At 61.0% G+C, this 57,671-nt stretch carries 51 protein-coding genes and 3 tRNA genes (1 of these 54 only partly in view); 33 read left to right on the top strand and 21 right to left on the bottom strand.

All coding sequences use genetic code 11. From position 1 onward, the window contains the following. Positions 1-740: 740 nt before the first annotated feature. On the top strand, positions 741-2,246 hold the full coding sequence (locus tag NIM87_RS02475) for an ABC-F family ATP-binding cassette domain-containing protein (RefSeq protein WP_332017502.1): 1,506 nt from the start codon (positions 741-743) through the stop codon (positions 2,244-2,246). Between the two features lie 41 nt (positions 2,247-2,287). Here the strand turns inward: NIM87_RS02475 and NIM87_RS02470 are convergent, their stop codons facing one another. The 4 genes from NIM87_RS02470 to NIM87_RS02455 form a co-directional block, all read right to left on the bottom strand. Beyond that, entirely contained in the window at positions 2,288-2,641 is a 354-nt protein-coding gene (locus tag NIM87_RS02470; RefSeq protein ID WP_254673307.1) for a PRC-barrel domain-containing protein, read from the bottom strand. 351 nt (positions 2,642-2,992) lie between these two features. Continuing rightward, on the bottom strand, positions 2,993-4,372 hold the full coding sequence (gene tig / locus NIM87_RS02465; RefSeq protein WP_254673035.1) for a trigger factor: 1,380 nt from the start codon (positions 4,370-4,372) through the stop codon (positions 2,993-2,995). A gap of 48 nt (positions 4,373-4,420) precedes the next feature. Beyond that, positions 4,421-4,505: transfer RNA gene (locus tag NIM87_RS02460), tRNA-Leu, on the bottom strand. Positions 4,506-4,566: 61 nt separating this feature from the next. Next, positions 4,567-4,923 (bottom strand): nuclear transport factor 2 family protein, encoded by a 357-nt coding sequence (locus NIM87_RS02455; protein ID WP_254673034.1) that lies wholly within the window; start codon positions 4,921-4,923, stop codon positions 4,567-4,569. 220 nt (positions 4,924-5,143) lie between these two features. Here NIM87_RS02455 and NIM87_RS02450 point away from each other — a divergent pair, with 220 nt between their 5' ends. After that, entirely contained in the window at positions 5,144-5,482 is a 339-nt protein-coding gene (locus tag NIM87_RS02450) for a P-II family nitrogen regulator (protein WP_046105125.1), read from the top strand. Positions 5,483-5,549: 67 nt separating this feature from the next. Beyond that, positions 5,550-6,959, top strand: coding sequence for a type I glutamate--ammonia ligase (gene glnA, locus NIM87_RS02445; protein WP_254673033.1), 1,410 nt, complete (start codon positions 5,550-5,552; stop codon positions 6,957-6,959). Between the two features lie 83 nt (positions 6,960-7,042). Here glnA and NIM87_RS02440 read toward each other — a convergent pair whose 3' ends face one another. After that, positions 7,043-7,693, bottom strand: coding sequence for a PilZ domain-containing protein (locus tag NIM87_RS02440; RefSeq protein ID WP_254673032.1), 651 nt, complete (start codon positions 7,691-7,693; stop codon positions 7,043-7,045). A 133-nt stretch (positions 7,694-7,826) separates the two neighbouring features. Then, positions 7,827-8,474, bottom strand: a complete 648-nt coding sequence (locus tag NIM87_RS02435) for a PilZ domain-containing protein (protein WP_254673031.1) — start codon at positions 8,472-8,474, stop codon at positions 7,827-7,829. Positions 8,475-8,630: 156 nt separating this feature from the next. On the opposite strand from NIM87_RS02435, the gene NIM87_RS02430 reads away from it, so the two are divergent. From NIM87_RS02430 to NIM87_RS02415, 4 genes are all read left to right on the top strand, one after another. Then, on the top strand, positions 8,631-10,118 hold the full coding sequence (locus NIM87_RS02430) for an NAD(P)H-hydrate dehydratase (RefSeq protein WP_254673030.1): 1,488 nt from the start codon (positions 8,631-8,633) through the stop codon (positions 10,116-10,118). 257 nt (positions 10,119-10,375) lie between these two features. Continuing rightward, on the top strand, positions 10,376-10,648 hold the full coding sequence (locus NIM87_RS02425) for an HU family DNA-binding protein (protein WP_046104301.1): 273 nt from the start codon (positions 10,376-10,378) through the stop codon (positions 10,646-10,648). Positions 10,649-10,784: 136 nt separating this feature from the next. Then, positions 10,785-10,860 (top strand) — tRNA-Val (locus tag NIM87_RS02420). A 283-nt stretch (positions 10,861-11,143) separates the two neighbouring features. Then, positions 11,144-11,220, top strand: a tRNA-Asp gene (locus NIM87_RS02415). Positions 11,221-12,411: 1,191 nt separating this feature from the next. Here the strand turns inward: NIM87_RS02415 and NIM87_RS02410 are convergent. The 4 genes from NIM87_RS02410 to NIM87_RS02395 form a co-directional block, all read right to left on the bottom strand. Beyond that, a complete protein-coding gene (locus tag NIM87_RS02410; protein ID WP_254673029.1) occupies positions 12,412-13,194 on the bottom strand; it encodes a winged helix-turn-helix domain-containing protein in 783 nt (260 codons plus the stop codon). A 107-nt stretch (positions 13,195-13,301) separates the two neighbouring features. Further along, positions 13,302-14,243, bottom strand: a complete 942-nt coding sequence (locus NIM87_RS02405; protein ID WP_254673028.1) for a helix-turn-helix transcriptional regulator — start codon at positions 14,241-14,243, stop codon at positions 13,302-13,304. 66 nt (positions 14,244-14,309) lie between these two features. Beyond that, positions 14,310-17,117 carry an ATP-binding protein gene (locus NIM87_RS02400; protein ID WP_254673027.1) on the bottom strand — a complete coding sequence of 936 codons (2,808 nt, stop codon included), beginning with the start codon at positions 17,115-17,117 and terminating at the stop codon, positions 14,310-14,312. Position 17,118: 1 nt separating this feature from the next. Further along, positions 17,119-18,012, bottom strand: a complete 894-nt coding sequence (locus NIM87_RS02395; RefSeq protein ID WP_254673026.1) for a hypothetical protein — start codon at positions 18,010-18,012, stop codon at positions 17,119-17,121. 198 nt (positions 18,013-18,210) lie between these two features. On the opposite strand from NIM87_RS02395, the gene NIM87_RS02390 reads away from it, so the two are divergent. The 8 genes from NIM87_RS02390 to NIM87_RS02355 all read left to right on the top strand — a co-directional run bounded on the left by NIM87_RS02390 (position 18,211) and on the right by NIM87_RS02355 (position 23,824). Further along, on the top strand, positions 18,211-18,978 hold the full coding sequence (locus tag NIM87_RS02390) for an alpha/beta hydrolase (protein WP_254673025.1): 768 nt from the start codon (positions 18,211-18,213) through the stop codon (positions 18,976-18,978). A gap of 105 nt (positions 18,979-19,083) precedes the next feature. Beyond that, positions 19,084-19,929, top strand: a complete 846-nt coding sequence (locus NIM87_RS02385) for an alpha/beta fold hydrolase (RefSeq protein WP_254673024.1) — start codon at positions 19,084-19,086, stop codon at positions 19,927-19,929. Positions 19,930-19,987: 58 nt separating this feature from the next. Then, the gene (locus NIM87_RS02380; RefSeq protein WP_254673023.1) at positions 19,988-20,470 is read left to right on the top strand and encodes a Dps family protein; all 483 of its coding nucleotides are present in this window, start codon (positions 19,988-19,990) and stop codon (positions 20,468-20,470) included. Further along, positions 20,467-20,676, top strand: coding sequence for a hypothetical protein (locus tag NIM87_RS02375; protein WP_254673022.1), 210 nt, complete (start codon positions 20,467-20,469; stop codon positions 20,674-20,676). Before NIM87_RS02380 ends, NIM87_RS02375 begins: the two co-directional genes overlap by 4 nt. Continuing rightward, entirely contained in the window at positions 20,669-21,376 is a 708-nt protein-coding gene (locus tag NIM87_RS02370) for a hypothetical protein (RefSeq protein ID WP_254673021.1), read from the top strand. Before NIM87_RS02375 ends, NIM87_RS02370 begins: the two co-directional genes overlap by 8 nt. A 9-nt stretch (positions 21,377-21,385) precedes the next feature. Further along, positions 21,386-22,102 carry a glutamine amidotransferase gene (locus NIM87_RS02365; RefSeq protein ID WP_254673020.1) on the top strand — a complete coding sequence of 239 codons (717 nt, stop codon included), beginning with the start codon at positions 21,386-21,388 and terminating at the stop codon, positions 22,100-22,102. A 22-nt stretch (positions 22,103-22,124) separates the two neighbouring features. Continuing rightward, positions 22,125-22,943: an alpha/beta hydrolase gene (locus tag NIM87_RS02360; protein WP_254673019.1), complete on the top strand. Its 819-nt coding sequence runs from the start codon at positions 22,125-22,127 to the stop codon at positions 22,941-22,943. 44 nt (positions 22,944-22,987) lie between these two features. Beyond that, positions 22,988-23,824, top strand: a complete 837-nt coding sequence (locus tag NIM87_RS02355) for an MBL fold metallo-hydrolase (RefSeq protein ID WP_254673018.1) — start codon at positions 22,988-22,990, stop codon at positions 23,822-23,824. Here NIM87_RS02355 and NIM87_RS02350 read toward each other — a convergent pair. Next, positions 23,817-26,615, bottom strand: coding sequence for an ATP-binding protein (locus NIM87_RS02350; RefSeq protein ID WP_254673017.1), 2,799 nt, complete (start codon positions 26,613-26,615; stop codon positions 23,817-23,819). The genes NIM87_RS02355 and NIM87_RS02350 overlap by 8 nt on opposite strands. A 114-nt stretch (positions 26,616-26,729) precedes the next feature. Then, on the bottom strand, positions 26,730-28,112 hold the full coding sequence (locus tag NIM87_RS02345) for an MFS transporter (RefSeq protein ID WP_254673016.1): 1,383 nt from the start codon (positions 28,110-28,112) through the stop codon (positions 26,730-26,732). A gap of 193 nt (positions 28,113-28,305) precedes the next feature. Between NIM87_RS02345 and NIM87_RS02340 the strand changes: the two genes are divergently transcribed. From NIM87_RS02340 to NIM87_RS18690, 5 genes are all read left to right on the top strand, one after another. After that, positions 28,306-30,942 (top strand): ATP-binding protein, encoded by a 2,637-nt coding sequence (locus tag NIM87_RS02340; protein WP_254673015.1) that lies wholly within the window; start codon positions 28,306-28,308, stop codon positions 30,940-30,942. Between the two features lie 327 nt (positions 30,943-31,269). After that, a complete protein-coding gene (locus NIM87_RS02335) occupies positions 31,270-32,667 on the top strand; it encodes a glucose/sorbosone family PQQ-dependent dehydrogenase (protein WP_254673014.1) in 1,398 nt (465 codons plus the stop codon). A gap of 83 nt (positions 32,668-32,750) precedes the next feature. Next, positions 32,751-33,191: an OsmC family protein gene (locus tag NIM87_RS02330; protein WP_254673013.1), complete on the top strand. Its 441-nt coding sequence runs from the start codon at positions 32,751-32,753 to the stop codon at positions 33,189-33,191. A 1-nt stretch (position 33,192) separates the two neighbouring features. Beyond that, positions 33,193-33,987: an SDR family NAD(P)-dependent oxidoreductase gene (locus NIM87_RS02325; protein ID WP_254673012.1), complete on the top strand. Its 795-nt coding sequence runs from the start codon at positions 33,193-33,195 to the stop codon at positions 33,985-33,987. Between the two features lie 92 nt (positions 33,988-34,079). Then, positions 34,080-35,009, top strand: coding sequence for a helix-turn-helix domain-containing protein (locus NIM87_RS18690; protein ID WP_254673011.1), 930 nt, complete (start codon positions 34,080-34,082; stop codon positions 35,007-35,009). Between the two features lie 192 nt (positions 35,010-35,201). On the opposite strand, the gene NIM87_RS02315 is transcribed toward NIM87_RS18690, so the two are convergent. Then, positions 35,202-35,948, bottom strand: coding sequence for an isochorismatase family protein (locus NIM87_RS02315; RefSeq protein ID WP_332017501.1), 747 nt, complete (start codon positions 35,946-35,948; stop codon positions 35,202-35,204). Positions 35,949-36,587: 639 nt separating this feature from the next. Between NIM87_RS02315 and NIM87_RS02310 the strand changes: the two genes are divergently transcribed. After that, a complete protein-coding gene (locus tag NIM87_RS02310; RefSeq protein WP_254673010.1) occupies positions 36,588-37,157 on the top strand; it encodes a helix-turn-helix domain-containing protein in 570 nt (189 codons plus the stop codon). Positions 37,158-37,185: 28 nt separating this feature from the next. On the opposite strand, the gene NIM87_RS02305 is transcribed toward NIM87_RS02310, so the two are convergent. The 8 genes from NIM87_RS02305 to NIM87_RS18685 form a co-directional block, all read right to left on the bottom strand. After that, entirely contained in the window at positions 37,186-38,226 is a 1,041-nt protein-coding gene (locus NIM87_RS02305; protein ID WP_254673009.1) for a maleylacetate reductase, read from the bottom strand. A 40-nt stretch (positions 38,227-38,266) separates the two neighbouring features. Further along, the gene (locus tag NIM87_RS02300) at positions 38,267-39,202 is read right to left on the bottom strand and encodes a VOC family protein (protein ID WP_254673008.1); all 936 of its coding nucleotides are present in this window, start codon (positions 39,200-39,202) and stop codon (positions 38,267-38,269) included. Between the two features lie 205 nt (positions 39,203-39,407). Further along, positions 39,408-39,824: a hypothetical protein gene (locus NIM87_RS02295; protein WP_254673007.1), complete on the bottom strand. Its 417-nt coding sequence runs from the start codon at positions 39,822-39,824 to the stop codon at positions 39,408-39,410. A 130-nt stretch (positions 39,825-39,954) separates the two neighbouring features. Further along, positions 39,955-42,480: a PAS domain-containing sensor histidine kinase gene (locus NIM87_RS02290; RefSeq protein WP_254673006.1), complete on the bottom strand. Its 2,526-nt coding sequence runs from the start codon at positions 42,478-42,480 to the stop codon at positions 39,955-39,957. Further along, a complete protein-coding gene (locus NIM87_RS02285; protein WP_254673005.1) occupies positions 42,434-42,865 on the bottom strand; it encodes a response regulator transcription factor in 432 nt (143 codons plus the stop codon). The genes NIM87_RS02290 and NIM87_RS02285 overlap by 47 nt, the downstream gene beginning before the upstream one ends. Before the next feature lie 61 nt (positions 42,866-42,926). Then, positions 42,927-43,808 carry a response regulator transcription factor gene (locus NIM87_RS02280; RefSeq protein ID WP_332017500.1) on the bottom strand — a complete coding sequence of 294 codons (882 nt, stop codon included), beginning with the start codon at positions 43,806-43,808 and terminating at the stop codon, positions 42,927-42,929. 261 nt (positions 43,809-44,069) lie between these two features. Then, positions 44,070-44,351: a hypothetical protein gene (locus tag NIM87_RS02275; protein ID WP_254673004.1), complete on the bottom strand. Its 282-nt coding sequence runs from the start codon at positions 44,349-44,351 to the stop codon at positions 44,070-44,072. A 751-nt stretch (positions 44,352-45,102) separates the two neighbouring features. Next, complete coding sequence (locus tag NIM87_RS18685) at positions 45,103-46,368, bottom strand: O-antigen ligase family protein (protein ID WP_254673003.1); 1,266 nt, start codon at positions 46,366-46,368, stop codon at positions 45,103-45,105. Between the two features lie 264 nt (positions 46,369-46,632). Here NIM87_RS18685 and NIM87_RS02265 point away from each other — a divergent pair, with 264 nt between their 5' ends. The 12 genes from NIM87_RS02265 to nuoG all read left to right on the top strand — a co-directional run. Then, a complete protein-coding gene (locus NIM87_RS02265) occupies positions 46,633-47,958 on the top strand; it encodes a TIGR03808 family TAT-translocated repetitive protein (RefSeq protein ID WP_254673002.1) in 1,326 nt (441 codons plus the stop codon). A gap of 108 nt (positions 47,959-48,066) precedes the next feature. Next, positions 48,067-48,813 (top strand): peptide-methionine (S)-S-oxide reductase MsrA, encoded by a 747-nt coding sequence (gene msrA / locus NIM87_RS02260; protein ID WP_254673001.1) that lies wholly within the window; start codon positions 48,067-48,069, stop codon positions 48,811-48,813. A 236-nt stretch (positions 48,814-49,049) separates the two neighbouring features. Continuing rightward, the gene (locus NIM87_RS02255; protein WP_254673000.1) at positions 49,050-49,598 is read left to right on the top strand and encodes an outer membrane protein; all 549 of its coding nucleotides are present in this window, start codon (positions 49,050-49,052) and stop codon (positions 49,596-49,598) included. A gap of 319 nt (positions 49,599-49,917) precedes the next feature. After that, on the top strand, positions 49,918-50,511 hold the full coding sequence (locus NIM87_RS02250) for an outer membrane protein (protein ID WP_254672999.1): 594 nt from the start codon (positions 49,918-49,920) through the stop codon (positions 50,509-50,511). 383 nt (positions 50,512-50,894) lie between these two features. Further along, positions 50,895-51,260 carry an NADH-quinone oxidoreductase subunit A gene (locus tag NIM87_RS02245; protein WP_254672998.1) on the top strand — a complete coding sequence of 122 codons (366 nt, stop codon included), beginning with the start codon at positions 50,895-50,897 and terminating at the stop codon, positions 51,258-51,260. Then, positions 51,251-51,832, top strand: a complete 582-nt coding sequence (locus NIM87_RS02240; RefSeq protein WP_254672997.1) for a NuoB/complex I 20 kDa subunit family protein — start codon at positions 51,251-51,253, stop codon at positions 51,830-51,832. Before NIM87_RS02245 ends, NIM87_RS02240 begins: the two co-directional genes overlap by 10 nt. Positions 51,833-51,841: 9 nt before the next feature. Further along, positions 51,842-52,474 carry an NADH-quinone oxidoreductase subunit C gene (locus NIM87_RS02235; protein ID WP_254672996.1) on the top strand — a complete coding sequence of 211 codons (633 nt, stop codon included), beginning with the start codon at positions 51,842-51,844 and terminating at the stop codon, positions 52,472-52,474. After that, complete coding sequence (locus NIM87_RS02230; protein ID WP_254672995.1) at positions 52,474-53,664, top strand: NADH-quinone oxidoreductase subunit D; 1,191 nt, start codon at positions 52,474-52,476, stop codon at positions 53,662-53,664. The genes NIM87_RS02235 and NIM87_RS02230 overlap by 1 nt, the downstream gene beginning before the upstream one ends. Further along, entirely contained in the window at positions 53,664-54,983 is a 1,320-nt protein-coding gene (gene nuoE, locus NIM87_RS02225; protein WP_254672994.1) for an NADH-quinone oxidoreductase subunit NuoE, read from the top strand. Before NIM87_RS02230 ends, nuoE begins: the two co-directional genes overlap by 1 nt. Continuing rightward, positions 54,984-55,187 (top strand): hypothetical protein, encoded by a 204-nt coding sequence (locus tag NIM87_RS02220; RefSeq protein ID WP_254672993.1) that lies wholly within the window; start codon positions 54,984-54,986, stop codon positions 55,185-55,187. It abuts the gene before it with no gap. A 2-nt stretch (positions 55,188-55,189) separates the two neighbouring features. After that, a complete protein-coding gene (nuoF, locus tag NIM87_RS02215; protein WP_254672992.1) occupies positions 55,190-56,497 on the top strand; it encodes an NADH-quinone oxidoreductase subunit NuoF in 1,308 nt (435 codons plus the stop codon). A gap of 4 nt (positions 56,498-56,501) precedes the next feature. Beyond that, positions 56,502-57,671, top strand: partial view of an NADH-quinone oxidoreductase subunit NuoG gene (nuoG, locus tag NIM87_RS02210; RefSeq protein ID WP_254672991.1) — the 5' portion only. Its footprint extends 933 nt past the window's final position; only the first 1,170 of its 2,103 coding nucleotides appear in the window; it begins with the start codon at positions 56,502-56,504; its stop codon lies beyond the right edge, outside the window.

The following is a 57,671-nucleotide window of genomic DNA, read 5'->3' as shown; positions in this document are numbered from 1 at the left end:
ATATCTAGCATATAGCAGGCGTTTCCACGGGTCTGGCCGCTGAGCCAATTCCCACAACTGAACCGGGGCCGGGACCGTCAAGATGAACGGATGCTGAACACGAAACGGCGGTCCGGTCCATTCCCGGTGCGCGTTCCGATTGAAACAGTTTCGTCCCAAGATAGGGCGCCGGATTTACGCCTCGTTTCCTTCTTGGGAGCACTTTCTTAAGTGCGTCCTGATAGACAGATGGACATACGGTTTATGTCTGGAGTTGCCGTATGCGAACCGAACTGCCGGGTATTGCGTATCAATCGGCCAAGGTTGGTTCAGCGTCTCTCGGATATTGGCCGACAGCCGGATTTGGTAGTATTGCGTACCGGCTGGCCAGTTTCCGTGTCTCGCGTCTTGGCGCCCTCATCGGCGCCAGCCTTTTTTTCTACATAGCATAACCTTGCTTGCGCTGCCTCGGCAGCGTGGGTTAGGGTTTTGCTGTTGGTGCGCCGAGCAGGCGCGCTGAACTATCGTCCACACAAGACGGGAGGGCTGCATGACTGTTTTTCAAACGCATCGCACGCGTGGCCCCGTTTTCGCCCTGCGGCATGAGCTGCAGGGCTGACCAGGACTGGTCCGGACGAGATACTTCGTACCCGATCCTCTGGTTTGCCCTTCATGGCGACCTGGCACAGGCCAGTCGCCGGATTGATGGCAATGGCGCCTTGCATGAAGCGGCGCCGATCCAGTGAGTAGACACCATGGGCATGATCAGCCTCCGAAATGCCGGCCACCGCGCGGGCGACCTCCTGTTCTCCAATCTCAACCTCGTCATTGCCGAGGGTGATCGCGTCGGTCTCGTCGCGCCCAATGGCCGAGGCAAGACCACGCTGCTACGGGCCATGGCCGGGTTGTCCGAATTGACCGAAGGCGAGATCGCGCGCTCGCGCGGTCTCGCGATGGGTTATGTTCCTCAAGAGGTGCCAGGCAACGCCTTGTCCCAGACCTTGACCGCATTCGTCGGGTCGGCGCTCGATGCCGCGACACAGGATGCCGAGAGCTGGCGCGTCGACGTCGTGCTCGACGAATTGTCCATCCCGCTCGAGTTTCGGGAGAAACCGCTTGGCGAACTCAGTGGCGGCTGGCAGCGCATGGCTCTCCTGGCCCGCGCCTGGGTCACTCAGCCTGATGCCCTGCTGATGGACGAACCGACCAATCACCTCGACCTTGGCCGCATCATGATGCTCGAGGAATGGCTCTCTTACGCTGCGCGAACCCTGCCGGTGGTCATCGCCAGCCACGACCGCGCCTTCCTCGATGCGACCACCAATCGCACCCTGTTCCTCAGGCCCAGCGAGCAAGTCTATCTGCCGCTGGCCTATTCGGCGGCACGCGCCGAACTCGATCAGATCGATGCCGCGACCGAGGCCCAGCGCGAACGCGACCTCAAGCAGGCTGCACAGCTTCGGAAACAGGCTGCCAAGCTCACCAATATCGGCATCAACTCGGGCAGTGATCTCCTCACGGTCAAATCCAAGCAATTGCGCGACCGGGCCGAAAAGATCGAAACCCAGGTGCACGAGGTCCACCGCGACCGCACCGGACTTGTGCGGCTCGGGAATAGCGGGGCCGAGGCCAAGGTGATGATGGCCTTCGAGAATGTGCCCATTGCCACGCCTGATGGCCGGCCGCTCTTTACCGTGGACAAGCTCCATATTTTCCAGGGTGACCGTATCGTGCTCCTGGGGCGCAATGGCACCGGAAAATCGCAATTCATGCGGGTCGTCACTGACGCTTTGGCAGGATCGGTGCCCGCCGGGTTACGCATTAGTCCCCAACTGGCGCCGGGCTACCTTGACCAGGCGCTCGCCTGGCTTCCACTCGATCCGTCGCCGCTGGACTATATCCTGCACCGCTTCGATGAGGGTGATCGCCGAACGATTGCGCTGCTGGCTGGTGCCGGCTTTCCGCCGGACCGTCAGGGAAAGCCGATCCGCACCATGTCACTGGGCCAGCGCGCCCGGCTGGCTCTGCTGGCGCTGCGGCTGCAGCAGCCCAATTTCTACCTGCTCGACGAGCCGACCAATCATCTCGACATACCCGGGCAGGAACAGCTTGAGGACGATATTCGGGAGCAGGGGGCCACGAGCATTCTGGTTACCCACGACCGCGCCTTCCTCAAGGCCATCGGCACCCGCTATCTGCTCATTGAGCGCAAGAAGCTGGTTGAAGTGGATGGGCCGGACCGGTTCTTCAGCGAAATGGCCGCCTGATACAAAAGGGGCGCCCATGTGGCGCCCCTCAGCTCAGCCGATCAGTGATGACGGTGTTCCGGCATGTCCTCGAGGTCCTTGCGTGTCCAGAGCGTGACCGCATGCACATGTCCCGCCTCGTCGCGCATGAAATCGAGACTGACCATGCTCACGGCCACGGGCTTGGCGCCTAATCCAAGGAAGCCGCCGACATCGACGATGACCTGGGCGCTTGGTCCGCTGCCATGCAGATGCGAGACCTTGCCAATCTCCTGGTTGTCGGCGCCGTAAATGGTCGCGCCCTCAAGTGTCTCGGGCACCAGCTCGTGCTCCATGAGCTTATGGTGTCGGGAGTGGTCGAGCGTTGGGTTTGTGAGCCCAGCGCCGTCATTCCGGCCGTTTTGAAGATTGGGCATGGTCCGCTCCAGGCGGTCCAAGGCCAGTGTCACGCGCAGTGCAATGCTGGGGTCATAGTCGTGATCGGGGCTGGTGCGCTCATAGTCGCGCAACTCATCGGTGGTGATCCCGGCTTCGGCGGCGAACTGATCGGGGTCGAGGCCAAGCGAAAGCCGACGATTGTGATCCCCCTTGGGCTGGTAGGGTGAGTCCGAACTATATTGGGTCATGGCAATTCCTCCTGTTCCTGTCTGGAACAAGTGCCGTGACGGCAAATGGTTCAATGTCAGCAGGACGACCGCGTTCACATCGTTCCGCGCAACAAAAAAGGCCGCCCGAAGGCGGCCTTTTCAATTCTTGGGCGCTCCACCTTAGTGGTGGTGCTCCTCAGGAACTTCATCCTCGTCAGCCTGGATCAGCTTGGCGAGTTCTTCGCGGGTCATCTTCTTGTCAGTGACCTTGCCCAGTTCGATGATGTGATCGACGACCTTGTTCTCGAAAATGGGAGCGCGGAGGCTCGCAAGGGCCTGCGGGTTCTTGCGGTAGTAGTCGTAAACCTGCTGTTCCTGGCCCTGGAAGCGACGGACCTCAGCGATCAGCGCCTGCTGATGCTCTTCGTCGGTCACCTGAACTTCGCTCTGGTTGCCGATTTCGGCAACAACCAGGCCCAGGCGCACACGGCGCTCGGCGATCCGCTGGTACTGTTCCTTGGCGGCTTCCTCGGTGGTGCCTTCGTCTTCGAAGGACCGGCCGTGGTGCTCGATCTCGTGCACAACGCGCTGCCAGATGGTGTTGAATTCGGCTTCGACCAGCTGCGCCGGCACGTCGAACTTGTGACCATCATCCAGAGCATCCAGAACCTGACGCTTCAGGTGCTGACGGCCCATCGAGGCCAGGGCGTTTTCCATCTGGTCGCGAACGGCCTTGCGCAGCGCGGCAACGTCTTCAAGACCAAGGCGCTTGGCGAAATCGTCATCCAGCTCGCCAGCATTGGGGCCATCGACATGGAGAACATTGACGTCGAACACGGCCTTCTTACCGGCCAGCTCTTCGTTCTGGTAATCCTTGGGGAAGGTTACCTTCACTTCGCGGGTTTCGCCCTTCTTGGCGCCGATCAGCTGCTCTTCAAAACCGGGGATGAATTCACCCGAACCCACGGTCAGGTGCGCATGGTCGGAGGTACCGCCATCGAATTCCTTGCCGTCGATCTTGCCGACAAACGAGAGACCGAGATAGTCGCCGTTCTCGACCACGCCATCGTCACCCTTGGTGGTGTAGCCGCGGTTCTGTGCGAAAACGCGGTTCACTTCGGTGTCGACTTCCTCTTCGGAAACTTCGACCACGGGCTTGGTGAGCTTGACACCCTTGATATCCATCAGCGTGACGGCGGGCAGAATTTCATATTCGACCTCGAACGCCAGGTCCGACTTGCCATCCAGAACGTCGTTGATGACGGTCTGGTCCTGCGGCAAGTCAACCTTGGGCTGGGCCGCGGCGCGTTCTTCGCGCTTGTCCAGCGTGTCGGACACGGTCGAATTGATCGCATCGGTCATCACTTCGGACATGGCCGAACGACCATAGACCTTCTTGAGATGCGCGGTCGGCACCTTGCCGGGGCGGAAGCCCTTGATATTGGCCTGGCCCTTGAGCTCAGCGAGCTTGGCGTCGAGGCGCGAATTGAGGTCCGCTGCCGGAATGGTGACGCTGAGCTTGCGCTTCAGGCCTTCGTTGAGGGTCTCGGTTACCTGCATTGGGGTCAAATCCCGTATTGATTCAATTCATTGGGCCGGAGGCCGTAATGGTGCGGGTGAGAGGACTCGAACCTCCACGCCTTGCGGCGCTGGAACCTAAATCCAGTGCGTCTACCAGTTCCGCCACACCCGCATGGGTCCCCGTCGGCCGGGTTGGCGTTGCATCTATATGAAGAGTGTATGGCAGTCAAAGCCTAGCTTGGAGATTTGGCGGGAATGAAGAAGACCTTTTCGATAAGTCCGTCCTTCACGAAGAACATCACAGTCGTTTCTACGGGCTCCGGACCAAGGCCGTGGATCAGTTCATGATCAATGACGGTTTCACCAACAACCAGGCGTTGCAGCAATTCCGCGCGCAATCGGGCGTGAATAAACCTGTTGGTGGCATAGAAGTCGCCGAAAGCGGTTTTACCATCGAGCAAAAGGGTCATGTCTGGCAGTCGATAGCTGCGAACCGTGTCTGAAAAGGCCGTCAGGAAGCGGCCGAGATCACGGTCATTGTAAGCCGCCAATTGGAGTTCGACGCATTCAAGTGGCGTCATTTTGGTCATTTTTGCTTCCTTGGGATCATGCGCCCGGCACATCCGTGATTAAAATATAGTCATCATGGCTAGTTTTGGGTCACACGGCATGGGGCTTGGTGCCACGTCATCCATCACTGGGCGGTTCAAGTTGTTGATCATAAACAACTATCTGCCCTAGCTGCTGGCTGGCACAGGCCGTGCATACCATTTGGCCGGTAACCGCCGAAAACGGCCAGTGGAGGCACAGTTGAAAAAAATCGAGGCTATCGTAAAGCCATTCAAGCTCGACGAAGTCAAAGAAGCACTGCAGGAAGTTGGCCTGCAGGGCATCACCGTGACCGAGGCCAAGGGTTTCGGGCGCCAGAAAGGCCATACCGAGCTCTATCGCGGCGCCGAATATGTGGTGGATTTTCTGCCCAAGGTAAAAGTCGAAGTGGTTTGCCCCGACGATCTGGCCGAAAAGGCCATCGAGGCCATCCGCACCGCTGCGCAAACAGGTCGCATCGGTGACGGCAAGATCTTCGTCTATTCCATCGAACAGGCCATCCGTATTCGTACCGGCGAATTCGGCGACGACGCGCTCTGAAGCCTCCCTTCAGACGCCAATCGCCACAAACAGCAACACGCATCCGATTTAGACAGGGGAAGACCTAATGACCACCGGAGCAGACATTGTCCAGCGCATGAAGGACGAGAACATCAAGTATCTCGACGTGCGCTTCACCGACCTGCGCGGCAAGCTGCAGCACGTCACCATGGACGCATCGGTGGTTGATGCCGACATGTTCGAAGAAGGCGTCATGTTTGACGGCTCCTCGATCGCTGGCTGGAAGGCCATCAACGAGTCCGACATGGTGCTGATGCCCGATCCGAACTCGGCCTATATGGACCCGTTCTTCGCGGCCTCGACCCTCGCCATCAACTGCGACATTCTTGAGCCCGCCACCTACCAGCCCTACAACCGCGACCCGCGCTCCATTGCCAAGAAGGCCGAAGCCCTGGTCAAGTCCAGCGGTGTTGGTGACTCTGTGGTGTTCGGCCCAGAGCCCGAATTCTTCCTTTTCGACGACGTGAAGTACTCCAACACCACCTATGATGTTGGCTTCAAGATCGACGCGAGCGAACTGCCCACCAACAACAATGCTGAGTACGAAGGCGGCAACAACGGCCACCACATCGGCCTCAAGAAGGGCTATTTCCCGGTTCCGCCGCTGGACAGCGCCCAGGACATCCGTGGTGAAATGCTCGAAGCCATGGGCTCGATGGGCGTCATCATCGAAAAGCACCACCACGAAGTGGCCTCGGCACAGCATGAACTTGGCCTCAAGTTCAAGCCGATGATCCAGTCGGCCGACGACGTGCTGATCTACAAATACGCCGTGCAGCAGGTTGCCAATGCCTATGGCAAGACCGCAACCTTCATGCCTAAGCCTGTCTATGGCGACAACGGCTCGGGCATGCACTGCCACCAGTCGATCTGGAAGGACGGCAAGCCGCTCTTCGCTGGCGACCAGTATGCTGGCCTGTCGATGGAATGCCTCTACTACATCGGCGGCGTGATCAAGCATGCCAAGGCCATCAATGCCTTCACCAACCCGACCACCAACTCCTACAAGCGTCTGGTGCCCGGCTTCGAAGCCCCCGTGCTGCTGGCCTATTCGGCTCGCAACCGCTCGGCCTCGTGCCGTATCCCCTTCGGCCAGTCGCCGAAGTCCAAGCGCGTGGAAGTGCGTTTCCCCGATCCGCTGGCCAACCCGTACCTGGCCTTCACCGCGCTGCTGATGGCCGGCCTCGATGGCATCAAGAACAAGATCCACCCCGGCGACCCGATGGACAAGGATCTCTACGAGCTGCCCAAGGAAGAGCTCAAGGAAATCCCGACCGTTGCAGCCTCGCTGCGTGAGGCCCTGGAATGCCTTTCGGCAGGCCGCGACTTCCTCAAGGTTGGCGGCGTCATGGATGACGATTTCATCGACAGCTACATCGACCTCAAGATGCAGGAAGTGATCAAGTTCGAGCACACCCCGCACCCGGTCGAGTACGAAATGTACTACTCCGCCTAAGCGGACCCATACCCAATGTGAAAAGGGGCCTTCCGGGGCCCCTTTTTGTTGGTCTCAATAGCACGCGGCGGGGGTGGCGGGGGTCAAACCGCGCGGAATGTTCGGCGCATGACATCGCGCCACTCTTCTGGCGCTTCGAGCAGGCCCTCGATATTGTCCGCGCTCTGTGGCTCGAAGAAGCGCACCGCAAAGCCGAAGTCGAACAGCCGGACCACTTCGCCGGTCACTCGCCCGACCGTGACGATCTCGCCAACCGCCGGCTGGAACGCCGCCGAAACCGCTGCGCCCGAAATCGAATAGTCAACGATCAGGCATGGCTGCGACCAGTTGTCGGGGCGGGCGATAACCGTGCGCGGGTTGCTGGGCATGACACGCTGCGCGGAGCGGCGGTCGCTGGTCGTCGTCCACAGGTTCTCGCTGAAATTGGTAATCTTGGAATTGAGCTTGTCGCGCTCTGCCGCACTTTGCTCGAGACCTATTTCAAACCCGTCTTCAAACTGGCGTGCGACGGTCCCTGTCAGGGTTCCGAAGGACGCGAAGCTGACGGACACCGGTTCGCCAATCTGTGGGATGACCGGCGCGGTCATGCGCAGGCTGTCACTGCAGATCATGCGGAGCCGACAGGCAAACAGATTGATGCCTGGATGGCTGGGCTGTGCGCCGATGACATAGCGCCCTGCCACGGTGGTTATGCCGTGCAAGGCAATCGTTGGACGTTCCAGATCTTCGGACAAGGCCGACCTCCCTCCGGTGGTCGGATGAGCATGCCCATGCCCCGTCAATGCGGACTTGCACCATTTGATTGCAATTTATCGAATGGGCCATCCGTTGGAAAAATGTGATCGGCCGTCAGGTGTCCGCAGGCGCTTAATCGGCTGGGGGCTTGATCAGCGCTTCCAGTTCTTCAAATTCCTGTTCCTGGACGAACTGCACGGCAAAGCCCACATCCAGGTGCCGCACCACACGCGCAACGATCCGTCCCAGCGCCATGGGCGTGCCGATATCGGGCCAATAGTGGGCGGAGACGGCCGCGCCCGAGCGTGACACGTCGACGACGAAACAGGGCACCCGCTGGCCATCGGCAAGGCAGATGAGGCTGCGCGGGTCGCGCGGCTGAATACGCCTGTGCTCGCGCTTGTCGGGTACCTGGGCGTGCACATGCTTCTTGTGCCACTCGATCTTGGCGCCCAGCTTCTCGCGCTCGCCATCGGTCAATTGCAGGTCGGTTACAAAGCCAGAGGCGAGGCGTCTGGTTATGCGCCCACGCAGAATGCCGAATTCGTTGAAGTGGGACGACACCACTTCTCCCTCCTTGCCCACGACCGGGCCGACCGCCACCAGCATGCGCGTTGATATGGAACACAAGCGGCAGGCATAGACCGGCACCTTGTCGTCAGGAGTCCGCCGGCGGTCTGGCAGGGCATAGCGCCCGGCCAGTGCTCCGATAAAGCGGACATCGTTCCACTTGAAATTCGCGCGCAGACTTTCGTCGTCAAGTGCGGCGGTCAACGTCATAGGGCTCCCCTCCCAATGGCCATAACCGAAAGCAAGATTATCGAGCGAGTCCTTAAGGATTTCTCCCAATAGGCGCTCACTGGACCGCGGGCCGTAAATTTGATCCTAATCCGAACGGTCGAAACCCACGCACCTTTGGATTTGAATCGAAATTCCATGGCTACTGAGCAAATTCATCGCGTCCTGTTCCCCCTGGAGATGGCGCAGGCCGACCGGCTGGCAATCGCCTCTGGCGTGCCCTCCCTTGCCCTCATGGAGGCCGCAGGACGGGCGGTAACCGATCAGATACTGCTCGGTTACCGGACGTGTGCAGTGCTGGTGCTCTGTGGGCCCGGCAATAACGGCGGCGATGGCTTTGTGGTCGCGCGGCAGCTGAAAGCGGCGGGTTGGCCTGTTCGGCTCTGGCTTTCGACCAGGCCGGACGCACTCAAGGGCGACGCAGCTGCCATGGCAGCGCAGTGGAGCGGTCCGGTGGAGGGGCCCGAGCCGCCTGACTTAAATGGTGTGCAGTTGATTGTTGATGCCATTCTGGGGGCCGGGCTGGACCGGAACATTGTCGGGCCGCTCGCGCAGACAATCGCGTCCGTGAACGCTGTCGCCGCCCCCGTTGTCAGCATCGATATCCCCAGCGGCATCGATGGCAGCACCGGAGCGGTGCGGGGTGCCGCCATCTCAGCCCAAACCACGGTGACCTTCTTCCGACGCAAGCCGGGCCATCTGTTGTTGCCAGGGCGCGCCCATTGCGGGAGCCTCGTTTGTGCCGACATCGGCATTCCCGACGCCGTGCTTGATGCCATCCCCAGCCGCACATGGCATAACCGCCCCGGACTCTGGAGTATTCCGAAGCCGCGAGCGGAAGATCACAAGTTTGATCGTGGCCATGTTGTCGTCGTCTCGGGCGGCCCTTTGCAGACTGGCGCGGCACGACTGGCGGCTCTCGGCGCCTTCCGCGTCGGTGCCGGACTGGTGACCCTTGTAGGTGCCGAGGATGCCCTCAGGGTCCACGCGGCCCATGTCACCGCAATCATGCTGAAGACCGCTGAAACGGCCCCCCAATTGGCCGACATTCTTGCGGACACGAGAATCAACGCAGCCGTCATTGGTCCCGCGGCCGGAACGGGGGAGCCGACCCGCAAAGACGTTGAAGTACTGCTCGCCGCGAGCGCAGCGTCGGTCCTAGATGCCGATGCCCTGACAAGCTTCGCAGACAACCCCGACCACCTTTGGCAACTGATCGCAGTGCGGGACGCCCCCGTAGTGCTCACGCCCCATGAGGGCGAATTTGAGCGTCTCTTTGGTCAAGTGACCGGCAGCAAGCTGGAGCGTGCCCGGGCCGCCGCGACACAATCGGGGGCCATAGTGGTGCTCAAGGGCAGTGACACTGTTATCGCCGCGCCCGATGGCCGGGCCGCCATTTCGGACAATGCACCGGCGTGGCTTGGCACCGCAGGGGCAGGGGATGTCCTTGCCGGCATTATTGCCGGGCTGCTGGGGCAGGGTATGTCCGGTTTCGAGGCCGCCTGCGCCGGTGTCTGGCTGCACGCAGAGGCGGCCAGCCAGTTTGGCGGTCCGGGCATGCTGAGCGAAGACCTGCCCAATCTGCTTCCCGGCGTGCTTGCCCGCATGCTTGCTGAGCCCGCTTAGTGGATGCCGCCCGGGTGCCGATTTGCCGTAAAATTTCCCTTTTCCCCGCCAGTGAGCAAAGCGGGGACAATCCCCAGGCAATGCCGGGATTTGACCTTATCCGGGCTTGCAGGGCCAATTTTTCCGGTCCATTAACAGCTTTGCACCGTCGGGCAGCCGAAAACCCCCGGATTTCCTTGCGCTAAGCGCAGAATCGCAAAAGGTTGTCGGCGTTTTCGTTCGCCAGAGACGGCGGGCATTCACTGTGAGGAAACGCTATGAACAAAAACGATCTGGTTGGCGTCGTTGCCGACAAGGCTACGATCACCAAAGCACAGGCCGCCGAAGCGGTTGACGCAGTGTTCGAAGCCATTACCGCTGCTCTCAAGGGTGGCGACGAAGTTCGTCTGGTTGGGTTCGGTACTTTTGCCGTTTCCCAGCGCAAGGCTTCGACCGGCCGCAACCCTGCCACCGGTGCCGAGATCCAGATTCCGGCTTCGAACCAGGCTAAGTTCAAGCCCGGTAAAGGCCTCAAGGACGCGATCAACTAAGATCGCTTCCTGCCTGTATTTGGCAATCGGCCCCGTGCGGTTTTCGCCGGGGCCGTTTCTATTCCTGCAAATGTCAGTTGACGGGCAGGGGTCTGCGCCCTAATCAGGGCGCCGTTCACTTGTGGCTTCGGCCATGGGGCGATTAGCTCAGTTGGTAGAGCGCTTCGTTTACACCGAAGATGTCGGCGGTTCGAGCCCGTCATCGCCCACCATTCTCTCGCGCCGACAGTCATTCACGCCTCTCCCCATAGGGGAAGGCTCGCGCGCTGAAAGTCATTCCAAAATTCCGTGCCATCCCAAGCGTCCGGGCCACCCTGGCTTGTTGATGAGTCACGCGAGCTTGTCCGCCCTTCTCATTGAGATAAAAAAGTTTTCCACAAGCTCAGCGCGGATTTTCTAAATTTCTGCGACGGAAATCGGACAGGGCGCTTGACTTCACAAATGGCGCCCAGTACATGGACGCCACGTTGCGCGAACGACTTGTTCGCAAGCGCTGCGGGAGTAGCTCAGTTGGTTAGAGCGCCGGCCTGTCACGCCGGAGGTCGCGGGTTCGAGCCCCGTCTCTCGCGCCACCCTTTCCTAGGGTTTGCGCGTTTCGCTCCCTTTAAGTTTCAACTTTTGCTTGGACTGAGTTTCAACTTTTTGAACTCGTTGTGTTCTTCGCTCAAAAGTTTGCGCCCTTTCTTCCGCGCTTCATCAGCTGCTCGGACCGCCGCTGCATTGACCGGCATGTAGGTTTTTATGGCACAGCTGTTTCGAAGGCCGTCGGCCAGTCGCTGGAGCGTGTCCATACGAAAGATGGGGCCTTCCACGCTGCCGAAACCCTTCAGATGCAGGTGAGCGATGTGATGGGGGAGCCCGCTCGCTTCGCGAGGCGGCAAAGGTGACCTGGCCAGAGGTCAACTTCGCTGATCCCAAAGAAACGCAAGGTTGCGAGTTGTAGTCCGACTGCCTGCCGGTTTGCCGGCACAGCCCGGCCGCGACTGCATCGTCTTCCAAGACCTCGCCGCAGGAGACACTGCTCGACGTCCTTCGCGCCAGCTTTCCACTGCTAACTGATGAAAGCCGCTAGTCCGGACCGTCAGGTTTCAGGAAATCGAAGACCCCGCCTGTACGGCAGAAAAGGGTCGCCCAAGTGGGCAGGGGGCCAGGTTCACTGTCGTTCACCCATGTTCATATCCCTACAGTTGATCGTTCCGATCAACTGCGCGGCTCCATCAAACCGACCACACTTCGATCCGTTGGATCAGGGCGGCAAGTTCGCTTTGCTCATCGGTTTGCTGAACCCGCTCACGTACCCGGCCCCCTCCGGGACCGCGAACGTGAAGAAAAGAACACCTTTGACACAGGCTAGGTCACCCAAAAGTGGGAAAGGTCGCCTTGGTCGTACTTGAGCATCTTATCTATTGCGAAACCGATCTTATAGCAGCAGAACCGATCTTATCGCTGCAAAACCGACTGGCCCGGCCATTCTGCCTTGAACGAACAAAGGGTAGCGGTCGAACACACGGCTCGTTGACATTTTTCAGTTCCTAAGCGGGCTCTCGGAGAGCTCAAACTGAGAGTGGATTAGGATGAAATGGTCGTGCTTACTCCGCTAACCTCAAAAAGGGAGGAGCGATCAGTCGGCAAGGAGTGTTACCGCGCTCGGTGCGGTGTGCCCCGGCAGTCTGAGGAGTAGGATGTCCGCTGAGGACATGACCGCCTTCCTGTACGGCGCTGCCAGGATCATGTCGCACGATTGCTTTTCGGGCTGGATTGCTTCACGCCCCCATCTGGGTGCCGTCTCTTTGCAGGGTCGCACAGAACGGGGATAGCCGCGCGATGAATCGGTAGCCACGACCCGGATCGTTGGCAATAAACTTTGGCTGCCTGGCGTTGTCGCCAAGCGCCCGCCGGATCGCGGCGAGGTGGACACGCAGATTGACCTCTTCGACCATTAGGCCCGGCCACACCAGGCGAGCAACCTCGTCCTTTTTCATCAGCTCGCCAGGCCGTTCCAGGAGGAGCGCGAGAATGGCAAGGGCGCGACTTCCGAGCCTGACCGGGTAGCCGCCTTCAAACAGCAGGCAGTGCTCACTATCAAAGCTAAAATTGCCGAAATAGACCAAAGACCGGTTGGTTCGCTGTTGCGCAAATCCCTGGCGACCTTCAACGCTCACCGCATTTGCTGCAACAATGGGTTCAACAGCGACACCGACGCGATACCCCTGACCTGGCACGTTAATGATGTACGGCAACGAGCTTCCCAGTTCGCGCAGGGATTTTCGCAAGGCCGATATCTGAACGCGAAGATTGGCTTCGTCCACAAAAGTATCGGGCCAGGCGCGCCGCATCAGGTCGTCGCTGCGGACCAGTGCGCCGCGGGCCTCGACGAGAGCTGTCAGCACGGTCAGGGCGCGGCAGCCAAGGCGGAGCCGCTTTCCATGCAGCATGAGGGTCAGGCGTGCCGTATCGAGCTCAAAAGGCGCAAGACGCAGGGTCGCCTGCGAAGGCGACAACGGCAAGAAATCATCCAGATAATCGTCACTGCGCCAGTGTTCCAAGTGCCGCACCTTGTTTCCAAAGGAGCCAAGGATAGCGGTTGCGCCCGATCGCAGACTTGTATGTTCTTGTCACTATTGTCTGAACTTGCGGAAAAAAGGCATGAGCATCAACCTTTTTGTATTCGTCTCCATTTGCCCGGGCTGACGCCGATCCGGCTTCGAAAGACCCGACTGTAGTGGCTTTGATCGGCGAAACCACAACCCAAGGCAATTTCACTGAGCGAAAGCTCCGTGAGGACCATCATTTCGAGCGATCGGGCGATCCGCCTTCCCAGCACATATCGATGGGGCGGCATCCCCATTGTCGTTGAGAAGGCATGGGCAAAGTGCCCCGGTGACAGCCGGCAAATGGCGGCGAGGTCATTTATGCTGATGTCACACGCCAGATTTGCCGTGACATATTCGGTGACCCGGTTGGCCTGCCATTGTGTCAACACGTGGGGACGACGGCCCTTGAGGTGAATCGATCCATAGGCGCCGGCAATGTGCGTGGCAGCGGCGGATATGACGTGGTCGGCGAAGAGACGGCTGATCTCGGTTGGCCGCGCCAAGGCGGGCAGCAGGGCCCGCGCCAGATTGAGCATGGTGTGGTCTCGCCGCTCGGGGTCATAGGTGGCGGCGGTGATCTCAACATGGGAGTCTATGTCATCTTCCATCAGCACCTGACGCAACAAGCGCTGTGGGAAGCTGAAGTGGACGGAGTCGAATGCGTCGAAGAGCTCCGAAGTCCAACTGTAGCGTTGGTCATGAAGATGAATGCTGCCTTCGAACATTTCGGACGTCGGCAAATGGTGGCCGTCCCAGAATGTGTGGCCCGGATTCATGTGGCGCAGATGGACGATGCAAAGGACGGCGTCCGTTATGCCAAAGGTGTCGGTGGTGTGGCTTTGGTCACGAGTCAGCCTGCGGCGCGGCTGAATGACGCGACCGACAGACAGGTCGCCATGAACCACGGTCTGAGTATAAAATCCTGATTGGTGATAGATTGCGCCTTCGGGAGGTATCCAGCTCGCTGGCAGCGTCATCGCGTTCACTTCAGCTCGAAACAAGCCCGACATCCCAAAATAGCGCAGCGAGGCCCAAAGTTGCAACGATTGCAGCTGACCGTGACGGCATCAATCGGCTCTGAGCTGCTTCAGGAGAACCTTGGCCGCCAAAAGGTCAGACGTGTCGTGGCCTTCCTCGAAGCGGTCGAACAGGCCACGGAGGAGATCGTACGCCTCTTTGCTGCGCTCATGACGCCAGAAGCGGGCCAGGCTCATCGCTGCACGCAGTTCCCAGGCAAGTTCACCCTGCTCGTTGGCATGGGAGAGCGCCAAACGAAGTTGCGCGACTGCTTCATCATCCTGTCCATTGTTCAGGCGTGTGAGGGCCTCAGCCCTCAAGATTTCGGCGCGACACCAGCCTGACGTCAGGTGCAGCGGCAAGCTTGCTCCCCGTGTGGAGCTGGTCAAGGTGACCCAGGTTTCCGCCTGCAGCAGACTAGTGGGCAGGAAAGCGACGCTCCCCTCGCTGCGTCGCCCCTCGCGCATGCTGATATGCGCAATGACCTTTCGATAAAGGCTGGCCCAGGACAGCCAGTGTGTCAGCGCGGAAAACTCGGCCTCCCGCTCCAGACGCCCGATATGCAACGCTGCGCGCTCATCATCGCCACACCACAATAGGAGCGGGCAGGCGCCCAGTGCCAAAGCCTCGCACAGCGCCTCCGGCCCGTCTTCTGCGGCGAAGGTGAGCGCTTCGAACATGACTGCGCGTGCCTGGTTTGCCTTCCCCCTGAGCCAGAGCTGCTTAGCCGCCACGATACGCAGGGCCCCCGAAGACGGGGAAGCCAGCATTGGTGTCGCCTGTTCGGCCCCAGGGGCATACCGCGCTAGCGCGCGTTGCGCGTGCAGCATGGAACCTCGTTGGTCGCCCTGGTAGTGATGAACTTCGGCAAGAAGTCGCTGGGCGGTGTAGATCAGGTCTGCCACATCGGGCCCGCTCGTCAAGTCGGCAGCGACCTTGGCCAGCTTTCGTGCCCGCTCGAGACGTCCGGATCGCAGGGAAACTGTCGCGGCTGCCAGCGCCCATTCAGCCGTGGCTTGCGGGGTGGCGATCTGTCTGCGCAGCGCGCCGGATTCGAGCAGGTGGCGGCGCGCGTCGGTCGCGAACAGCCCTTCAGGATTTTGTTCCGACCTTGCGAGGTGCAGAAGAAGGGACATGCGCTGCTTCGGTGTCATTGCGCCCGGAACGTCCAGTGCGAGACGGGCAAACCGTATTGCGTCTTCGCATCGGCACGCGCGCAGAAGCACTGGAAGGCCTTCGGTGATCAACTGGGCTCCCAATCGCAGGTCGCCGCCTTCGCTCAGGCACCAGGCAAGGGCACCCGAGAGTTCCAAAGCGAGTTCAGAATGCCGCTCCAACCAGCCCGACCGTGAAATCCCGCGCCAATGCGCGAGAGCCTCGCGCAGCTGATCCAGAACGATTTGGGCATGTTCGCTCGCGATGCGCGGCCAAGCGGGGGAGCCTCTAAGGCGTTCATAGGCCACGGCGCGAAACGGCATGGGCATTCGATAAGCCACCTTGCCGCCCGTTCGCGCAAGGAGGAGCTGGGATTTGGCCACAAGTGCCCCGAGAAGCGCTATGACGGTGTGCCTTGCCGGTTGTGCTTGCGCCAGCTTGGTGGCTTCGCGCAGACTGAATGCGCCGGCAAAGACCGACAACGCCTCAAGGAGCCGGCATTCCTGCGGCTGCAAACCGTCAATATCCTGTTCAATAACCTCTCGGAACGCGCGCCTGCCGCCAGTGCTGCTGCGACGATCATCAACGAGAAAGTCAACGCCAGCCACAAGGCGCGCATCAACTTCCTTGAGACCAAAAACCTGTATGCTGGATGCCGCCATTTCGATGGCCACAGGAAAGCCGCCTAGCTTGCGGCAGATTGCGATGAGGCGCGGCACGTCTCGGTCGGAGAAGCCGGTGGGAATGCCACCGGCCTGCACGCGCTCAACGAGCATCCTCGTTGATGGACAACGCATGACATCCCCTAGTGTTCGGGTCTCGTCCGTCGGCAGATCCAGCGGGGCGACGTGGTACACGCGCTCATTGCTCGCGCGGAGCGCTTCGCGGCTGGTGGCAAGCACGCGAATGCCGGGACAGGTCACCATGAGGGTTTCGGCAACTCGGGCGGCCGCTTCGATCCCGGCTTCGCAGCCGTCGAGGATAACCAGCATTCCGGTCGTACCGATATGCGCTCCGAGCTGAGCGAGCGGCAAACCCTGCGGCAATTCGAGACCTTCGAAGAGCCTGCCGGCTATCTGATCATCTGCAAGCTGCCCGCAAAGGTCGATCTGCACTGCGCCGACCTCAAGGCGCTGGGCCAACCGTCCTGCCGCGACGCTTGCAAGAGCGGTCTTGCCGACACCAGGGGGCCCGGTCAACGTCACTAGTCGATGGGATTCTGCGAGCGTTGTGATCGCCTCCAGAGCCGCATCCCGACCGATCAGCGCATTGGATTTGCCGATGAACTGCCTGGGTCGCGAAGGGCGGTGGGGCTGCGCATCGGCCCTCGATCGAGACGGAGACGCATTAACCGGAGCGATGAAGCGGTAACCGCGACCAACGACGTTGGCAATGTAGCGAGGGTTGCTGGAGCGGTCACCCAGTGCGCGCCTCAGGGCGGACATATGGACCCGGAGATTGATATCCTCAACAAACGTTTCCGGCCAAGCCACGCGCACCAGGTGCTCCTTCGTCACCAACTCGCCAGGGCGCTCCAGAAGGAAGACCAGGATAGACATTGCCCGGCTGCCTAACCTCAGATGCTGATCGCCCCTGAAAAGCAAGTGACGCGCAACATCGAGGCGGAAGTCGCCAAAGTGGAATACCTGATCGTTGAAAACTTCCGCCGGTTCAGGATCGCCATGGGGCGTGTCTATGGCCATTCTAGCCTCCGCGCGGTGGGCTGCCGCGATCCTTGGGCCGGAAGGAAGCTGCCAGAGCGGATTCGGTCTCATCGATGCGGGCCAGCCAGGTCCCTGCGTTCTGCTCAACCGCTAGCCTGCGGGCCTCATCCAGTTGGCGGCGGGCGTCCAACGGGTCATACCAGATTGCAATAGCGGCCTGGTTGCGAATGACCTCTGGAGCTGACCAGCCAACCATTCGGTTCAGCACCCGCCGCAGGGCCAGTTGTGAGATCGCGCGGCCGTCGATCGTGGCGAGGTGGTCTGCAAGCAGCGCGTCGACACCCTCTATCTCGGTAATTCCATCCGCGGTCGTGCGTGAATTGAATCGCAGATCAATGGCCTGCGATACGCGCTGGCCCCACACTCGCCAATAGTTGAGTTGGTCGATCTCTGCCTCCTCAATCAGGTCAATGACATAGCCCCTGGCCGCTCCTTCGTTTTCGGCCCAAATAGCGGACGGCAAGCAGGCGAGTGCCAGCGACTGGCAAATGGCGACCGGATTGTCGCGCCGCGAGCGGTCAAGGACGTCCCGGGCTATATCTGCAGCTTCGCTGTGCTCGCCACGGATGGCGGCAATCCGTGCCAGAATAATTCCCATGGAAATATAGGGGTGGACGGCGGTGCACTCGATCAAGCCGGTGGCCTGGGCGCGAACCTTTTCGGCCATGTGGCCGGCCCCGGCGTGGTCACCGAGAAAATGCAGCGATTGAGCAATGGACTTGTAGGCAAACAGGGGCTCATCGAGTCCCTCGCGTAGGGCCTGCTCAACCATGTCAAAGGCAATCTGGCGACATCGAGGATAGTCTGCCTCGGTGAATGTCGTGCACCAAAGCATGGCCATTTCAGTCTGAACGTCCGCAGCAGTCAAAGCCATTGCCTTCTCCCGCCAGCCAAGCCTCGATCGAGCTTAGCCCCACGCATCCGTCCGGCCCTGTAAACTTATGTTAAAAATGGCGAAGGCGCTTGCGGCCGTTTGCGATACTTCTCAGCGATTAACTGGTGATGGCACAGCCGATGGACAATCCTTGCTGCAGCCGAGATGGACTCGGCGCCCATGCAAGGAGACGCCTAAATGTATTCGATAAGTAAATTCGCGCTGCTCATGGCAGCATCTGTGCCGCTTTTGCTTGTCGGCGCTTCCGGTGCTTTCGCCCAGGAAATCAAGAACGTGGTTATGGTGCATGGCGCCTGGGCTGATGGCTCGGGCTGGCGGCCGATCTACGAGATCCTGAAGGAGGAGGGTTACAATGTCCGCATGGTTCAGAACCCGCTGACGTCCCTCGAGGACGACGTGATGGCGACTGACCGTGTCCTGGACCGGATGGATGGTCCTACCATCCTTGTCGGTCATTCCTATGGCGGCGCGGTGATTACGGAGGCAGGTGACCACGAGAACGTCGCGGGCCTGGTCTTTGTGCAGGCATTCGCTCCCGATGTCGGCGAGTCCCCATTCGGCCTCATCCCTCAGGATCCCAACCATCCGCCGCCGTTCGACTTCACCGAGGACGGCTTTGCCTTCTTCAACGAAGCGGCATACGTGCCCGGATTCGCCGATGCCCTTCCGGCCGAGGACGCAGAGTTCATGCGCGACTCTCAGGTGCCGATTTCGGTTGATGGTGGTAGCACGCCCCTGACCGTCGCCGCCTGGAAAGACAAGCCCTCGTGGTACCAATTGGCCGATGCCGACCACGTCATTCCGCCCGAAGCGCAAGAGCAGATGGCTAATCGTGCCGGTGCAACCCTGGTCACGGTCAGCGGTGGGCACCTCGCCTTCATCGCCCATGCCCAGGATACTGCCCAGCTGATCATGGACGCAGCAGAGGGGGCTGCTGCCGAATAGTTCCGCGAGCCTCGACCCCCACTCGCGGCCCTGGCGTGCCGCCGCTCCAACCCTCCTCCCTTGCCCGGCGGCGGCACGCATCTTCCCAGATCAATGAGGACGACAATGAGCACCTTCACCACAAGGGACGGCACCGAGATTTTCTTCGACGACTGGGGTTCGGGTCAGCCGATCATCTTTTCCCATGGTTGGCCACTCTCGGCCGACGCGTTCGAAGATCAGATGTTCTTCTTTGCCCAGCGAGGATACCGCGTCATTGCCCATGACCGGCGCGGTCATGGCCGGTCGAGCCGTCCCTTGCAAGGCAATGACATGGATACCTACGCAGATGACCTTGCCGCGCTGGTGCAGCACCTGGGCATCACCGGGGCCATCCATGTCGGTCATTCCACAGGCGGCGGCGAGGTCGCGCGGTATATCGGCCGGCACGGCACATCGCGTGTTGCGGGCGCTGTCCTGATCGGCGCCGTTCCGCCGCTCATGTTGAAGACGGCGGCCAATCCACTGGGCCTGCCGATCGAGGCATTCGACGCCATCCGGGCTGGCGTACAGGCCGACCGGTCACAGTTCTTCATGGACCTGACCACGCCCTTCTACGGGTACAATAGACCGGGCGCCAAGGTCAGCCAAGGCGTTCGGGATTCCTTCTGGCGTCAGGCAATGATGGCAGGGATGCCGGCATGCCACTACTGCATCAAGGCATTCTCGGAGACCGACCTGTCGGAAGATCTCAAGCGATTCAACGTGCCGACACTCATCCTCCACGGCGATGACGATCAGATCGTCCCCATCCAGGCCTCAGCCGCACTGTCATCCCAAATCGTTCAGGGCAGCACGCTGACGGTCTATCCCGGAGGCGATCATGGCCTCTGCACCACCCGGAAGGATCACGTCAATCACGATCTCTGGACGTTCGTCACCGGCAAGATCGATGCCCAGTCAGCGCCCTGACGTCCCCATCCGGCCAGGTCGCTCATCCCGACCTCGCCTAACCCTTACGGAGAGTCGAATGTTCTCTGGCACGACGGCAGATCAACGGGAATACGATGCGGTTCCGACCTGCCTGACGGGCCTCCTCGCCCAGGTCCTTGCCCTTCAGATTCGCACCAAGGGTTGCCACTGGCACGTGAGTGGCCCCCATTTCCGTAGCTTGCACAGCCTGTTCGACGAACAAGCCGAGCAACTTGCCGATACTGCAGACGAACTCGCAGAGCGAGTCAGGGCGCTGGGCGCGACAACCATAGCCTCGCTCTCGGACCTCGTTCAGGCATCACACTCCGCGGGAGACGGGGCCCCGGCGCTCGCGGCCCAGGACATGCTGGTCGAGTTGCGCCGGGCCAATAGGCGGCTTGCTGAGGAGCTCAAAGCGCTGCGTCTTCTGGCGGACAGCCGGGATGACATTGTCACCGTCAGTGCCGCCGATGGCTGGCTGGCGCAGGCGGAGCGTCGCGTCTGGATGCTTGGGGCCTCCATGTCGGAGCATCAGCCATGAGCAAGGGCAACAAGATGACGTTTATCCGTGACGCAGGGCCGGCCGCCATGACCTCGCATATGCCGGCCTGGGACGAAGTGGACGAGAGTTCGGACGAGTCCTTTCCCGCAAGCGATCCCCCGGCGCGCTCGCCGGCGCACCAGGATCTGTCGGCTCCACAGACCCCCAACACCCACATACCGAGAAAGGATCGTTCCAATGACTAAGTCCAGCCTACTCGGTCTGGTGCCGCTGCTCGCACTTGCGGGTCAGGTCCAGGCTCACGAGATTGCAACCGAAAGCGACCCGGCCGTGCATGCGTCATTCGACATCGTCGACACACGGGTCACGACCGAAGGCGATGAGGTTGTGTTCGCCGTCAAGGTGCGCGGCGAGGCCGGCGACAGCAAGCCCGATCCCCGGGGCGAATTTGCCGGTTCGGAGGTCTACGCCTATGTCTGGCCCACCTCCATCGACAGTGGCGATATCGGGTTTGACGCCGGCCAGGGCATAGTCGCCATGGCGGTGACCTTTCATCCTGACTTTGACGATGCCGCCTATGGGGGGACGAACCGTCACATCTGGCATCCGCATTGGGTCGTGCTGGTGGAGGATGCCGCCTGCGGCGGTGGCCTCACGGTCAAGGACATTCCGGCCGGCACCACGGTGAAGACGCCGCCAACATGGCCGAAAGTGCCGATCCTCATCGACAGTCCGGACTATCCGCTCGATTTCACTACCGACACGGTTGAAATCCGGGTGCCGCTGGCTGCCGTTTCCACCCTGGCCGGAGCCTCCTTTGACGGCGTGACGGCCGGTCTCAAGGTCAATGCCAATCTCCATGCCCCACTCCTATGCGTCGACAACGTCTTCAAGACCGCGTCCGGCGACCTGAGCCTTCCGGGCAAAGTCATGCCGGCGGATTAGGCGACAGACATGAAATCCTGCCTCGTCGTCCGTCACGTCGACTTCGAACATCTCGGTACCCTCGAGCTGTTGCTGCGCCAGGCCGGCTTTGGCATGCGCTTCGTAGAGGCCGGCCTGGATCATCTGCCTGTGTCCGAGGCTACGGATGACGATCTGGCCGTCATTCTGGGAGGTCCGATCGGGGCATACGAGGGCGCGGAATATCCTTTCCTTGCGGACGAGATGCGCCTCATCGAGAGGCGTCTGGCGTCGCATCGGCCAACGCTTGGAATCTGCCTTGGCGCACAGCTCATGGCGAAAACCCTCGGCGCCGAGGTCTATCCCTGCGGCGTCAAGGAAATCGGATGGGAGGAGGTGACCCTCACGTCCGCCGGTACAGCTTCACCCCTTCGTGCCCTCTCGGGCGTGCCGGTCCTGCACTGGCATGGTGATGTCTTCGATCTTCCGCCCGATGCCGTGAACCTGGCGTCTACGGCTGCATGTCCCCATCAGGCATTCGCCCTGGGCACCCATGGCCTCGCGCTGCAATTCCACGCTGAGATCGCGGCCGATGAGATCGAGAGCTGGCTCATTGGCCACGCTGTCGAAATCGCTGCGGCCGGGATCTCACCGAGGGCCCTGCGCGAAGCCACCCACCGGCATGGGGCTGAACTGCACCATGCGGCGCGGCAACTCTTCTCGGAGTGGCTCGGCCGCCTATGGGATTTGCCGGATCAACCACGATGAACCACCTAGCAGGAGATATAAAATGACCAAGACAATCATGCTTATTCATGGCGCCTGGCTCAACGCGAAGAGCTGGGAAAAATGGATCGCTTATTACGAGGCAAAGGGCTTCAAGGTCGTCGCGCCAAATTGGCCCCATGACGATGGCGACCCGGCCGCGCTGCGGGAGCATTCGCATCCTGCCCTGCGCAAGGTCGGGTTCGTCGCCATCCTGGAACACCTCGACAAGGCCGTGCGCGCGCTGCCTGAAGAGCCGATCCTGATGGGCCACTCGGCCGGCGGCGTCATGGTGCAGAGCCTGCTCAATCGCGGTCTCGGCGTGGCCGGGGTCGCGATCGACCCGGCACCCACGACCGGCGTTCCACTGGGACCCCATGCGATCAGATCGGCATTTCCTGTATTGGGGTCGTTCGGAAGCTGGGGTCGCGTGATGCATATGTCTCGCAAGTTCTTCGCGACCCGCTTTGCCCAGACCATCCCGTCCGGCCAGTCTGATGCCCTTTATGACCGGTACATCGTGCCCACGCCGGGCAAGCTTTACTGGGACGGCATCCTCACCAAGACAGGCGCCGTGCAATGGGACAATCCCAATCGTGCGCCCTTGCTGCTGATTGGCGGCGGCAAGGACCTCATCGCTGACGCGAGCATGACCAAGGCAAATTTTGAACGCCAGAAGCGGGCACCGTCGAGGACCGAGCTCAAGATCTTCGCAGATCGCTCGCACTGGACTTGCATGGATCCGGGCTGGGAAGAGGTGGCGGACACCGCCCTGGACTTCGCACTGCAGAACGCCCGGCCGGCCCGTGGCGTGCTCACCTCGATCGCCCGTCCCGCCGCCTGAAAGCTGTGGCGGGCCGGCCAGCGCCGGCTCGCCACCCAGGAGCCATGATGCGCATCCATCACCTCGATTGCGGTTCCCACCATCCTCTCGGAGGGCGCCTCTACGACGACGCCAGCACGGGGCTGTATGCCCATATCTGCACCCATTGCATGCTGATCGAACTGGCAGACAGCCTGGTGCTGGTCGACACCGGCTATGGCCTCCAGGACGTGCGCCGCGGGGGACGGCGCCGCCTCAGCCATCTCTGGCCGCTCGTGCTCAACCCCGCGCTCCTGGAGGCCCAGACTGCTATTCGGCAGGTCGAGGCGCTGGGCTATTCGGCGAACGACGTCCGTCACATTGTCCTCACCCATCTCGATTTCGACCATGCCGGTGGCCTGGAAGATTTTCCGGCGGCCGTTGTGCATCTGCTCGCGGTCGAAAAGGCGGCAGCTGAAATGCGCCACCAGGGCCTGGTCGGTCGGCAGCGCTACCGCCCCAGGCAATGGGACAGCGTCCGGGAGTGGAGGACCTACTCGCCTCTGGGGGAGCGCTGGTATGGTTTTGATGCGGTTCGTCAGCTCGAGGGACTGCCGCCCGATCTGCTTCTCGTGCCGTTGAGCGGCCATACCAGGGGTCATGCCGGCGTGGCAGTCGCAACGGCGGCCGGGTGGCTCCTCGACGCCGGTGACGCGTACCTGCATCGCAGCGAGCTGACAGCAGACCAGCGCATGCCGCCGGGGTTGGCGGTGTACGAACGGATCATGATGGCCGATCCGCCTGCTGCGCGAGCCAACCTTGCGCGCCTCAAAGAGCTCCATCAGGGCCATGCGCCCCAAGTGCAAATTTTCTGCAGTCACGACACGAGTGAACTGCTTCAGCTCCAGGCCTCAACTACGTGATCTGTCCCAGTAATTGCTGAGCCGCTACGACATCGGCCGTGTCGTGTCCTTCGGGCATCCGGCCAAGAACATCGCTTAGCCTGCTGACCGCGTCTTCGCGGCGGCGATCCTGCCAAAGTCGCGCAAGACTGGTCACGGCGCGCAGCTCCCAGGCGACAGCGCCGTGCGACTGCGAAATCTGGACGGCCCTGGCCATCTGATCTTCGCCGCCTTCAAGGTCACCATTCTCGACCAGCCGCAGACCATGCAGTCGCAGGAGCTCCGGGGCGGCCCAATCGGCGATCGACGTCACGGGAGGAGGCTCGACGGCAAGGCCCACCACGGTGCTCAGGGTCTGGGCCTGCAGCGTGCCCATCGCGGGCGCCACGGGACCAAGACCATCATGCCAATCGAGGGCATTCTCGAACAGCGTGCACCACGCCTTCCAATGCTTGAACGAGTAGCGTTCGGAGTGCTCAAGAAGCCTCCCGACCAAATTTCGCGCTATCCTGTGGTCTCCGCGCCAAAGATACATTGGGATGACCGCCATGCCGAGCAATTGCGCCAAGGCCACCGGGCCTGCTTCGTCCGCGATAGTGATGCCTTCTTCCGCAACACGCACAGCGCTGTCTGCATGCCCCGTCATCCACAATGAGCGAACCAGGACCCAACGCATGGTGATCCGCCGGTCGGTATGCATGAAGCCGTAAGTGTAGGGAATATTCACGACCCGGTGGCGCAGGACGGCCTTAGCCAAATCGAGGGCGCGTTCGTGCTGACCGCTATAGTGTGCGGCCTGCGCCATGGCGCGGCTGACCGACAGCACCGCGAACTCATCGCCGCTGCGCTCGGCCATAGCCAAGGCACGTCCGCCAATGGCTGCGGACGACTCATATTGGCCCAGGCTGATATGGGTTGAGCCAAGCGTTACAAGCGGCTCTATGCGGTGACGGTCCTTGCCCGTGAGTTCGGCCAGTTCTATGGCGCGCCTGAAAGTGTCGTCGAGTGACTGGCCCACATTGTAGGTAAGGTGATTTTTCGCCACATGGAGGCGGAGCTCAGGAACCACCAGAGGGCTCGGGAGTTCCTTTGCCCGCTCGATGGCCGTGACCATCCTCTCGCCGAACTCATCGTGCAGTCCCAGTTGCATGGCGAGCGGGAGCGCAAGGCTGGTCAAGAGCACCCCGCCTGCAGTGTCGCCTGTCGGACCGAATGACCAGGTGAGTGCCGTTCTTATGTCATCGATGTAGCGGCTGTAGGTCGACGTCCAGGTTTGCGCGGGGGTGACGGGCCATGAGCTTTCGGCCTCGCGCAGGATGTCGCAGAGGTAGTGGACATGCAGCGCCCGCACCCGACGGACTTCCCCCGCGAGCCCCAGTTTCTCCAGCGCATAGATCCGGGCGCTATCCAGCATTCGAAAGCTCGCTGCGCCGGCGCGACTGGTTTGCATGAGCAGCGACTTGCGAACCAGGCTCGACACCCCCTCGAGGACCCGGGTCGGGGTCAGGTGCTCGTCGCCAGCCACAAGACCAGCTGCCCGGAAGGTGAACTCCCCGGCAAACACGGCCAGGCGGCGGAGGACGATGCGGTCGACGTCTCCAAGATTGTCATGACTCCAGTCCAGCATGTTGCGCAGTGTCTGGTGCCGGTTGGCCGCCGTGCGCCGTCCGGCGGTGAGAATGCCGAGCCGGTCATCCAGACGAGACGCCAGCTCGGCGATACCAAAAGCGCCGGCCCGGGAGGCAGCTATTTCGATGGCGAGAGCAAGCCCATCCAGTCTTCTGCCGATTTCCACGATAAACGGGACGTCGGCGTCACCGATCAGTCCCGCATCGTCGGCCGCCAGCATATGCTCCACGAAAAGCTGAATGGCCGGATAGGCCAGGGCCTCGCGCAGGGTGAGATCTTCGACGCCGCTGGGCAATTCGAATGGCGCGAGGCGATAGACACGCTCCCCCTGTATCCGGAGTGGTTCATGACTGGTGGCAATGATGTGAAGGCGCGGGCTCCCCTTGAGCAGGTTTTCCGTGGTCTGGGCCGCCGCGTCGATGAGGTGTTCACAATTGTCCAGGATCAGCAGGGCATGGTTAGCACGCAACTTGGAGGCCAAGCTTTCAACCGGTTGCTCCGTATCGATAGCGACGTGGATGGCAGATGCGATAGCGAAGGGAACCACTGCCGGGTCCGAGACGGCCGCCAGGTCGACGAAGAAGGCACCATCGTCAAACAGATGCTTCACGCGATGGGCCAATTCCAGTGCGACCGTGGTCTTGCCGATACCACCAGTGCCCACCAGGGAAATCTGTCGGGCCGTTTTGAGTATGACAGTGAGGGCGTCGATGTCGTCGCTACGGCCGTAGACGCTAGCGATGAGACTTGGCAATTCGTCGCGGCGGCTGGATGGAGCTGGCTCGAACGGGGCTGGCCGCTCTTCTGGCTCCACCCGCTGGACCGGCGCGATGAACCGGTATCCTCTACCGGCAACATTGACGATGAAGCGTGGCGTTTCGTTGGAATCGCCCAAGGCCTTGCGCAGGGCCGAGATATGGACGCGCAGGTTTCCTTCTTCCACATGGGTGTTTGGCCAGGCGCCGGCGATCAGCTCTTCCCTGCTGACCAGGTGGCCCGACCGCTCGATCAGTGTGCTAAGTATCGCCAGGGCGCGGCTGCCAAGGCGGACGGGCTGCCCATCTAGGGTCAGCAGTTGCCGGGTCGGAGAAAATTGGTAGGGGCCGAAAGCGAACTGTGTGTCGAGCGCCCCAAGGGCCGTTGTCTCCAGATCGTCTAAATGGCCTTGTTGCTCCTTGTCCATCGACGGCCTTGTTCCTGATGCCTGCCCGAAAAACCGCTGCCGGATGTTTCCACCCGACAGTCAACTCTATTCAATGTTCTGGCCCCCAACTTGGGAGCAGCGGTGAGCACCGGATCACTCCACGGCCTGGCCTGCTCGTCCATTGGGTGCCACTGCGACGAGCAAGATCCCGATGATCAGACTTGCGATCATGACCGCAAACATGGGCCAGACGCCGTGTGTCTTCATCAGAGGCAGCAGGACGAGGGGGGCCAGCGCCGATGCGACACGATTAACGGACCACGCGGCGGTGGAGGTTCGGGCCCGCCATGAGGTTGGAAACAGTTCCGCCGCGTAAGTTGTCATCGTGGGCAGATAGAGCATCGCCAGGAGCTGAACCGCCACTCCTGACGCCACCAGCCAGATCGGATCAAAGCTTGCGGCGAACACGGCTGTGGCGGCGATCATGCCGAGCGCGAAGCCAATCAGGGCGAAACGGCGTTCGAAGCGGTCGACGAAGAAGGCGCCTATGATTGTGCCAACAGCGGGGCCGAACATCGAGACGCCGACATAGAGCAGGCTGTCGGAAAGGGCGAACCCCTTTTCAATCAGAACCGCACCCATCAGAAGTGGGAACGCCACGGTCGCCCAGGGGGTCAAGAAATAGATGGCAGCCACTAGGCCGAACCGTTTCAATTGCGGCCTCGAACCGCCCAAATGGAAAGAGCTCTGCGAAGGTTCTCTGGAGACCGGCCGATTTGTCGGGGAATCGGCGATGACATGCGTTGACCGCTCAAAGCGAGCCACGGCGCGATTGGCCTCGAGGGTGCGTCCGCGCGCCGATAGCCATCTCGGCGACTCAGGCAACAGCCCATAGCCGATGGCGGTCAGCAGTGAGCCAGCCCCACCCAGCACGAACGCCCACCGCCACGCCTCTATGCCGAAGGGTTGGCTCTCGGTCAGCGCGCGCACCAGGAATATCATCGCCACGGGACCCAGGCCTGCAATGCCGGCCGTCATGGTGATGAGCATGCCACGTTTGCCCGGCGGCATCAGGTCGGCGAGAAACGCCATCATTAGCGGCGGATAAGCTCCCAGGGCCAAGCCCGAGAGTACGCGCCAGAAGATGAGGCTGTTGATGTCGGGGCTAGCGGCCGCGGCCATAGACGTCGCGCTGAGCACCAGAAGGATCGAGATCAGCACGCCCCTGCGCCCAAAGCGGTCGGCGAGCCATCCCGAAAGCAGCGCGCCGGGTATGGCGCCGATATACATGGCGGAAAGCAACCAAGAGAGCTGGATGGGTTCAACGGAATAGGGTGCAGTGCTGAACACGGCAGACAGGACGTTGCCCAAGGCAACTTCCATCAAGTCGAAAGCAAATCCCAGTGCTGCCATGCCCACGATGCCCAGATGGAGCCAGGTCAGAGGCAGCCGATCCATCCTCTGTGCTACAGTCCCGCGTTCCACTGCGTCCGTATTGGATTGTTCAGGATTGCCCAGACCGACCATCACCGACATGTTTCTGCTCCCTGTCGTCTAAATCCCAGGTTCGCAATCTAACCGCGTCGGCGCCGGCCTCGGCGTTAAGAGTTGTTAAGCGGGCCTGCGATGGCGTGGCCTTAACATCGTTTTGCACGCATCGGGACCGATCGCCCACTAATCTGGTCGCCCATGGCCTCTCGAAGTGTTGGGACATCGGTTGATTGATTCATTGCCAGTCGTAGTGCAGTTCGGTCCATTCATCCTCGATCTTGAAGCACGTACCCTTCGCGACCGGGACGTGGAACTGCGTCTTGGCGCGCGTGCCCTCGACCTGCTGATCGCCCTCGTGAGGCGTGCAGGGGAGCTGGTGACGCACCAGGATTTGCTGCTGAGTGCCTGGAACGAGATCAATATCGACGAGTCGAGCCTGCGCGTGCACATGAGTGCCCTGCGCAAGGCCCTTGGAGACGGACAGTCGGGCGCCCGCTACATCATCAATGAACATGGACGCGGGTATCGGTTTGTCGGGCGAACGGAGCGGCGTTCCATGGATGCGAGGCCGGCCAAGGCGCTTGCTCCTCCCCATGCCCTGCCGGCCCAGATCGTGCGCATGCTCGGGCGCGAGGATGCGGTCCGTTCCCTTTCAGCGGCGATGCAGAGGTCCCGCCTCGTGACGATTGCAGGCCCGGGCGGCATTGGCAAAAGCACGCTGGCCATCGCCTGGGCAGAACGCCATGCCGAAAATTTTCGGGACGGGGTGAGATTCATCGACCTTTTGCCGATCAACAACGTCGAATCGGCGGTCCGCTGGATCTCGGCCGTACTCGGCGTCACCTCATCCGGCGCGACCAACCCGCAACAGCTTGCCGCTACGGTGCAAGGGGGGGAAATGCTGATCGTGCTCGATAATTGCGAGCACCTCATCGATTTTGTGACCGAGCTGGTCGAGGCGCTGCTGGCCGGCGCGCCTGAGGTCCACGTTCTTGCCACCAGCCGGGAAACCCTGCGGGCCAGCGGCGAAACGCTCTATAGACTTGCAGGGCTGACCTATCCCGATGAGACGCCGCGCAGCATCGGCGAAGCGGCCCTCTATCCGGCGGTGGAACTTTTCATAGAACGTGCCACGGCAAGCGCACCGGCTCTCCAATTGACCGAAGGCGAGGCCGGTATCGTCGCCGATATTTGCCGCCGTCTGGACGGAATTCCGCTGGCAATTGAGCTTGCTGCCGGCTGGATTGACGTGGTGGGGATCCACGACCTGGCCAGTCAGTTGGACATTACCCTGCTTTCCCAACTGGAGGGACGCCGAACCGCGAGCCCGCGACATCGAAGCCTCGCGGCGACGCTGGAATGGAGCTATGCGGCCCTGGACGAAGATGCCCGGCGCGTGCTGGATCGCTTTTCCGTGTTCCAGACGCGGTTCACCCTGGCGAGCGCCACCGCAGTTGCCAGCGGCGATGGGTTGCGAGACGACGACGTCCTTCGCTGCATCGCGACATTGGCGCGCAAGTCACTGATTCAGGTCGATATCTCTGGCGAGGTCGTCCACTACCGCCTGCTGGAGACAACCAAGGCCCATGCGCTGGAACGCCTGGCGCAATCGGGCAGCGAGGACGCGGTCCGCAGTCGACATGCGCGCCATTGCTGCGACCTTCTCGAAGGCGCAGCAGACGACATGCTGACCATGGGCTGGACGGACTGGCTGGGACGCTATGCCGGGATCATGGGGGACACGAGAGCTGCGCTGGATTGGGCCTTTTCTCCGTCGGGAGACCCGGATCTCGGTGTTCGGTTGACCCTGCGGTCCCTGCCGTTCGGCCAGCAGTTCCCACTCACCTCGGAGTATCTCAAGCACATCGAGACGGCTCTCGCCCATTCGCCCTCTGGCCGCGCGGAATCGGAATTGGATGCCCTGAAGCTGGGCTATGCACGGGCCATGCTGATATCGAACATCTCCGGGGACATTGCCCCGTTCAGTTCGGTAGCCCAGCGCTGGCGCGCCCTGGAAGGCGAGACGGGAGCGGCCATTCCCGACGGCATTACTGCCCAGTTCGGAGCCGCCATTACATCGGGCGACTATCCCGAAACGCTCAGGGCTGCCTTGCGCATGGAGGAAGTCGCCAACGCCGACAGAGCGCCGGAAGTCAAATTGGCGGGCATGCGCATGAGGGCACAGGCGGAGCACTTTCTTGGCCGGCATGATTACGCTGAACAGCTTGCCCGCACGGTTCTTGCTGCACCTTTCGAATTCCTGCCTCTTACGCAAACCAGCCACCGCGTCTCCATGCGGATCGTGCTGTCGCGGATCGCCTTTCTGAGGGGCGAGAACGAAGAGGCGCGCATTTTGGTGGAAGAGGCCCTCTACTATGCGGGCGCCAACCCCAGTGCGGTCTGCCAGACCCTTGGCATGGCGGGCGTACCGCTGGGCTTTTGGATCGATGAGCTCGACTATGCCGAAAGATCCATGTCGCGGATGGCCGAGGTCGCTTCCCGAGCCGGTCTGACCTTCTGGGAAGACTGGCTTGCAGCATTCAGTGCCGCACTGAATCTCAAACGCCACGGCATCGAACAACCGATGCCCGCGCTCGATTATCCGGCGAAGGTTGTCGATCTGCTTCCTACCTTGCACCAGAATCTTGTGGGGCAGGCAGCCGTTGATCGCGTCGAAAGACAGATTGTTGGCTGGAACGGTCCGGAAGTGCTGAGGGCCAGTGCACTCAAGCTACGGGATCGGCGGGAAATGATTGACGGTGTCGGCAATGCTCTGAAGTTGGCGCAACGGCAGGGCGCAGTTGCGTGGTCGCGCCGCGCTCAGGCGTCACTTGACGAGCTGATTGGGTCCTCAACAGCTCGGGTGCCCGGCTGAAATCAACATTGCGGCGTTCCGGCTGTTCTAGATCTGGAGCTATTGCCGTTCGGTAGGCGGCTGACAACCTCGTAAGTGCAGTCGTCTCAACTCTCGCTGCAAACGCTCCATTCCGGCATGCTTCAATTTCCGAGATTAAAGTAAATGTATATCATAACAGAATTCCTATCATTAGGATTTCGGCTTCGCAAATATTTACGCCTGAATTGTTTCTAGCGATTATTAATTGCTCACGTTCTTACATGGCATAATCATTCAATATCTTGGGTTGGGTGATCGATACCTTTTCTGCGCCGGGACTGTCCGGCAGCAGCTAGAGGATCCGACATGCTGAGAAAATCAATCCTTTTCGCTTCCTGCGCGATGGTGGCGTCGCCCGTTTTGGCGGAGGAAGCGTCATTCCCTGTGGGCCTGGATTTCAGTGCTGCGGTGGTGGCGACGGGTCTGGAGTTCCCCTGGGAGGTCACACTTGGCCCCGACGAACATCTCTGGGTCACTGAGCGCGCCGGAAAGCGGGTTACCCGGATAGATCCCGATTCGGGCGAGAAATCGACATTGGTCACCATCGACGAAGTCCTGGTCGGCCCTCAGCATGAAGGGCTACTGGGGCTGGCTCTGCACCCTCAATTTCTCGACGGCAGCGGGAATGACTTTGCCTATGTCGTCTACACATACGACGCGGACCCCGCAGAGGGCGAAACGGCTCTCGACCGACGCGCCAAGCTGGTGCGGCTCACCTACGACGAGGCAGCCGGGACACTTGTCGAGCCGCTCGATTTGATGTCGGGGATTCCTGCCGGCAATGATCATAATGCTGGACGCCTGCAATTCGGTCCGGACGGGAAGCTCTACTATACGACCGGCGAACAGGGCGCCAACCAGTTCGGCAACTTCTGCCTACCGATCAACTCGCAGGTCCTGCCCACTGAAGCCCAGGTGTCTGCCGCCGACTGGTCGTCCTATTCGGGTAAGATACTCAGGGTGAATTCTGATGGTTCGATCCCGGACGACAATCCCACAATCGACGGTGTTCGCAGCCACATCTTCAGCTATGGCCATCGCAATCCACAAGCCATCGTCTTCGGGCCTGGGGGACTGTATGAAGCAGAGCAGGGCCCCAAGAGCGACGACGAAATCAACCTGATAGTGGCCGGGGGCAACTACGGGTGGCCGCACGTCTCCGGCTTCCAGGACGACTTGGCCTATGTCTATGGCAACTGGTCCGCGGCCCCAGACTGCTCCAGCCTGACCTTCAGCGATTTCGAGATTCCGGAGGCAGTACCCCAGACGAGCGAGACCAGCTGGTCGCACCCCGACTACCGTGAGCCGCTGAAAACTCTGTGGACCGTGCCCAACGGGTATAATTTCGACGATGCCGCCTGTGATGGATTGGCCTTTATCTGTTGGCCCACCATCGCTCCGCCGAGCGTTGACTACTATCCCGCCGATGGCGCCATCCCGAGGCTGCGGAATTCTCTTGTCGCCACCAGCCTCAAGAATGGCTCCCTTTACGTGTTCCCCTTGACCAAGGACGGGCTGCACACGCGCGGAGACGTAGCCCAGCTCTTTCAATCGGAAAACCGCTACCGCGATCTGGCGATCAGCGGCGACACCCGCACCATTTACGTGAGCACTGATACGGCCGGCATTGTGCGAAGCGCCGACGGCAACGTCGTTCAGGAACTGTCGCAGCCGGGCGCGATCCTAGCCTTCACCTACAATTGAAAGTCGTCTGACAGGGCGCCGGCATTCCGACGCCCTGCAATTCATCCATTTCTCGCCGCCTGAGCGGCTGATCGGAGACTGAAATGAAAATCACCCGACATGCTTCCGCCCGTTGGAGCGGGACCCTTCGCGAGGGGAAAGGCGCAATTTCCACGGAAAGTGGCGCACTCATCGATAAGTATTATGGTTTCCGCACCCGCTTCGAGGGTGAATCCGGTACCAATCCGGAAGAACTTCTCGGTGCCGCTCATGCGGGCTGCTTCACAATGGCCTTGTCTTTGGTTCTCGGCGAGGCGGGACTGACCGCCGAACGCCTGACGACAAAAGCCGACGTGACCCTTGAACAGAGCAATGGGCAGTTCAGCATCACGGCAGTTCACCTCGACATCGAGGCCAGTGTGCCTGTAGTGGATGCGCCGACGTTCTTGCGGCTTGCCGAGACAGCGAAGGCAACCTGTCCACTCTCGAAGGTGATCCGGGCACCGGTCACGCTCTCCGCACGACTTGCAAACGATGAGGCCTGAAATGTCCGCCAAAACCCTGGCATTGGTAACCGGTGCCTCTTCGGGCATCGGCCGGCTCTACGCCGAGCGTCTGGCCGCGCGCGGGCACGATCTGATCCTGGTCGGCCGCAACCAGCGGCAGCTGCAGCAAGCGGCCGCCGACTTCCTGATACGCTATGGCGCCACCTGCGAAGTGCTTGCCGCGGACCTTTCACGAAGGGACCAACTGCACCTGGTTGAGCAGCGGCTGACGGAGGACGATCACATTGCCCTTCTGGTCAACAGCGCGGGCCTGGTATCAGGCGGCCCGCTGGGGGCGGCCGACGCGGACGCGCTGACCACCATGCTCGATGTCAATGTCGTCGCGCTGACCCGTCTCTGCTCCGCTGCCGCGCGTAGTTTCGGGCAGCAGCGGCGGGGCGCCATTGTAAACTTCAGCTCGGCCATGGCGTTTTTCGACACTGCGCGATCCGGCGCCTATGCCGCCTCGAAAGCGTTTGTGCTCAGCATGTCGTACTCCCTGGACCTTGAGCTGCGCGACAAGGGCGTTCGGGTGCAGGTGGTGCTGCCCGGCTATACCAGGACACCCATGTTGGGCGATAATCACGGCCTCGCGGCCGATATGCTGATGGAGGTCGAGACGCTGGTCGATGCAGCTCTGGCCGGCTTTGATAAGGGTGAGTTCGTGACGATTCCCTCCCTGGAAGACCTCGGCTACCTAGCACGCTGGGAGGAGGCGCGGACGGCCATGCGGCCGCACCTGTCCCTTCGCGATGCAGCGAGCCGCTATCGTCGACCGGCGACCCCAACTGCATGAGGATACTGCTTTTTTTGGGCTCCGCATTCATCCTTCCGGCTGATAGTCTGTGCACTTCAGGCTAGGCCGGTTATGGGGTTGGAGGCCGGGAAGTGGACAGCAAGAATGTCGGCGGAGCCCTGCCGCCCTTTGTCAAGCTCATCCGGGCCGGATCGCTTCTGGCTCTGCACTGTGACGCCAGCGACCCAGAGGTGTGTGGCCGCGAGCCTTTCGCGGTGCCGTCGTTCGGACTTGGCGATGGCTATATGCTTGTGGTCCATCTCGCACCGCTTACTGGCGCTGATATCTGGCGGAATGGTCGACCCCTCGGCAGGATCACGGGCGACGTGGGGAGTGTTCAGTTCTTTGATCTTCTCCATACCTGGCGCGCGGTCATAACGCCCCCCTTCAACTCGGTGAATATCCGCCTGCATAGGCAGTTGCTTGACGACATCGCCACGGAGGCGGGCAGCCCAATCGACTGTCTCGATCTGCCGCGGATCGAAGATCCGCAAGTCGACCCAGCCATCCATGCGATGGCGCAGGCCTTGTTGCCCTCATTCCAGAGGTCGACAGAAATGACCACGCTTTTTGCGGAGCGTCTCATATCGGCATTGGCGATCCATCTGGTCGACAACTATCGTGGGCCGCGTCGGTCTGCCGCCGGACCGGCAGAAGGCTTGGCGCACTGGCAGCAACGGCGTGCCGCCGACATGATCCTCGACAATATCCGTACCGATATCGCGTTGATCGACCTCGCCAAGGCCTGCAATCTGTCACCAAGCCACTTTGCAAAAGCGTTCCGGGTGTCCTTTGGGCTTCCTCCCCACCGTTGGATGACCCAGGAGCGGCTGCGCCTGGCCCGAGAAGCAATGCTGAACGGCAATAGCACGCTCAGTGATATTGCCATCGCAAGCGGCTTCTATGACCAAAGCCATCTTACCCGCGCATTCCGCAGCTTCATGGGGATGACCCCAGGGGCCTGGCGCAGGATGCAGGGCGTAGCTTCTTCGCGCAGCGGGCCGAGGCCGGACGACACGTAGCGACGCGTTTTCGGCTCCGGTCAGCGATAATCGGACGCGTGAAGGGCAGGGGCGCCGGATGTCCGGCCGCAGCAAAGACGTGCCCTTGCTAGAGTGGGTGGTGACGCCAAGGCCACCGTGCGATGTTGGGCAAGTGTGACGCCCAGAAGTGCTGCACGCGGTTGCGAAACCGCGTGCAGCGGTAGCCGTACTTTACTTCGTTGCAGCTTCCTGAGCTCGCCCGTAGCTTTCGGCGACGGCCTGATATTCAGGGACCAGTTCGCCATACAGAGAACCCCAGGTCGCCGCATCCTCGCGGTTCCAGGTCCGATGGGATTCACTGAGGATTGTGTTGGTCGTTACCGGCTGAATGCCCGCATTCGCCATACGCAGCATCGCCGCATCAGATGCCATCTTGCTCACGTCGCCCGAGGCATCCATCACCGCGAACACCTTGTAGCCGTCGGCCTGAGCCTGAAGCGCCGGGAAGGCCACACAGACGCTGGTCCAGACACCCGCCATGATCAGCGTCTTGCGGCCGGTGGCCTCGACAGCCTTGACGAAGTCTTCGTTGTCCCAGGAGCTGACCTCGCCCTTGCGTCCCACATAGATGGCATTCGGAGCCGCTTCGGTCAGCTCCGGCATAATCGGCCCGTTCGGACCATCGGGTTCGGAGGCGGTATAGATGATCGGAATGCCGGCCTGTTCTGCGATCTTGGCCAAGGCGACGGTGTTGGCCCGCAATGTCGCGACGTCAATGTCATTGACGGTCTGGAACAGGCCGGTCTGGTGGTCAAGCAGCAGAAGGACAGCGTCGTTCGGGTCCATAAGTGCGTCGAAAGCTGCCGGTGTTGGCTGGCGTGAAAGCCCTGGGATTGTCGGCGTCTGGGCGGCTTCCTGCGCCTGGACGAAGCCGACCCCAGCGACCGGCTGCATGAGCAGCGCAGCGGCGGTAGCCACGACCATAAGCCCCCTGGTCAAGTGTTTAACCACCACACGTGGATCGAAGTACAGTTCAACGTCAACTGACGTTACTGGTGCATTCCGCAGCGGCACGAGAGTAGTTGCGCGCGGCGAGAAATATGGTCTTGCAAACATTTCAGATCTCCACATCGCCGGGTTTAATGCCCGGTGTCGTGGAGATTAGGTCCGCATGTGGGGGCGGTATTGTATCCTCGTGCTTCGAAGCGCTGATTGCCGCTGCAACACTATTGCCCTGAAGAATTTGCACTTCGGGGGCAGGGTGGCACTGCAAGAGGTGACTTGTCGCCGAGGTGAATTTCGCAGAGCTGGCTGCCAGCGCAGCAGCGACCCTATCGAAGTTGGTCGCTATGCTTAGCCCCGAGCACTTCACTCGCCTTCATCCGACCGCATCGAAGCGACCACAGAGCACGTCCCCGTTGGCGGGAAAGGCTGCGCCCGAGCCGCGCTTGACGTGTGAATAGTTGTGAATGCCGACCAATGCGGCGACCTCAGAGGCAGGCGACTGCAACTCTTAACATGTCGTGCCTCCCAGGCCATCTTTTCGCAACCATTAACTCGCGGTGGGCTCCCTGAGTGGCCACGATTGTACCCGTCGAAAATCCGATGGAGGTACTAATGAGCGGCGTTCAGGCACTTGCAACCAACCTTATTCCTCGATTCCAGGCGCCGCCGCCGCGTATTCACCCGTTCTCTGACGTAGTCGCGCCGGCTGACAGGGCACACGAGAATGATGCCGCCGACCCGGCACGACCGCTCATCGCCAAGGGTGGGCTCACGCCGGTGCAGCTCAAGCGAGTGGAGCGCTTCGTTGAAGAAAACTACGTTCGCCCCATTCAGGTTCGCGATCTTGCGACCGTCAGCAATCTCAGCCTTAGTTACTTCAGCCGGGCGTTCACGAGGTCGGTCGGGTTCTCGCCCCACTTAATGTTGAACCGGTATCGCATCATGCAGGCGGCGCGACTGATGCTGGCCTCCGACGAACCGCTTGTCGATATCGCTCTCGCCTGCGGACTTTGCGATCAAGCACACCTTTCGCGGCTGTTCCGCAAGTTTGTCGGGGCGTCTCCAGCTCATTGGCGCCAGGCAAACGCCGCGTGCTTGCGGGACCAGAGTAGGGAGATCCCGTGGGCGGCCGCGAACGAAAGATCGGTTTGGCAGGCGGCGAGCCAGGGGCGACAAGGATAGGCCAATCAGATAGGCCCCGGCGACGTCGTCAGTCGCCGAGAGCCTCCTCCAGCAAGGCGACGATTTCAGCCTCGCTGTACGGTCTTGGATTCGCACCGCGGCTTTCTACGACCAGCCTTGCTGCTTCGTGGATGCCGTCTCGCGGCATGCCGATCTCCGACAATGTCGTTGGCAGGCCTAACGCATCGGCAAGGCAGGCCAGGCCGACCGAGGAGGTGTTTCTACCAAGCAGTTCCGCCGCTGGGGCAAGAGCTTCCATTGCAACAGGTTCGTTGAACTTGACCACGTGGGGCAACAGCACCGCATGAAGAGGCGCATGGGGCAGGTCGAACAGGCCGCCCAGGACGTGCGCCAGCTTGTGGTGAAGGCCCATTGTCCTGCCGGCGAGCACCCGCCCGGCCAGGTAGGCTCCATATTGTGCCTGTCGGCGGGCTTGAAGGTCCAAGGGGTCGCGCGCGATCGCGGGCAGCGCCTGGACAAGGTTGGCGATGGACGCGGTTGCCGTGGCATCCGCCTCGGGATAGCGGTCCGGGGCGTAGAGCGCTTCGACAGCATGCGCCAGGGCATTGAACCCACTGGCCATGCTGACGTCGCGGGGCAACGACAAGGTCAATCCAACGTCATAGATGACGGCATCCGGAACGACCCGGTCGTCCCGTCCCACGATTTTGCGACCCTTGTCGGTCTGCCCCAGGATCGGGGTCATCTCTGAGCCCGCATAAGTGGTCGGAATGGCGATGTGCCTTGCCCCCGTCGGCAAGCTGAGCGCCTTGCCCAGGCCAATGGTGGAACCGCCACCGATGCTGATGATCGCATCCGATCCGGCAAGCTGGCCTAGCGCCTGCCGCGTAACCTCTACCGGCGTGTGCACCTTGGCGCCGGCAAAGGTGGCGGCGTGCCGCGACCCCAACGCTTCGGAAACCGAGGCGGCGGAGGTCGCGTGGCTGCGTGTCGTCACGATACCGACCTTATGGGCGCCAAAGTCGTCCATCAGGTCCGGCAGCGCCGAGAGGTGGTCGACGTCGAAGAGAATGCGCTGCGCATAGGTTTGCAGTGTGAAGCTGTCCATCGAGCTTTCTCGGGATTTGGCCTGCGGTCCAGGGCGGGCCTCAGGCGGCATCGAGCGGCTGCAGGTGATGTTCCAACTGCTGCCGGAGATGCTCGTGCTGCACCGGCAACTTCAGTGCCTCTCCCAGATGGGCCGTGTCCTCGTCCCGGTCAAAGCCCGGCTCATTGGTGGCGATCTCAAACAGGACGCCACCTGGAGTCCGGAAGTAGATGGCCCAGAAATAGTCCCGGTCGATGACCGGGGTCACCTGGTAGCCCGTGTCCATCAAAGCCTTGCGAACCTCAAGCTGGTTGGCCCGGTCTTCAACCGCGAAAGCAATGTGATGCACGGAGCCTGCGCCCAACTGCCCGAAGCCCACTCCGGGCTGCGTTTCGATGTCGATGAAATCGGCACCGTTCCCCTGGGCAAGGCCCAGGCGTTTGACGCCATTGTCGCTGTCGACCTCTTCATACCCCATGAACTTGAGCAGTTCCTCGGTCGCACCGCCGTCGCGCAGGCGCAGCGAGGCCGAATGGAACCCGCGAATGGCTTCTTCAGCGCCAATGCCGCCTGCTGTCCAGGCGGCGCGCTGGTCGTCCGGCACTTCGACGAGCGAGAAGCTGTCGCCTTCCGGCCCGGTGAAGTTCAGCCGGGCCTGGCCGAAACTTTCATCCAGGGAAATGCCCGTCACGCCCTGTTCGGCAAGCCGCTCGGCCCAGAAGCCCAAAGTGCCGCGCGGGACAGAGAAAGCTGTGACGCCGACCTCACCGGTGCCGAACCGGCCGCGTGCGATATTGGGAAAAGGAAAGTAGGTCATCACCGAGCCCGGTGTGCCCACTTCGTCGCCATAGTAGAGGTGATAAACACTCGGCTCGTCGAAATTGACGGTCTGCTTGACTCGGCGCAAGCCGAGCTTCTTGGTGAAGAACTGGTTGTTGTTGCGTGCGTCCTTCGCCATGGAAGTCACATGGTGAAGCCCCTTTATCTGATTGAGCATCTCGGTCTCCTAAAGCTGGGTGGCGATCAACACCGCCGATCTGCCAGTGAAGATGGCCCTGAAGCTGGGTTCTGAGAACACTACCCAAGCGCCACGCACCGTTGCGAATTGTTGAACAACGACCGCTGAGACGGGAGGGAGCCGGTGCGTGGCCCTTTGGAGGCAGTCTCACCGCCATTTTCTCGCAATCAATTGGCGTTCGTTGTCAGGTCGTCGAATTGGGCGTGCGGCAGACCTCCGGTGGAGTCTCGATACCGGCGGGCAGGCCTTGGACGCCCGGTATTGCCTCAGGCAGCTTGACTGGCCGCACTTCAGCGAACGGCCGGCCTGCGTCCGGCGGGTCTGCGCCTTCCGGGCAATTGCCCGGCGAAGATCCAGGTCGTTCTTCTACGATGAGAAGCAAGATGGAGAGTGCGGAAGCCAGGAGCGTAGCGCTGGTGATTTGAACCAATTTGATCTCCTTCACCTCGCGGCTCCCCTGCGCCGCCAACAACGCGCTGGGAATTTTCGTGGTGATCGCGGGTTCACTTGGATTCCGCTCTGCGTGAAATTTGGCGTGCAGCTGGTCAAAATAGGCGGCCGACGCGGCGCCGTTAATGTCAAAAGGTTCGGCGCTATCCAACTTACCATTTCCTCGTTTTGCGGTCTTTCCAACCTGACGAGAGAAGCTTAGGACCGACGTTGTCGACGGGGCATTCGGCTTGAAGTGTGGGACGACCACACCTTGGTATGACCTCCCCATACCTTCGGTTTCAGCTGGCGACCGGCAGCCGCACCCTGAAGCACGCGCCGATCTCGGTCGGCACGAGATCGATCGTACCGCCGAAGGACTCCACGATCGTCCGGCATATCGGCAGGCCGATCCCCATGCCCGTCGGCTTCGTCGTGAAGAAGCTGTCGAATATGTGCTCGGCGGTAGCCGGTGGAATGCCGGGTCCGTTGTCGGCAACCAGGATCTCGATGTCCCGACCGTCGCCGGGCCTGGCGCTGACCGATATGCGCCTCTCGGGCTTATCCGTCGCCGCCATGGCCTGCACCGCGTTGACGACCAGGTTGACGATCACTTGCTGAAGCTGAATGGCATCGCCCATCACCGGGGCCAGGTCGGCCGCGACCGACATGTGAAGGCTCGCATTCTTCGACAGCACTTCATGTTCAAGGAAGGTCACCGAATCCTTGACCACCTCCTCGATCTGAACGACTGAGTGGGTCGGCGAGGCTGGCATGGCCATCTGGCGAATTCGACCGATGATACCGGCGGCCCTTTGCGTGTCGGCAATGATGCGGCCGTTCAGTTCCCTGACCTTGTCCAGGTCCACCCCATTCCGGTCGAGGTATCGGCGGTTGGCCTCACCAAGCGTGGTGATCGCCGCGAGGGGCTGGTTCAATTCGTGGGCAATGGACGCGGTCAACTCCCCCAACATCGACACACGCGACGCATGGGCCATCTCATCCCGCACGCGAGCCAATTCCGCGCGCGCAGCTACCTTTTCCGAAATGTCCACGATGCCGACGAGCACATGGTTCGGATCGGTAATCTCGGGCATTTCCCAAGACGTAAACAGGGCGTCGAATACTGTGCCGTCGAGACGTCGCACTCTCGTCTCAGCTTCGAATTTATCGTGCTTGAGGACGGATGTATGCTGGACAGCCTTGAGAAAGAGGTGATGGCTCTCGGGTGGCCAGAAGCGGCCGAGGTCGACGCGGATTGCTTCCTGGGACTCGGCGCCGAACAGGTCGAGGGTCTTTTGGTTGACTTCGACCACCTTGACCTTGCTCATCATCGTCGTGACGAAATCGGGATTGTCTCTCCAGTAGGAGAACAGGTCCCGCAACAAGCCCTGCTGGACGAGGTTGTACACATAGGCCTTCATGTCGCGGAAATCGAGTTCCCAGATGCCCAGCGCCATGGCTTCGAAGAGTTTTCTGGACCGATACTCGCTCTCGGCGAGCCGCCTTTCGGCCTGGCGGCGTTCGGTGATATCGGTGACAGACAAGACCGCAATGCCGATCTCGCGCATATGCGGCGGCGATGCGGCGGAGAACAACACATCCACTTCTCGGCCATCCGGCGTCCGAAGCCTCGTCTCCCGGTCCGACCAGTCGAACCCTTGGAAGCCGGCATTCAGGGCGCCGAGAAACGCAGCCTTGCTCTTGTCCGGCCAGAACCGAGACACAGGCAGCCCGATCAGATCCTTTCTTGAGGCAACGCCCATCATATCAACCGTACGCTCGTTCACGTCGCTAACGGTGATCAACTGCAGGGCGTCTTCGACGAAGTTCGGATCACGGGCAGCATGGTGCACCAGGTCATCGACCCCTTTGTCCCGTAGCAAGGCCAGGCGCTCATTCATGGCGCGCATGTCCAATTCCCAATAGGCGGCCGCCAAAGCCGGAAAGAGGCGTCGATAGCGATAGTCGCTACGCGCGACAGCCTGGTGCGCCCTCGTCCGGTCGGTGATCTCGCTGACCGCAACGACTAGGGTTCCGTCGACGGCGGCATGGGGCGCAAAATGAGCGGTAAAGAGGGCGTCGAACGTCCGGCCGTCCTTCGCGCGCAGCATGACTTCTGCAGCGGCTTCCTGGTTTCCGTCGACAAGGCCGATCACGCAGTCCGCGAAGAACCGGCGCGCGTCCTGCGGCCAGAGCTGCGACAGTTGTCCGTTCAGCAAGCGGGACTTTTCCGACCCATGCCACTCCACGGCCCGGTCGTTGGCGTCGATTACTGCTGTCACTTTCATCATCTCAGATATGACGGCAGGATTGTTGGCGAGGTAGCTGCTCAAATCCTTAACGCCGCCCGCCCTGATCGCATGGATCATTGGCAGTACGCGGGTGAAGTCGAGCCGCCAGAACGCTGCGGTGCCCGATTGGAAGAGAGAGCTCGCCAGATGCTGCGCACGGTCGAGCCTGATCTCGAGCTCCTTGTGGCGCGCCATATTGCGGCTGGTTTCATAGAGCTCGATAGTCTCGCCCGCGCGCCTTGCCCTCCAGGTCAGGGAAATCAGCAGGTCGTTGCCCTCGCGACTGCGCCGTTGTGCTTCGCCTGTCCAGAACCCCTGGTCGCGCACAATGTCGAGGATTTCACCGCGCGGCTGGGCTGTCTCGCATTGCAGCAGGTCAGGAATCGTCTGCCCGATCGCTTCCGCCGCCGTCCACCCGTAAAGCTCCCGGGCCCCCTGGTTCCAGCCGGTAATAATTTCGCCGGGGCTCGAAACGAGGACGCTGTCATCAATCAGGTCGATGAACCCGTTCAGATCCTGGATTGTCGCGCTCATTGCAGGTGTCATCGGTCAGCGCCTTGTGCAGCCATTCGAGAAGCGAGGCTGCTTCTATGGGCTTGCGTAACAGCGCGAAGGCACCGCAGGCTTGTGCCTTCGTGTCGAGATCGGCCTCGAGACGTCCGGTGATCAGGATGACGGGCACGCTTCGGTGGCCGCGGTCTATGGCCTCAATGAGTTCGAAGCCACTCAGGCCCGGCATTTGAACGTCGCTGATGACCACGTCGAACGTTGCCGTCTCATGTTCCGCCAGGAAAGCAACCGGTGAGTCGAACGCCACGGCTGGGAGGGCCTCAGCATCGAGCAACAGAAGCATGGCGGACCTGAAGCCGGCATCGTCATCCACGACAGCAATTTGGGCACTGGGGATCGTCGCATTCACTCGCCATCCCTCCGGATCATTCGTCGCGATCAGCGTCGCATGCTTGATCGCTTACATTCCATCATCCAGAGGTGTTACCGGATAGCTGATCCGCCGATCTATGGAGTGCCAGCATTTCCGCCATGCGAACCAGGTCGGCCAAGGTCCTGGCGCCCATCTTCTGCATGGCTGACCGGCGGTGAATCTTGACGGTGACCTCGCTGAGCGAGAGTTCCCCGGCCACTTGCTTGTTCATCTTGCCGGCCGTGACGAGGAACATAACTTGCTTTTCGCGTGTGGTGAGTTTCTCATGCTTGGCGCGTAGACCTGCACCAGCAGCGTCCTCCTCGCGGCGCCGCCTGTCGCGATCAAGTGCGACGTCGATAGCATCGAGAAGGTCCTGATCGCGAAAAGGTTTCGGTAGAAAATCGATCGCGCCTGCCTTCATCGCCCGCACAGACATTGGGATATCGCCGTGGCCCGTCATGAGGATCACCGGCAGTCGGACCCCGAGATCGACGAGGCGCTCCTGGAACGCCAGGCCATTGGTTCCGGGCAACCGGACGTCTAGTAGCAGACACCCGCCGCTGTCCGCTTCGCGGGAGATCAGGAATTCTTCCGTCGTACCATATGCTTGGGACTTAAGGCCGACGCTGTCCAACAAGGCCGTCAGGGCGGCCCTAAGCGAGGCGTCGTCGTCGACAATGTGTACGATCGGCATCGTCATCGAGCGGCGCTCAGGTTTGACAATGCTGGCCAACCAGAAGCGATCACCTTGTAGCCGTCGGCTCGGCAACACGACTTCAACCCTTCCCAGCTGCGTGAGTAACGCCACGCGCCTTGGCTTGGCCTGACCGTGATCGTCACCTGACACTGCCTCGTGTTTCGCATGCGGGAAAGTGAATTCCTCGCCTTTTGGTTCGAGCATCGCTTCTTCGGCATTGGGGTTATTGGACGAAACCATCGCGAACGGCACGACCGATGCGCAATTTCGCAAAGGCGCGCCTGCCTCAGCAGATAATGCACCTCACGGGCTTGGACGCTGATGATGGGAATGCAGCGGCGCGCCCACAGGTAACGGCTGTATTACCGGACGCCTGCAGTTCGGCCCCGACGGAAGGCGGCATTTCTTCCATGCAGCAGAAAGCGCTCGGCCCCTTGTGGGCCAGAATACCTTGAACAAAAGGAGCTCGGCGCCGGGACGCCGAGCTTGGTGGTGCAGGTGCTATCGTGCAGTCATGTTGACACGGGTGAGGTTCTTCCTCGGGTCAAAATACCGGAACTGCACGCTGCCGTCCTGTTCCACGACCGTCGCGACGATCAGCTCGCCCCACTCTTCCAGGCGCTCGACCTGAACGCCTTCCGCGGTTTCGATAGTGTCGACGACTGTCACAGCGCTGTGGCCGTGGAGGTCGTCCGCCTGCCAGGCATCCCAGTATGCCTGCGCAGGCAGTGCGAGAGCGAAAGTGGCCGCAGCGAGCAGACCGAAAGTGCGAAACATATTCATTTGGCATCTCCATGTTGGGGTCACCGCAGTGACCAGGACACGGTAGTCCTTCGATATGCCGCATGAACTTGTTCACACGTGTTGTTGGGCCAGACTTAGGGATGGGGTGGTTGTACTTAGGTTGGCCATGCGACTAGCGCCGGCGCTTGCGTCGCACTCGAAACTATCCAGCTGGAAGATTGAGCCTGGCCAGTTTGTCAAGCCGGAGGTGCGCGATGAGCGCTCTCTGTTTCCTTTAGTGCGCACCAGCGCCTTTCAACCCGCAATTTCCCATCGGCGGCTTTGACCGGCAGACGACAAACTCAGGAACTTGACCGAGGGACACGACGTAAAATGATTTCCGGCTCCAATGTGGTCGTTGCCTAATTCGGTAAGGCGCTCATAGGGCAAGATCCTATTGCATGAGAATAGCTAGGGCGGCAGAGGCCCTTCTAGTTTCAACTTTGGGCCGCTTAGGCTGTGGGCTGGTAGTTTGAAAGTTGAAACTATGCAGTCGGCACAACGGAACCTGCCGGCCTGTCACGCCGGAGGTCGCGGGTTCGAGCCCCGTCTCTCGCGCCACCCTTTCCCAGGGTTTGCGCACTTCTCCCCCCAAGTTTCAAATTATGGTTCGACCGCGTTTTGGCTTTTGAACGCGCTGCGTCCCTGACTCACGCTGTTGCGGGCATGCTGTCGGCATTGCCTGACCGTAACCCGCTGGGTTCTCTTGCTCAAAGTTCGCGCGGCCGTCGGTTCTGGAACCGCGTGCCAGCTAGATCAGCACCCCGGGCCTCGGTTTCTCGCCGGTTTGCTCCATCCCGATGGCCCCAGAGACGCCCCAGATCAGGCCCACCAGCAGGAACCAGTGACGCCAGTGGTCGGTGTCGATGATTGCTGACTCAAGGGCCAGGATGGAGAAGGTGGCAACGAGGGGAATCATCATGGGGCGATAGGCCGAGCGTCGCAGCAATCCCTTGACGCCAAGCCAGAGGGTCGAACCCACCAGCAGGAAATACAGGGCCCCGCCGCCCCAGCCATAGCTGAGCAGTACGTTGACATAGACGTTGTGCGGTTCCTCGGTGATCCGCAGGTTTCTGAATTCCACCGGCCCAATACCAAGCGGATTTTGCAGCGCCAGATCGAAGGCATAGCCCTGCCGGCCAAAGCGGCCAGATTCTCCCGTGTCGTAGTTTTGAACCTGCGTTCGGACCTCGAGCAGATCTGACACCGCTGGAATGCTCAGAAGACCGATCAGTGCAACCATCAGCAGCACAGATCCGACGAGCACGGTGATCATGATCCGAATCTTGATGCGATTGTTGGCTTCGAGGAAGTAGCTCAACGCCAGGACGATGAGCGAAGACGCTGCCAGATGGCCCCAGGCGCCTCGTGAGAAGCTGAGAAACACGCCAACAAACAGGATGCCATAGACAAGGATACCCAGCACCTGCTGCCGCCGATTGCCCAGTAGCACGCGCTGCAGGGCAAACATGGCGGGCAACACCAGGAAAGGGCCGAAGACATTTGGGTCCTTGAAGGTGCCTTTCGCGCGGCCATAGAGGGTCAGTATGTCCGAGCCCGGAATGAGGCCAAGATAGCCAAGCGTTCCCAAAAGGGCGCACAGCACCGCCGTGGCGGTATAGGCATTGATGACCAGCCGCATGCGCTTTTCGGTCGCTTCGGCGACATAATTGGCGAGAAAATAGCTAGTCAGCAGCAGGAACACGGTGACCACTGAAAACAGCAAGGCGTCCGTTGTTGGCGTGTAGCGCACCTGAAACGCAGCAATCAGCGCAAACGGAATGAAGCCCATCAGGATCGCCAGAAGGCCTGCGGCCGAGCGGTAGAGATGAATGTTTGCGGCGACCGCCAGCACAAGCACAGCCAGGAACGCAACTTCGTAAGGAGACGGCTCGATAAGAACCATTCCGCCGGCGAAGACCCACAGGCCCACTGTGAAGTTGAGCCACTTGGTCAGGCGCGAGCGCATGAACGCAAGACCTATCTGGGCCGACACTGGGGCAAGCTGATCGCTCACTGTCCGGGCTCGCTATGGCAGGTTTGGCCGCTGGCGTCCGCAACGTCGCTGGACTGGCCGCTTGGCGACCACAAGCCGCCGGTGCTCGCGCTGTCACTCCCAAGTGCACGGTCAGTCATCAACGGATCAATCTGGATTTTTGGGACCACTCGTTCTGAACCCAGGTTATCCGCGGGGCGTGAACGACGCCTTAACCATGGCTGCGGCTACTCTGCCGTGTTGGGCCGCCAACACATGGTTTCAATTCAGCAATGAGCATGTTCAGTGACGAACCGTCGACGGATACTGACTGGAATCGCGAGTGCCACCCTGACCCTGGCCGGAATTGGGCGTTCGCTGTCTCAACCATTTGTCGACGCTGCGGCCTTTGGCGTCGAGCCCTCATCAGGCAACGACCAGACCCAGGCGCTTCAGATGGCGGTCGATGCGGCTACCGGGCTGCGGCAGCCGCTTTATCTGGCCGAGGGCACCTATATCGTCGGCAATGTTGCAATCACCGGCGCCCTGATTATTCGGGGCATGGGGCAAGTCATCCTCCAGCTGGGGGCAGGGGATGCGATCCTTGCGGTGAGCGATTGCGATGACGTCGTTATCGAGGGGCTTGCTTTTGATGGCGGAGCGGGCGCTCAGCCCGATGTGGCGCTGCTCAGCGTCACCAATGCCCGGCGCGTGATCGTCCGAGATTGCCGGTTCCGGGGCTCTGCGGGGGCGGGTATCAACGCCTATGGGATGCAGGGGACAATCGAGAACTGCCATCTGACGGACATTGCCGATACCGCAATATTTTCAACCGATGGCGACGGTCTGGACATTGAACGCAATACGATTTCGCGTTGCGGCAATGGCGGCATTCGCGTCTGGCGTTCGGAAAGCGGCCCCGACGGATCGCGCGTTTTGGGAAACCGCATCTCCGACATTGACTGGCTTGGAGGCGGGAATGGCCAGAATGGCAATGGCGTGAACGTTTTTCGTGCCGACAATGTGAGCATTACGGACAATGAGTTTTCCGCCTGTTCGTTCTCGGCCATTCGCCTGAACGCCACGAACAACTGCCAGGTCACCGGCAATCGCTGCTTCGACAGCGGCGAGGTTTCGATCTTCTCGGAGTTTGGATTTTCGGGGTCCATCATCAGCGGCAACCTGATTGACGGCGGCGCGGCCGGCATTTCCATGACCAACTACGATCAGGGCGGCCGCCTGTCGGTTTGCCAGGGCAATATCGTGCGGAACCTGGCCGAACGCTCGCTCACCAATCCAGACACGGTGCCCTATGGAATTGCCGCCGAAGCCGACGCTGCGGTGACGGGCAATGTCGTCGAGGCCGTGCCCGGCACTGGTATCAGCGTAGGGTGGGGACCCTATCTGCGTGACGTGCTGGTGAACGACAATGTCGTGCGCGATTGCGTCCGGGGCATCGTGGTCAGCGTGGCGCCCGGGGCCGGGGCTGCCCAGATCAGCGACAATATGGTCTCAGGGAGCCGGGAACACGGGATCATCGGGTCGCAATGGGACGAAATCGTCAGCACCGACCTGGAAGCCGATTCCGCCAGCTTCCCCAATGTGACCATCGAGGGAAACAGCGTCGTCTAGTGCGCGATCCGGTTACCGTTCATATCGCCGTGAGGGCACTGCGCTTGTGTAACTTCGGGCGCATGATGACCGTATATGCTATCACACGATCAGCATGAGGTTACTCCAATGCCCAACACCCCCACCGCCACGGCTCTGAGCGCCGTCCAGTCGCGCCGCCGCCAGATCCTGTTTGGCCTGGCCGCACTGCCGGCACTGTTTCTGCCGTTCGCGCCGGGCATGACCAGGGCCCAGGAAGCTCCGGTGGTCATTCCTGCGCCGGCGGTCGACCTCGATCAATCGGGCACCAGCGCAACGGCCATTTTCGCCGGCGGCTGCTTTTGGGGTGTGCAGGGCGTGTTTCAGCGGGTGAAGGGTGTAACCAATGCAGTCTCCGGCTATTCCGGGGGTTCGGCGGAGACTGCCACCTATGAATTGTCCTCGCGTGGCGATTCTGGTCACGCCGAAACTGTCGAAATCACCTACGACCCGTCGCAAGTGAGCTATGGCGAGCTGCTGCAGATTTATTTCTCCGTCGCCCACAATCCGACCCAGCTCAATTATCAGGGGCCAGACCGAGGCTCGCAGTACCGCTCGACCATCTTTGTGCAGTCGCGCGAGGAAGAGCAGGTGGCCCAGGCCTATATCGCCCAGTTGGACGCTGCGAATCTATTTGAAGGTCCCATTGTCACGACGCTGGAGCCATTCAAGGCCTTCTACCCGGCCGAGCAATATCATCAGGACTATCTGACCCTGAACCCGACCTGGCCCTATATCGTGGTCCACGACCTTCCCAAGATTGCCGCGCTTGAGGAGATATTTCCCGACAAATTCCGCGCTGAACCGGTGCTTGTCGGGATGTTGCCCGCGAACTGATGTCGCTCTGATGCCCGGTGTGACCTTTGCAACACACTGGGCGGACGCCTCATTTAGGCCGTCTGAAGGCCAGGATTTGGACAGAGAAGCCAAGCAAAAACAGGGTTGTAGCGGCGACATGATAGGCCGGACCAGTCCAGGATTTGGCACGATCAGCCGATGAAAACCATCCAGGAACCGACCCTTAGGGGCGACGTTTCCATTTCATCAGATGGTTCAGAACAAGGAAGACAGCGATGCGTATCTTGAAAACTCTCGCTCTTACAGCCCTGGTCAGCTCAGCGTCGGCGGGTGCCGCCATGGCCGCCGACCTCATCACCATTCCGACCTCCACCCAGGCCGAATTGCCCATCGCCGACGTCGGGTTCGACTGGAGCGGTTTTTATGCCGGCGTGCATGGGGGCGCGCAGAACGGCTCGATCAGTGACGTTCAGTATGGCCTCGGTGCCCAGGCTGGCGTGAATGCCCAATTCGACTTCTATCTGCTTGGCGCCGAAGTGGCGGTGACCGGTCTGGCGGCCAATGGCACTGTCGGCGAAACCAGCTATGGCCAGATCCTGGGTCGCGCGGGCCTGGTCGTCTCTGACAATGTCCTCGTTTACGGTGCCGGTGGTTACGGGATCGACCTTGGCACACCCGCCGAGCAGGATGCCCTGCTGGGCGGCGGCGTGGAACTGGCCGTGACCGACAATGTTTCGGTGCGCGCGCAATACCTGCACGGCTTCCCCATTGAGGGCGGCAACACCAAGGACCAGTTTACGGTCGGCGCCAGCTACCACTTCTAGGCTGGTCCAAAGCCCGATTCGGTCGACCCCGTGCTCACCAGCGCGGGGTCGATCTCATTTCTGGCCATACCGCGACAACTGTATGGCAATGTGGACAAGGTGTTGCCACAATTGGGACGCAATTGCCGGGCCTTCGCGGCCTATTGGTGGCAATTGTATCAAATTGACCCAATTCCGCGGTGTTACTGCAACACCTGCCCCCAAATGGTCATTGAATCTTATCCGCACCACCAAATTTGGCTTCGCGAACCCTTGTCAGCCGCGCGCCCCTGAGGCATTTATCGGTGGACTACGGTTAACTCTATTGGGAGTGCAAGATATGTTTGTACGTTCTCTGGCCATTGGCGTTTCTGCCGCGGCTCTCATGGTTGGTGGTGCTCAGGCTGCTGACCTCATCATCCCGACCACCCCGCAGCCGATCTATGAAGCTGCTGGTTTTGACTGGGAAGGTCTCTATGTCGGCGCCCGTCTCGGCGGTCAGTTCGTCGGTGCAGACACCTATGCTGATAGCAATGTTACTGCCAGCACCACCTATGGTGTTATCGGCGCTGCCGTCGGTGTGAACTTCATCCCGATGGACCCGATCCTGCTCGGCGTTGAAGTCACCGCTGACTACATGTGGAACTCGGCTGCTGTCGTGACCGCTTCGGGCGAATTCTTCGCCAACCTGCGCGCCGGTGCCATCGTCACCGACAACGCTCTGATCTACGCTCTGGCTGGCGTTGGCTTCAACAACACCACCGCTGGTGGTTCGGAAGCCGTCTACCAGGTTGGTGGCGGTGTTGAATTCGCCGTGACCGATGCCATCACCGTTCGCGGTGAACTCGTCGGCCAGGGTGACTTCGCAACGACTGCTCCTGACTCGTTCTTCGAGTCGGCCAAGGCAACTGTTGGCGTGTTCTACCACTTCTAAGTTTGGAGCTTGGGGACGGCCTCCGTCCCCGAGCCATCAATCTTGCCACCCAATTCGGCGGACCGATTCCATCGGTTCGCCGTTTTGGTTTTTGAGTCGTTGGCTCTGCTTGTCCACGCCGGTCTGCGTTATTGCCGCGCATGCTTTCCAACAGCGATTTCCAGCAAAGAACGTGCTCAGGCGCGCCGCCCGAGGGCACAGAACGGCCTGAAACGCTCCGATTGTTATATGATGATTTTGGTCATATTTTCTTTCCCTTGAAACGTTTGGGGGGAAGGTCTAAGCCGTTTCGCATCGCTGGCGCGTCGGCTTCTTTGCCCCAATTGCATTGCCGCCCACGTGCTTATCGGCCGCCCCGGCCGGCTTGAACTTTAGGCTGCCGCATGACCGAATTGCTCAGCAACTACCTACCCATCGTGATCTTTATCGCCCTTGCGGCCCTGATCGGTGGGGCGCTTCTCGTCGCGCCTTTCCTGGTCTCGGTCCAGCGTCCTGATCCTGAAAAGGTATCGGCGTTTGAAGCAGGTTTTGATGCCTTCAGCGATGCTCGCATGAAGGTTGATGTGCGCTTCTATCTGGTGGCCATCCTGTTCATCATCTTCGATCTTGAAATGGCTTTCCTTTTCCCCTGGGCCGTCGCGTTCCGGGATGTGGGTTGGTTCGGCTTCTGGTCCATGATGATCTTCCTGGGCGTGCTGACCATCGGCTTTATTTATGAATGGCGTAAGGGAGCCCTGGAATGGGATTGAGCCCGTCCAGTTCGACACTGGTTACCCCGCGTCCCACCGGCGCGATTGATCCGGCAACGGGTAAGCCCATTGGGGCTGATGATCCGTTTTTCGCCGGTGTAAACAACGAGTTGGCCGACAAGGGTTTTCTTGTCACCACCGTGTCACAGCTCATCACCTGGGCGCGCACCGGCTCGTTGATGTGGATGCAGACAGGTCTGGCCTGCTGCGCCGTGGAAATGATGCAGATGTCGATGCCGCGCTACGACATCGAGCGTTTCGGCACCGCACCGCGCGCATCACCGCGTCAGTCCGACGTGCTGATCGTTGCGGGCACGCTGACCAACAAGATGGCTCCGGCGCTGCGCAAGGTCTACGACCAGATGCCAGAGCCACGTTATGTCATCTCCATGGGCTCGTGCGCCAATGGCGGCGGCTATTATCACTATTCCTATTCCGTGGTGCGCGGCTGCGACCGGGTGCTGCCTGTGGACGTCTATGTTCCGGGTTGCCCGCCGACCGCCGAGGCGCTTCTCTATGGCATCCTGTTGCTGCAGAAGAAGATCCGTCGCGACGGCACGATCGAACGATAGGGCAGGGGCATGGACGAAACTGTTGTTGTCGAGCCGATCGCAATCGACCCGCTGGTGACGCTTGGCGAGCATGTCGCTGCATCCCTGGGCGATGCCGTCCTGGGGTATGAAGTGGCCTATGGTGACCTGACCGTCAGCGTGGCCCGTGATTCCATCGTTACTGTGGCAACCTTCCTGCGCGATGATCCGAAATGCCGGTTCATCGCCTTTGTCGATGTGTGTGGCGCGGACTATCCGGCCCGCGAATTGCGCTTCGACGTGGTCTACCATTTGCTCAGCCCGCATCTGAACCAGCGCATCCGCATCAAGCTCCAAGCCGATGATGTGACGCCGGTTCCTTCCATTTGCGACGTCTTTGTCGGCGCCAACTGGTTTGAGCGCGAGACGTATGACCTTTATGGCGTGCTGTTCTCGGGACATCCCGATCTGCGCCGCATCCTGACCGACTATGGCTTTGACGGTCACCCGTTGCGCAAGGATTTCCCGCTGACCGGCTTTGTCGAAGTCCGATACGACGAAGAGCGCAAGCGCGTCGTCTATGAGCCGGTGACCCTGGCGCAGGAATTCCGCTCGTTCGATTACCTGTCACCCTGGGAAGGTACCGATTACGTGCTGCCCGGTGACGAGAAGGCGAAGAACTGATGTCTGAAGTCGATGTCCGCAACTTCACCCTGAACTTCGGCCCCGTGCACCCCTCGGCGCACGGCGTGCTGCGCATGATTCTCGAGCTTGATGGCGAACTGGTCGAACGCGTCGATCCGCATATCGGGCTGCTGCATCGCGGCACGGAAAAGCTGATCGAATACAAGACCTACCTGCAGGCCGTGCCCTATTTCGACCGCCTCGACTATGTGGCGCCGATGAATCAGGAGCACGCCTTTGCCCTGGCGGTTGAGCGCATGCTCGAGATTGAGGTGCCGCGCCGCGGCCAGCTCATCCGCGTGCTCTATTCGGAAATCGGCCGCCTCCTGGCGCATCTGATGAACGTCACCACCCAGGCCATGGATATTGGCGCTCTGACCCCGCCGCTTTGGGGTTTCGAGCAGCGTGAAAAGCTCATGGTGTTTTATGAGCGCGCTTCGGGCGCCCGCATGCACGCGGCTTATTTCCGTCCCGGCGGTGTCCATCAGGACCTGCCGCAGGCATTGGTCGACGATATCGGCGTGTTCTGTGATGAGTTCCCCAAGGCTCTCAAGGACATCGACACGCTGCTGACCAACAACCGCATCTTCAAGCAGCGCAATGTCGATATCGGCATCGTGCCGCTCGAAGAGGTTTGGGGCCGTGGTTTCTCGGGTGTCATGGTGCGTGCGTCCGGCGCAGCCTGGGATCTGCGCAAGAGCCAGCCCTATGATGCCTATGCCGAAATGGAATTCGACATTCCGGTCGGCTCCAACGGCGATTGTTATGATCGTTACCTGATCCGCATGGAAGAAATGCGCCAGGCCAACGAGATCATGCGCCAGTGCGTCGCCAAGCTGAACGCGCCGGATGGCAAGGGCCCCGTGGCCTCGACCGACGGCAAAGTGGTGCCGCCCAAGCGTGGCGAGATGAAGCAGTCCATGGAGGCGCTCATCCACCACTTCAAGCTGTATACCGAGGGCTACAAGGTGCCTGCCGGTGAGATCTACGCGGCCGTCGAAGCCCCCAAGGGCGAGTTCGGCGTCTATCTGGTGTCCGATGGCACCAACAAGCCCTATCGCTGTCATATCCGTGCGCCGGGCTTTGCCCATCTGAGCGCCATGGATCACCTCTGCCGCGGCCACATGCTGGCAGACGTGACGGCGATTCTTGGGTCGATTGATATCGTGTTCGGAGAGGTTGATCGCTGATGTCCACGCGACGCCTTGCAGACGAGTCGGTGCAGCCGGCAAGTTTCGCTTTTAACAATGACAACCAGGCCTGGGCCGAAAAGCGCATTGCGCTTTATCCGGCTGGCCGTCAGCAGTCTGCCGTCATCCCGCTGCTTATGCGGGCGCAGGATCAGGACGGCTGGGTTACCCGCGCGACCATCGAAAAGGTCGCCGAGATGCTGGATATGCCCTATATCCGCGTCCTCGAAGTGGCGACCTTCTACACCCAGTTCCAGCTGCAGCCGGTGGGCACCAATGCCCATATCCAGGTCTGTGGCACCACGCCCTGCATGCTGCGCGGTGCTGAGGGGCTGATCGAGGTCTGCAAGTCCAAGATCCATCCCGAGCCGCACCATCTCAATGCCGATGGCACGATGAGCTGGGAAGAAGTCGAGTGCCTTGGCGCTTGCGTGAATGCGCCGATGGTCATGATCTACCACGACGTCTACGAAGACCTGACGCCCGAGCGCATGGAAGAGATCGTCGACGCCTTTGCTGCTGGCAAGGGCGACACTGTCAATCCCGGCCCGCAGATCGACCGCCAGACCTCCGCCGCCATTGGTGGACGCACGACGTTGCTCGAAACGCCGACCGCCAAGCGCGAAAAGTTCGTGCCACCACCGGCGCCTGAGGCCGCTCCTGCCGCAGCGGCGCCTGTCGCTGCCCCAGCACCGGCCGCCACAACCGCGGCCAAGCCCAAGGATGTTGCCGAAGAGAATGCTCCGGCCATCAAGGGAACGCCCAAGGCAGCCAAGGTCAGCCTGGCCAAGGCGGAAGCCGAGCGCATTTCTGCCGATGTGGCCGCCAAGGCCGACGGCACGCCGAACAACGCCATGCGAGAAGGTGCGACCGGCGCCGAATCCAGGGCAGAGGCCGTCGATGGCGGCAAAGCCGTGGGCAAGGCCAAGGCCACCCCACCGGCCCAGGGTGGAGCCTCGGCTGGGGTCGAGAAGACGAAACCTGCCATTGTGGCACCTGCAGCCAATCCGAACGAGGTCGTTCCAACCGCCGAAAAGGGTGGTGAGTTGACCCCGCTGTTTGTGCGTCCTGAGGGCCCTTCTGACGATCTCAAGCTGATATCGGGCGTCGGTCCGGTGATTGAGCGCAAGCTCAATGCCCTGGGCATCACCCGCTATGACCAGATTGCAAAATTCAAGAAGGCCGATATCGCGCGCGTTGACGCGGTGTTGAACTTCAAGGGCCGGATCGAGCGCGATGATTGGCTGAAGCAAGCCAAGGCGCTCGCCAAGGGTGGCGCCGACGAATACCGCAAGGTCTTCGGGAAGGATCCGCGCTAAATGACCATTGCCGGCGTCGACATTGCTGCACTGACCTTTCGGGACTACGCCATTGGCGCGGTCTACGCGGTCTTGGGCACGTTCGTCGTCACCGGTGCCGAAATGGTCTTCGATTTCGAGCTGCCCAGCCTTGTGGCTTCGGCGGCAGGGGCAGCAATTGGAATTGCTGCCTGGTTTGTCTTTTTGTTGAAGCGGAAAAGCTGATCATGCTCGCTGACAAGGATCGCATTTTCACCAATCTCTACGGCCACCACGATTGGCGGCTCGAAGGCGCACGCGAACGCGGCGGCTGGGTTGGGACCAAGGAATTTATCGACCAGGGTCGTGACTGGATCACCAACGAGGTCAAGTCCTCGGGCCTGCGTGGTCGTGGTGGCGCCGGTTTCCCGACGGGTCTCAAATGGTCGTTCATGCCCAAGCAGAGCGATGGCCGTCCGCATTACCTGCTGGTCAACGCCGACGAATCCGAGCCGGGCACCTGCAAGGACCGCGAGATCCTGCGCCACGATCCGCACCACCTGATCGAAGGGTGCCTGCTGGCCTGCCGCGCGATGGATGCGCATCTGGCCTTCATCTATGTGCGCGGCGAGTTCATCCGTGAACGCCAGCGCCTCGAAGAAGCCGTGCAGGAAGCCTATGACGCCAAGCTGATCGGCAAGGACAATGTCCATGGCTGGGACCTGGACATCATCGTCCACCACGGTGCCGGCGCTTACATCTGCGGCGAAGAAACCGCGCTGATGGAATCGCTCGAAGGCAAGAAGGGCCAGCCGCGTTTGAAGCCGCCGTTCCCGGCCGGTATGGGCGTCTATGGCAACCCGACAACCGTCAATAACGTCGAATCCATCGCCGTCGTGCCCGAAATCCTGCGCCGCTCCGGTGCATGGTTCTCCTCCATCGGTCGTCCCAACAATGTCGGCACCAAGCTGTTCATGGTCTCGGGCCATGTGAACCGGCCGGCCACCTTCGAGGAAGCCCTGGGCGAAAGCTTCAAGGACATCATCGAGAAGCACTGCGGCGGCATTCGCGGCGGCTGGGACAATCTGTTGGCTGTCATTCCCGGCGGCGCATCCTGCCCGGTCGTGCGTGGCGAAGACATGATGGACGCCGTCATGGATTTCGATGGCATGCGCGAGAAGAAGTCGAGCTTCGGCACCGGCGGCATGATCATCATGGACAAGTCCACCGACATCATCAAAGCCATCTGGCGCATCTCGGCCTTCTTCAAGCATGAGAGCTGCGGCCAGTGTACGCCGTGTCGCGAAGGCACGGGCTGGATGATGCGCGTCATGGAACGCATGGTCGAGGGTCGCGCCCAGAAGCGCGAAATCGACATGCTGTTCGAAGTGACCAAGCAGATCGAAGGCCACACCATCTGTGCTCTTGGCGACGCTGCCGCGTGGCCGATCCAGGGCCTGATCCGCAATTTCCGCCCGACCATCGAGGCGCGGATCGAGCAGTATACCTATTCATCCACCAGCGACGGCGCCGTTCCGTCCATCGCTGCGGAGTAAGCTGATGGCTCAATTGAAAGTCGACGGCCAGCTCGTCGAAGTCCCCGATCACTACACCCTGATGCAGGCAGCCGAGGCCGCAGGCGCGGAAATCCCGCGCTTCTGCTACCACGAGCGCCTGTCGGTCGCCGGCAATTGCCGCATGTGCCTTGTGGAAGTGAAGGGCGGCCCGCCAAAGCCCCAGGCTTCGTGCGCCATGTCGGTCAAGGACCTGCGTCCCGGCCCCAATGGCGAACCGCCCGAAATGTTCACCAACACGCCCATGGTCAAGAAGGCCCGCGAAGGCGTGATGGAGTTCCTGCTGATCAATCACCCGCTCGATTGCCCGATCTGCGATCAGGGCGGCGAGTGCGATCTGCAGGACCAGGCCATGGCCTATGGCGTTTCCGGCTCGCGCTTCCACGAGAACAAGCGCGCCGTCGAAGACAAGTACATGGGCCCGCTGATCAAGACGGCGATGAACCGCTGCATTCACTGCACGCGCTGCGTTCGCTTCACCACCGAAGTCGCCGGCATTTCCGAGCTGGGCCTTCTGGGTCGCGGCGAGGATGCCGAGATCACGCCCTATCTCGAACGCGCACTGACCAGCGAGCTGCAGGGCAATGTCATTGACCTGTGCCCGGTTGGCGCGCTGACCTCCAAGCCCTACGCCTTCAATGCGCGGCCCTGGGAGCTGACCAAGACTGAATCCATCGACGTGATGGATGCCGTCGGTTCGGCCATCCGCGTCGATAGCCGTGGCCGCGAAGTCATGCGCGTTCTGCCGCGCGTCAACGAGGCCATCAACGAAGAGTGGATTTCGGACAAGACCCGCTTCATCTGGGATGGTCTCAAGAGCCAGCGGCTCGATCGCCCCTATGTGCGCAAGTCCGGTAAGCTCCAGCCTGCCAGCTGGGACGAGGCTTTTGCCGCCGTCGCCGCGCGCATCAAGAAGGCCGGCAACAAGGTCGGCGCCATCGCCGGTGATCTCGCCGCGGTCGAGGAAATGTATGCGCTCAAGGGCCTGCTGGCTTCGCTCGGCTCGGGCATGACCGATGTGCGTCCCGCCATGTCGGGCATTGATCCGTCCATGCCGCGCTCGGCCTATCTCTTCAACCCGACCATTGCCGGGATCGAACAGGCCGACGCTATTCTCATCATCGGCGCCAATCCCCGCAAGGAAGCGGCGCTGATC

Origin of the sequence: Devosia ureilytica, from assembly GCF_024273195.1 — a bacterium.
In the GTDB taxonomy this organism is placed as follows: domain Bacteria; phylum Pseudomonadota; class Alphaproteobacteria; order Rhizobiales; family Devosiaceae; genus Devosia; species Devosia ureilytica.
The sequence above is the reverse complement of the archived record's forward strand: the minus strand, read 5'-3'. Positions and strand labels throughout refer to the sequence as shown.

Coding starts and splice junctions, on each gene's coding strand:
- NIM87_RS02365 (WP_254673020.1), top strand. CDS start 21,386: ATGAAATCCTGCCTCGTCGTCCGTCACGTCGACTTCGAACATCTCGGT.
- NIM87_RS02280 (WP_332017500.1), bottom strand. CDS start 43,808: ATGGTTTCGTCCAATAACCCCAATGCCGAAGAAGCGATGCTCGAACCA.
- NIM87_RS02325 (WP_254673012.1), top strand. CDS start 33,193: ATGTCCGCCAAAACCCTGGCATTGGTAACCGGTGCCTCTTCGGGCATC.
- NIM87_RS02305 (WP_254673009.1), bottom strand. CDS start 38,226: ATGGACAGCTTCACACTGCAAACCTATGCGCAGCGCATTCTCTTCGAC.
- NIM87_RS02245 (WP_254672998.1), top strand. CDS start 50,895: ATGACCGAATTGCTCAGCAACTACCTACCCATCGTGATCTTTATCGCC.
- NIM87_RS02400 (WP_254673027.1), bottom strand. CDS start 17,117: ATGGCCATAGACACGCCCCATGGCGATCCTGAACCGGCGGAAGTTTTC.
- NIM87_RS02330 (WP_254673013.1), top strand. CDS start 32,751: ATGAAAATCACCCGACATGCTTCCGCCCGTTGGAGCGGGACCCTTCGC.
- NIM87_RS02300 (WP_254673008.1), bottom strand. CDS start 39,202: ATGCTCAATCAGATAAAGGGGCTTCACCATGTGACTTCCATGGCGAAG.
- NIM87_RS02390 (WP_254673025.1), top strand. CDS start 18,211: ATGTATTCGATAAGTAAATTCGCGCTGCTCATGGCAGCATCTGTGCCG.
- NIM87_RS02475 (WP_332017502.1), top strand. CDS start 741: ATGATCAGCCTCCGAAATGCCGGCCACCGCGCGGGCGACCTCCTGTTC.
- msrA (WP_254673001.1), top strand. CDS start 48,067: ATGCCCAACACCCCCACCGCCACGGCTCTGAGCGCCGTCCAGTCGCGC.
- NIM87_RS02335 (WP_254673014.1), top strand. CDS start 31,270: ATGCTGAGAAAATCAATCCTTTTCGCTTCCTGCGCGATGGTGGCGTCG.
- NIM87_RS02275 (WP_254673004.1), bottom strand. CDS start 44,351: ATGAATATGTTTCGCACTTTCGGTCTGCTCGCTGCGGCCACTTTCGCT.
- NIM87_RS02360 (WP_254673019.1), top strand. CDS start 22,125: ATGACCAAGACAATCATGCTTATTCATGGCGCCTGGCTCAACGCGAAG.
- NIM87_RS02220 (WP_254672993.1), top strand. CDS start 54,984: ATGACCATTGCCGGCGTCGACATTGCTGCACTGACCTTTCGGGACTAC.
- NIM87_RS02250 (WP_254672999.1), top strand. CDS start 49,918: ATGTTTGTACGTTCTCTGGCCATTGGCGTTTCTGCCGCGGCTCTCATG.
- NIM87_RS02230 (WP_254672995.1), top strand. CDS start 52,474: ATGTCTGAAGTCGATGTCCGCAACTTCACCCTGAACTTCGGCCCCGTG.
- NIM87_RS02235 (WP_254672996.1), top strand. CDS start 51,842: ATGGACGAAACTGTTGTTGTCGAGCCGATCGCAATCGACCCGCTGGTG.
- NIM87_RS02425 (WP_046104301.1), top strand. CDS start 10,376: ATGAACAAAAACGATCTGGTTGGCGTCGTTGCCGACAAGGCTACGATC.
- glnA (WP_254673033.1), top strand. CDS start 5,550: ATGACCACCGGAGCAGACATTGTCCAGCGCATGAAGGACGAGAACATC.
- NIM87_RS02355 (WP_254673018.1), top strand. CDS start 22,988: ATGATGCGCATCCATCACCTCGATTGCGGTTCCCACCATCCTCTCGGA.
- NIM87_RS02430 (WP_254673030.1), top strand. CDS start 8,631: ATGGCTACTGAGCAAATTCATCGCGTCCTGTTCCCCCTGGAGATGGCG.
- NIM87_RS02240 (WP_254672997.1), top strand. CDS start 51,251: ATGGGATTGAGCCCGTCCAGTTCGACACTGGTTACCCCGCGTCCCACC.
- NIM87_RS02385 (WP_254673024.1), top strand. CDS start 19,084: ATGAGCACCTTCACCACAAGGGACGGCACCGAGATTTTCTTCGACGAC.
- nuoF (WP_254672992.1), top strand. CDS start 55,190: ATGCTCGCTGACAAGGATCGCATTTTCACCAATCTCTACGGCCACCAC.
- NIM87_RS02470 (WP_254673307.1), bottom strand. CDS start 2,641: ATGCCCAATCTTCAAAACGGCCGGAATGACGGCGCTGGGCTCACAAAC.
- NIM87_RS02310 (WP_254673010.1), top strand. CDS start 36,588: ATGAGCGGCGTTCAGGCACTTGCAACCAACCTTATTCCTCGATTCCAG.
- NIM87_RS02255 (WP_254673000.1), top strand. CDS start 49,050: ATGCGTATCTTGAAAACTCTCGCTCTTACAGCCCTGGTCAGCTCAGCG.
- tig (WP_254673035.1), bottom strand. CDS start 4,372: ATGCAGGTAACCGAGACCCTCAACGAAGGCCTGAAGCGCAAGCTCAGC.
- NIM87_RS02395 (WP_254673026.1), bottom strand. CDS start 18,012: ATGGCTTTGACTGCTGCGGACGTTCAGACTGAAATGGCCATGCTTTGG.
- NIM87_RS02380 (WP_254673023.1), top strand. CDS start 19,988: ATGTTCTCTGGCACGACGGCAGATCAACGGGAATACGATGCGGTTCCG.
- NIM87_RS02345 (WP_254673016.1), bottom strand. CDS start 28,112: ATGTCGGTGATGGTCGGTCTGGGCAATCCTGAACAATCCAATACGGAC.
- NIM87_RS02375 (WP_254673022.1), top strand. CDS start 20,467: ATGAGCAAGGGCAACAAGATGACGTTTATCCGTGACGCAGGGCCGGCC.
- NIM87_RS02435 (WP_254673031.1), bottom strand. CDS start 8,474: ATGACGTTGACCGCCGCACTTGACGACGAAAGTCTGCGCGCGAATTTC.
- nuoE (WP_254672994.1), top strand. CDS start 53,664: ATGTCCACGCGACGCCTTGCAGACGAGTCGGTGCAGCCGGCAAGTTTC.
- NIM87_RS02350 (WP_254673017.1), bottom strand. CDS start 26,615: ATGGACAAGGAGCAACAAGGCCATTTAGACGATCTGGAGACAACGGCC.
- NIM87_RS02455 (WP_254673034.1), bottom strand. CDS start 4,923: ATGACCAAAATGACGCCACTTGAATGCGTCGAACTCCAATTGGCGGCT.
- NIM87_RS02370 (WP_254673021.1), top strand. CDS start 20,669: ATGACTAAGTCCAGCCTACTCGGTCTGGTGCCGCTGCTCGCACTTGCG.
- NIM87_RS02290 (WP_254673006.1), bottom strand. CDS start 42,480: ATGAGCGCGACAATCCAGGATCTGAACGGGTTCATCGACCTGATTGAT.